Annotated in this window: 37 protein-coding genes; 23 read left to right on the top strand and 14 right to left on the bottom strand. The window is 44.7% G+C overall.

Features of this window, described 5'->3' with window-relative positions; translation table 11 throughout:
- The 7 genes from ACED48_RS18890 to purF form a co-directional block, all read left to right on the top strand.
- Window positions 1–1,638: FimV/HubP family polar landmark protein (locus tag ACED48_RS18890; RefSeq protein ID WP_371694005.1), on the top strand; the 1,638-nt coding region annotated here is incomplete at its 5' end.
- A gap of 128 nt (window positions 1,639–1,766) precedes the next feature.
- The gene (gene truA / locus ACED48_RS18895) at window positions 1,767–2,561 is read left to right on the top strand and encodes a tRNA pseudouridine(38-40) synthase TruA (RefSeq protein WP_017056447.1); all 795 of its coding nucleotides are present in this window, start codon (window positions 1,767–1,769) and stop codon (window positions 2,559–2,561) included.
- 176 nt (window positions 2,562–2,737) lie between these two features.
- A complete protein-coding gene (accD, locus tag ACED48_RS18900) occupies window positions 2,738–3,664 on the top strand; it encodes an acetyl-CoA carboxylase, carboxyltransferase subunit beta (protein WP_017056448.1) in 927 nt (308 codons plus the stop codon).
- 42 nt (window positions 3,665–3,706) lie between these two features.
- Entirely contained in the window at window positions 3,707–4,969 is a 1,263-nt protein-coding gene (folC, locus tag ACED48_RS18905; RefSeq protein ID WP_017056449.1) for a bifunctional tetrahydrofolate synthase/dihydrofolate synthase, read from the top strand.
- Complete coding sequence (locus tag ACED48_RS18910) at window positions 4,970–5,545, top strand: SPOR domain-containing protein (protein WP_017056450.1); 576 nt, start codon at window positions 4,970–4,972, stop codon at window positions 5,543–5,545. It begins immediately after the preceding gene.
- 61 nt (window positions 5,546–5,606) lie between these two features.
- Window positions 5,607–6,098, top strand: a complete 492-nt coding sequence (locus ACED48_RS18915; RefSeq protein WP_017056451.1) for a CvpA family protein — start codon at window positions 5,607–5,609, stop codon at window positions 6,096–6,098.
- A gap of 33 nt (window positions 6,099–6,131) precedes the next feature.
- A complete protein-coding gene (gene purF / locus ACED48_RS18920) occupies window positions 6,132–7,646 on the top strand; it encodes an amidophosphoribosyltransferase (RefSeq protein ID WP_017056452.1) in 1,515 nt (504 codons plus the stop codon).
- Window positions 7,647–7,784: 138 nt separating this feature from the next.
- Here the strand turns inward: purF and ACED48_RS18925 are convergent, their stop codons facing one another.
- The gene (locus ACED48_RS18925) at window positions 7,785–8,660 is read right to left on the bottom strand and encodes a LysR family transcriptional regulator (protein WP_017056453.1); all 876 of its coding nucleotides are present in this window, start codon (window positions 8,658–8,660) and stop codon (window positions 7,785–7,787) included.
- Between the two features lie 228 nt (window positions 8,661–8,888).
- Between ACED48_RS18925 and ACED48_RS18930 the strand changes: the two genes are divergently transcribed.
- The 7 genes from ACED48_RS18930 (at window position 8,889) to recR (ending at window position 14,845) form a co-directional block, all read left to right on the top strand.
- On the top strand, window positions 8,889–9,992 hold the full coding sequence (locus ACED48_RS18930; protein WP_017056454.1) for a response regulator: 1,104 nt from the start codon (window positions 8,889–8,891) through the stop codon (window positions 9,990–9,992).
- A gap of 155 nt (window positions 9,993–10,147) precedes the next feature.
- Complete coding sequence (locus ACED48_RS18935; protein ID WP_004734169.1) at window positions 10,148–10,285, top strand: hypothetical protein; 138 nt, start codon at window positions 10,148–10,150, stop codon at window positions 10,283–10,285.
- Window positions 10,286–10,404: 119 nt separating this feature from the next.
- Window positions 10,405–10,776 (top strand): YbaN family protein, encoded by a 372-nt coding sequence (locus ACED48_RS18940; protein WP_077680152.1) that lies wholly within the window; start codon window positions 10,405–10,407, stop codon window positions 10,774–10,776.
- Between the two features lie 161 nt (window positions 10,777–10,937).
- The gene (gene apt, locus ACED48_RS18945) at window positions 10,938–11,483 is read left to right on the top strand and encodes an adenine phosphoribosyltransferase (protein WP_017056456.1); all 546 of its coding nucleotides are present in this window, start codon (window positions 10,938–10,940) and stop codon (window positions 11,481–11,483) included.
- An 18-nt stretch (window positions 11,484–11,501) separates the two neighbouring features.
- Complete coding sequence (gene dnaX / locus ACED48_RS18950) at window positions 11,502–13,685, top strand: DNA polymerase III subunit gamma/tau (RefSeq protein WP_017056457.1); 2,184 nt, start codon at window positions 11,502–11,504, stop codon at window positions 13,683–13,685.
- Window positions 13,686–13,837: 152 nt separating this feature from the next.
- Window positions 13,838–14,167, top strand: coding sequence for a YbaB/EbfC family nucleoid-associated protein (locus tag ACED48_RS18955; protein ID WP_009848672.1), 330 nt, complete (start codon window positions 13,838–13,840; stop codon window positions 14,165–14,167).
- Window positions 14,168–14,245: 78 nt separating this feature from the next.
- Window positions 14,246–14,845: a recombination mediator RecR gene (gene recR, locus ACED48_RS18960; RefSeq protein WP_029626987.1), complete on the top strand. Its 600-nt coding sequence runs from the start codon at window positions 14,246–14,248 to the stop codon at window positions 14,843–14,845.
- Between the two features lie 219 nt (window positions 14,846–15,064).
- Here recR and ACED48_RS18965 read toward each other — a convergent pair whose 3' ends face one another.
- Entirely contained in the window at window positions 15,065–15,313 is a 249-nt protein-coding gene (locus ACED48_RS18965; RefSeq protein WP_017056459.1) for a YkgJ family cysteine cluster protein, read from the bottom strand.
- 159 nt (window positions 15,314–15,472) lie between these two features.
- Here ACED48_RS18965 and ACED48_RS18970 point away from each other — a divergent pair, with 159 nt between their 5' ends.
- Window positions 15,473–15,910, top strand: coding sequence for a YcgN family cysteine cluster protein (locus ACED48_RS18970; protein ID WP_017056460.1), 438 nt, complete (start codon window positions 15,473–15,475; stop codon window positions 15,908–15,910).
- A 123-nt stretch (window positions 15,911–16,033) separates the two neighbouring features.
- Here ACED48_RS18970 and ACED48_RS18975 read toward each other — a convergent pair whose 3' ends face one another.
- The 5 genes from ACED48_RS18975 to rlmA all read right to left on the bottom strand — a co-directional run bounded on the left by ACED48_RS18975 (window position 16,034) and on the right by rlmA (window position 22,297).
- Window positions 16,034–17,611 (bottom strand): alkaline phosphatase, encoded by a 1,578-nt coding sequence (locus ACED48_RS18975; RefSeq protein WP_017056461.1) that lies wholly within the window; start codon window positions 17,609–17,611, stop codon window positions 16,034–16,036.
- 192 nt (window positions 17,612–17,803) lie between these two features.
- A complete protein-coding gene (locus ACED48_RS18980) occupies window positions 17,804–19,690 on the bottom strand; it encodes a BCCT family transporter (protein ID WP_017056462.1) in 1,887 nt (628 codons plus the stop codon).
- A gap of 128 nt (window positions 19,691–19,818) precedes the next feature.
- Window positions 19,819–20,172: a hypothetical protein gene (locus tag ACED48_RS18985; RefSeq protein WP_017056463.1), complete on the bottom strand. Its 354-nt coding sequence runs from the start codon at window positions 20,170–20,172 to the stop codon at window positions 19,819–19,821.
- A 274-nt stretch (window positions 20,173–20,446) separates the two neighbouring features.
- Window positions 20,447–21,406, bottom strand: a complete 960-nt coding sequence (locus ACED48_RS18990; RefSeq protein ID WP_017056464.1) for a ChaN family lipoprotein — start codon at window positions 21,404–21,406, stop codon at window positions 20,447–20,449.
- Between the two features lie 75 nt (window positions 21,407–21,481).
- The gene (gene rlmA, locus ACED48_RS18995) at window positions 21,482–22,297 is read right to left on the bottom strand and encodes a 23S rRNA (guanine(745)-N(1))-methyltransferase (protein ID WP_017056465.1); all 816 of its coding nucleotides are present in this window, start codon (window positions 22,295–22,297) and stop codon (window positions 21,482–21,484) included.
- A 205-nt stretch (window positions 22,298–22,502) separates the two neighbouring features.
- Here rlmA and ACED48_RS19000 point away from each other — a divergent pair, with 205 nt between their 5' ends.
- Entirely contained in the window at window positions 22,503–23,477 is a 975-nt protein-coding gene (locus tag ACED48_RS19000) for a nucleoside hydrolase (RefSeq protein ID WP_017056466.1), read from the top strand.
- An 82-nt stretch (window positions 23,478–23,559) separates the two neighbouring features.
- Here ACED48_RS19000 and ACED48_RS19005 read toward each other — a convergent pair whose 3' ends face one another.
- Window positions 23,560–24,444 (bottom strand): D-hexose-6-phosphate mutarotase, encoded by an 885-nt coding sequence (locus ACED48_RS19005; protein WP_017056467.1) that lies wholly within the window; start codon window positions 24,442–24,444, stop codon window positions 23,560–23,562.
- A gap of 282 nt (window positions 24,445–24,726) precedes the next feature.
- The gene (gene gap, locus ACED48_RS19010) at window positions 24,727–25,722 is read right to left on the bottom strand and encodes a type I glyceraldehyde-3-phosphate dehydrogenase (RefSeq protein ID WP_017056468.1); all 996 of its coding nucleotides are present in this window, start codon (window positions 25,720–25,722) and stop codon (window positions 24,727–24,729) included.
- A 319-nt stretch (window positions 25,723–26,041) separates the two neighbouring features.
- Between gap and msrB the strand changes: the two genes are divergently transcribed.
- Window positions 26,042–26,479: a peptide-methionine (R)-S-oxide reductase MsrB gene (gene msrB / locus ACED48_RS19015; RefSeq protein ID WP_077680161.1), complete on the top strand. Its 438-nt coding sequence runs from the start codon at window positions 26,042–26,044 to the stop codon at window positions 26,477–26,479.
- Between the two features lie 147 nt (window positions 26,480–26,626).
- On the opposite strand, the gene ACED48_RS19020 is transcribed toward msrB, so the two are convergent.
- Window positions 26,627–27,433 (bottom strand): DUF2989 domain-containing protein, encoded by an 807-nt coding sequence (locus ACED48_RS19020; RefSeq protein ID WP_017056470.1) that lies wholly within the window; start codon window positions 27,431–27,433, stop codon window positions 26,627–26,629.
- A 114-nt stretch (window positions 27,434–27,547) separates the two neighbouring features.
- Between ACED48_RS19020 and ACED48_RS19025 the strand changes: the two genes are divergently transcribed.
- Window positions 27,548–27,829 (top strand): YeaC family protein, encoded by a 282-nt coding sequence (locus ACED48_RS19025; RefSeq protein WP_017056471.1) that lies wholly within the window; start codon window positions 27,548–27,550, stop codon window positions 27,827–27,829.
- 164 nt (window positions 27,830–27,993) lie between these two features.
- On the opposite strand, the gene ansA is transcribed toward ACED48_RS19025, so the two are convergent.
- Complete coding sequence (ansA, locus tag ACED48_RS19030) at window positions 27,994–29,010, bottom strand: asparaginase (RefSeq protein ID WP_017056472.1); 1,017 nt, start codon at window positions 29,008–29,010, stop codon at window positions 27,994–27,996.
- A gap of 110 nt (window positions 29,011–29,120) precedes the next feature.
- The gene (gene sppA / locus ACED48_RS19035; RefSeq protein ID WP_017056473.1) at window positions 29,121–30,971 is read right to left on the bottom strand and encodes a signal peptide peptidase SppA; all 1,851 of its coding nucleotides are present in this window, start codon (window positions 30,969–30,971) and stop codon (window positions 29,121–29,123) included.
- Window positions 30,972–31,260: 289 nt separating this feature from the next.
- On the opposite strand from sppA, the gene ACED48_RS19040 reads away from it, so the two are divergent.
- From ACED48_RS19040 to ACED48_RS19050, 3 genes are all read left to right on the top strand, one after another.
- Complete coding sequence (locus ACED48_RS19040) at window positions 31,261–33,270, top strand: NADPH-dependent 2,4-dienoyl-CoA reductase (protein ID WP_017056474.1); 2,010 nt, start codon at window positions 31,261–31,263, stop codon at window positions 33,268–33,270.
- A gap of 207 nt (window positions 33,271–33,477) precedes the next feature.
- A complete protein-coding gene (locus ACED48_RS19045) occupies window positions 33,478–34,026 on the top strand; it encodes an NAD(P)H nitroreductase (RefSeq protein ID WP_017056475.1) in 549 nt (182 codons plus the stop codon).
- 114 nt (window positions 34,027–34,140) lie between these two features.
- Window positions 34,141–36,132, top strand: a complete 1,992-nt coding sequence (locus ACED48_RS19050) for a DNA topoisomerase III (protein WP_017056476.1) — start codon at window positions 34,141–34,143, stop codon at window positions 36,130–36,132.
- Between the two features lie 18 nt (window positions 36,133–36,150).
- On the opposite strand, the gene ACED48_RS19055 is transcribed toward ACED48_RS19050, so the two are convergent.
- Window positions 36,151–37,152, bottom strand: a complete 1,002-nt coding sequence (locus ACED48_RS19055) for a DUF3080 domain-containing protein (RefSeq protein ID WP_017056477.1) — start codon at window positions 37,150–37,152, stop codon at window positions 36,151–36,153.
- A 7-nt stretch (window positions 37,153–37,159) separates the two neighbouring features.
- Window positions 37,160–37,846 (bottom strand): SDR family oxidoreductase, encoded by a 687-nt coding sequence (locus ACED48_RS19060; RefSeq protein ID WP_017056478.1) that lies wholly within the window; start codon window positions 37,844–37,846, stop codon window positions 37,160–37,162.
- A 261-nt stretch (window positions 37,847–38,107) separates the two neighbouring features.
- On the opposite strand from ACED48_RS19060, the gene ACED48_RS19065 reads away from it, so the two are divergent.
- Both ACED48_RS19065 and ACED48_RS19070 read left to right on the top strand, forming a co-directional pair.
- Window positions 38,108–39,028, top strand: a complete 921-nt coding sequence (locus ACED48_RS19065) for a histone deacetylase (RefSeq protein WP_017056479.1) — start codon at window positions 38,108–38,110, stop codon at window positions 39,026–39,028.
- 193 nt (window positions 39,029–39,221) lie between these two features.
- Window positions 39,222–41,348, top strand: coding sequence for a methyl-accepting chemotaxis protein (locus ACED48_RS19070; RefSeq protein ID WP_017056480.1), 2,127 nt, complete (start codon window positions 39,222–39,224; stop codon window positions 41,346–41,348).
- The last annotated feature ends 131 nt before the right edge of the window (window positions 41,349–41,479 follow it).

Raw genomic sequence — 41,479 nt, forward strand, 5'->3', positions numbered from 1 at the left:
GAGCCAGAGCCAGAGCCAGAGCCAGAGCCAGAGCCAGAGCCAGAGCCAGAGCCAGTTCGTGCAGCAAATATGCCAGAGATCATTCCAAATGAATTCGGCGTACCAGAAGATGACGATTGGCTGGTTGAAGGTGAGACGCCTGCACCAGAGGCAGAAGCTGACGTAACACCAGAACCAGCTGTTGAACCTCAATTAGACGCTGAACCGCAACCAACAGCTGAGCCGAAAGCTGAAGCGGCACCGCAAGTTGAGGTTGCACCACAAACTGAAGTGGCGGAGCAAGCAAGTGAAGAAGAATTTTCATTTGATGATTTCGATCTGCCAGAGTTCGGTGAAGAAGAGGCACTAGCGGACGTTGATGTTGAAGTAACACCAGAACCATCTGTTGAACCTCAACTAGACGCTGAACCGCAACAAACAGCAGAGCCCCAAGTCGAAGCTATACCACAAGTTGAGAATGCCCCACAAACTGAAGTAGCCGATCAAGCAAGTGAAGACGAATTTTCGTTTGATGACTTCGAACTTCCAGAGTTTGGTGAAGAAGACGCATTAGCAGAAGTGGCAAGCGAACCGGATGAAGCACAGTTAGAACAAGACCTATCTGGTGGTACCGAGAAGTTTGAGTTTGATGACCTTGAGCTGCCTGAATACGATGAAGAGAGCGCAAAAGCTGATTCTGTTTTAGACGATATTGAACAAAGCAGCGCTGAACCTGTAGCGGAAGATACGGGTGTAGAGTTCGATGAATTGGATTTACCAGAATATGGTGAAGATGAAGCAATCTCTGATGCGTTTGCTGAGCAAACAACACCGCTAACTTCTTTCAGCCCACAAGGCGAAGAGCAAGATGCGTTGCATGATTTGTTCTCAAACCCGCAAAGCTTTGATTATGCTGATGCTCTCTCGGACGTTGAAAGCTCAGAGGCTAGCTTTACACAACCAGATGAATCACTGAACGCGTCTTCAGAGCCAGGCTCAACGCCAAAGGCGGTTCAAGATGAACCATTAGAAGACTTTGATGAGACTGCTCTGGCAGAGTTACTTTCAGAAGATGTTCAAACCACTGTCGATAATATGTTTGACAAACCATTGGATACAACGTCGATTGATAGTGCAGGTCTAGATATTGATGCGATGCTTGAAGTGGGTGGCGAAGATTGGAAGGGGTTTAACTTAGCGCCAGAGCAACAATCGAGCATGCATAAGAATGTTCCTGATGATCAACAAGAGATTTGGGCATCGGCAGAGCAACAAGCTGAACCTAAAGTTAAAGAAGAGAATTGGGGACAACAAGACAACTTAACCGAATCAGGAAGAGGTCGTGATAAGCCATACATGACGATTGATGAACTGATGGCTCAAGTAGAGCAAGAAGGTGAAGAGGCCACTAATCCAGACGATGAAGAATTGAAGCTGGATGTTGGTCTAAATGAGTTCCCTGATGTTATCGGTGACATAGGCAATTTTGATGTTGATAGCAATGCAGAAGCTGCAGGTAAACTCGATTTAGCTAAAATCTACATTGAGATGAGTGACTCGCAAGGCGCGATTAAGCTTCTAGAAGAAGCTATTGTTGACGGAAGCGATGATATTCGTCGCGAGGCCAAGAATATCATCGATAAATTAAACGGTCGGTAAGCTCAACGAAATAGAAAGGGTAGCATTGGCTACCCTTTGTTTTATTATTACAGTTTTAGCCCCATCCTATTTGGGATAGCACCGATTTCCGTATATACTTCTCGCCCATTTTCAAAGAGAACAAGAACATGAAAATTGCTTTAGGTATTGAATATAACGGTACCCACTACTTTGGTTGGCAGCGCCAACGAGACGTGAAAAGTGTCCAAGAAGAATTGGAAAAGGCTCTTTCAGTTGTCGCGAATCACCCTGTAGAAGTTATGTGCGCAGGTCGTACAGATGCCGGTGTTCACGGTACGGGACAAGTCGTTCACTTTGAAACTAATGTCGATCGTAAAATGGTGGCATGGACAATGGGCGCGAATGCTAACATGCCAAAAGATATTGCGGTTCGTTGGGCGGCAGAAGTGAATGAGGATTTCCATGCTCGTTTCTCGGCTACTGCGCGCCGTTACCGATACATTATCTTTAACCATGCACTACGCCCAGGTATTTTGAATTCAGGTGTGAGCCATTATCATGGTCATCTTGATGAGAAAAAAATGCACGAAGCGGGTCAGTACTTACTTGGTGAGAATGACTTTACTTCGTTTAGGGCAACACATTGTCAATCTCGTAGTCCATGGAGAAACATGATTCACTTGAACGTGACTCGTCATGGACACTACATTGTGATCGATATTAAAGCGAATGCGTTTGTTCACCACATGGTGAGGAATATTACTGGTAGCCTTATTGCCGTAGGTAAAGGTGAGCAGAAACCAGAGTGGATACAGTGGCTTTTAGAAGCTAAAGATCGAAAAGTAGCCGGCGCAACTGCAAAAGCGGAAGGTTTGTACCTGGTGGATGTTGATTATCCTGAACATTTTGAGTTACCGCGAGAGCCGATTGGCCCTCTTTTCTTACCAGATAATTTGAACTAAATGTGAGACTTAGGTTCAAAAAACATGGTAATTTCGCGTGTAAGATGGTGACAGAAAATAGGTACAACCAGTTTTTTATCTACAGTCGCTGTTTTATGTGCTTTAATTCCCACGCATAATTCCCAAATTTATTTCTTTCGCAATCAAGCGCAAGAATCGAAACAAAAAGGTCTTCCATGAGTTGGCTTGAAAAGATTTTAGAAAAAAGCAACATCGTAACATCTCGTAAAGCGTCTATCCCTGAGGGTGTTTGGACTAAATGTACTTCTTGTGAGCAAGTGCTTTACCATGCTGAACTAGAGCGTAACCTAGAAGTATGTCCAAAATGTGATCATCATATGCGCATGAAAGCACGTCGCCGTCTGGATACATTCCTAGATAAAGGTGAACGTGTTGAACTAGGTGCTGATCTTGAACCACAAGACAAACTGAAGTTTAAAGACTCTAAGCGTTACAAAGAACGTATCTCTGTTGCTCAGAAGAACAGTGGAGAGACAGATGCATTAGTAGCAATGAAAGGCGAACTGCTTGGTTTACCTATCGTAGCGTGTGCTTTTGAATTCTCATTCATGGGCGGCTCTATGGGTTCCGTTGTTGGTGCTCGTTTTGTGAAAGCAGTCGATGCTGCTATTGAAAACAATTGTGGTTTAGTTTGTTTCTCTGCAAGTGGTGGTGCGCGTATGCAAGAGGCGCTTATGTCTCTAATGCAAATGGCGAAAACCAGTGCAGCGCTAGAGCGTTTATCTGCGAAAGGTTTGCCGTTTGTTTCCGTAATGACTGACCCAACAATGGGTGGTGTTTCTGCGAGTCTAGCAATGCTAGGTGACATCAATATCGGTGAGCCAAAAGCATTGATCGGTTTCGCTGGACGTCGTGTAATCGAACAAACGGTACGTGAAGATCTTCCTGAAGGTTTCCAACGTAGTGAATTTCTACTAGACCACGGTGCTATCGATATGATCGTTGATCGTCGTGAGATGCGTCAGCGCGTAGCTAGCCTAGTTGGAAAAATGACCAACCAGCCTTCACCATTGGTAGTTTCTGTGAACGATTCACCGAATGAAGCTACTTATGAAGTACCAGAAGCGCCAGAAAAAGGGTAAAGTACCTTCTAACAAACCTACTTAATTATGGTTATGAGTTAGATGAGTCAACAACCTATTCCTCAAGCCACATCCTCTTTGGAGATGTGGCTTGATTATTTATCAAACATCCACACAAGCGCTATTGATCTTGGGTTAGACCGAGTTAAGGCCGTCGCTTCTAAGGTAAACCTCACCAAACCTGCTCAACACGTGATTACCGTTGCTGGAACCAATGGCAAAGGCTCAACGTGTGCCCTGATGGAAGCCATTCTATTAGATGCTGGTTACTCCGTTGGTGTCTACAGTTCCCCTCACTTAATCCGCTATAACGAACGTGTTCGTATCAACGGGCAAGATCTATCCGATGAAAAAATCGTGCAGTCATTCGATTTTATTGAAAAAGAGCGTGGCGAAATCAGCCTTAGTTTTTTCGAGTACGGCACCTTAGCCGCGTTACGCGCATTTCAAACGGAAGCGGTAGATGTCGTGTTATTGGAAGTGGGATTAGGCGGTCGTTTAGATGCAACGAATATCGTTGATCATGATGTGTCTGTGATTACCAGTTTGGCTGTCGACCATGTTGATTGGCTTGGTGACGACATCAATGTGATTGGCTTTGAGAAAGCGGGTATTTATCGTAGTGGTAAGCCTGCTATCTGTGGACAGCCTAAGCCACCCGCTACAGTTGCTGCACATGCAGACGATATAAAAGCTGAATTTTACCAAGTGGGTATTCAATACACCTATGATGTTGACGGTGATATTTGGAACTGGCGCAGCGGTGCATTCCAACTAGAAGCTTTACCAATTCCAGGTTTACCGTTACCTAATGCAGCAACCGCATTGATGGCATTGGGAACTTCAAAATTGAGCATTAGTGACATAAATATCACCAATGGCCTAAAGAGCGCACAGCTTCCCGGACGTATGCAGCAAGTCAGCGATCAACCTGTGATTGTGCTTGATGTGGCACATAATCCACATTCGGCTGAGTATTTTGCACAACAAGTTATTCAAAAGTATGCCGGAAAAAATTTACACGTTGTAGTCGCCATGCTTCATGACAAAGATATTCCCGCAACATTGGAAGTATTAGCACCAGTTGCAACACATTGGTATCCAGCTTCACTACAAGGCCCTCGTGCGGCAACCGCTGCCGAATTGTGTGAAAGCCTACCTGAAGGCGTAGAACAGCATTCAAACCCTGTTGCAGCGTTTGAAGCGGCTTTAGCTTCTGTCCAAGGTGATGATGTTGTGTTGGTGGTCGGTTCTTTCCATACTGTGGGTGAAGTGCTGGAGCATTGGCAGAAAAAAGGAAACTAAATGGCAAGTAAATTCCAAAGCCGATTAGTCGGTACCATCATTTTAGTAGCTATTGGCGTGATTGTATTGCCCGATGTGCTAGATGGTAAGAAGCTCCACTATAAAGAAGAGTTTGCAAGCATTCCAATTAAGCCTGAGCTTGATAGTAATGTTGAGGTTTTTGAAGTACTCGATCCTGTTGAAGATCAGATAGCGCTACCGGACTCTCCGGTTGAGCAAGTGGTTGAAAGTGGTAATACTGACAATTCAAACACGCAAACCACGTCTTCTTCCAATAGTAAAGAAGCAGACAAAGTGGCAGTAGTGGTTAAGCCAGTACCGGAAAAAAATGAATACCAAGACAGTGCTTGGATTATTCAATTGATGGCTTTAAAAAATGCTGACAACGCCAAAAATGTTGTTAAGGATTTACAAAAGCGCGGCTACCAGGCTCACACCAAGCAAGAAAATAGTTTTACGCGAGTAATTATTGGCCCGGATGTCTCTAAATCCAAACTTGAGCGACAAATTAAGGAATTAGAGAAAATTACGGGTTCAAAAGGTCAATTGCTCAAATTTAAACCGTTAAATCCATAAGAAAACGTTTGCGTCAGCATTTTTTCTGTTAAAATGCGCGCCAACTTAAGATGAAGAATTCATGAATTGGTTAGATTTTGTCATTTTAGGCGTGATCGGCTTCTCTGCCGTGATCAGTTTAGTTCGTGGTTTCGCTAAAGAAGCGTTGTCATTGGTTATTTGGTTTGGAGCATTTTTTATTGCTAGCCAGTACTACGCTAAATTAGCCATGTACTTCACCAATATCGAAGATGAGATGTTTCGAAACGGAACTGCGATAGCAGCATTATTTGTTGCAACGTTAGTTGTTGGTGCCTTAGTTAACTATGTCATCGGTCAGCTAGTTCAGAAAACAGGCCTGTCAGGTACAGACAGAATCCTCGGTGTCGTCTTTGGCGGTTTACGTGGTGTTTTGATTGTCTCTGCAGTGTTGTTTTTCATGGATGCGTTTACTGCATTCCCAAGTTCTGAGTGGTGGAAGAGTTCGCAATTGGTTCCAGAATTTAGTCGAATCATTGCGCCGTTCTTCGAGCATTTACAAGCAACATCTAGTTTCTTATCTGGCGCGCTTTAGCGCCAGTTAATATCGAAAATCGAGGGTTAGGACATGTGTGGTATTGTTGGAATCGTGGGTTCAACACCTGTAAACCAGTCAATTTATGACGCTTTAACGGTATTGCAGCATCGTGGCCAAGATGCCGCAGGTATTTGTACCATAGAAAGCAATCGTTTCCGTCTGCGTAAGGCGAATGGTTTAGTCAAAGATGTTTTTGAAGCAAAACACATGCAGCGCTTACAAGGTGAAGTTGGTATTGGTCATGTTCGTTACCCTACTGCGGGTAGTTCAAGTGCATCTGAAGCTCAACCTTTCTACGTAAACTCTCCTTTTGGTATCACGTTGGCTCACAACGGTAACCTGACAAACGCAAACGAAGTGCGTGAAAAGTTGTTCGAGAAAGACCGTCGTCATTTAAATACAACTTCTGACTCTGAAGTTCTATTGAACGTTTTGGCTCATGAGATCGATACCGTTAAAGGTAACGTGACTTCAGATGATGTTTTCCGCGCTGTCTCTAATGTACACCGCACGATTCGCGGCGCTTACGCAGTAACGGCAATGATTATCGGCCACGGTATGATTGCATTTCGTGACCCACATGGTATCCGTCCTCTGTGTCTTGGTAAGCGTGAGGTTGATGGTAAAACAGAGTACATGGTTGCGTCTGAGTCAGTCGCGTTAGACGCTGTTGGTTTTGATTTTATGCGCGATGTTGCTCCTGGTGAAGCTATCTACGCAACATTCGATGGTGATCTTTTTACTAAGCAATGCGCAGACAACCCACAACTAAACCCATGCATCTTTGAATTTGTATACTTTGCTCGCCCAGATTCATTCATCGACAAAATCTCGGTTTACAGCGCACGCGTTGAGATGGGTGAGATGCTAGGTAAACGTATTAAAGAAGAGTACGCCGACTTAGATATTGATGTGGTTATCCCAATTCCTGAAACTTCGAACGATATTGCGCTACGCATAGCTCAAGCGATCAACAAGCCATACCGTCAGGGTTTCGTGAAGAACCGTTATGTTGGCCGCACGTTTATCATGCCTGGTCAGCAACAGCGTAAAAAATCAGTTCGCCGTAAGCTGAACGCAATCCGTTCAGAGTTTAAAGGTAAGAATGTTCTATTGGTTGACGACTCTATCGTTCGCGGTACAACATCAGAGCAGATCATTGAGATGGCTCGTGATTCAGGGGCAAGTAAAGTCTTCATGGTTTCAGCCGCTCCAGAGGTGCGCTTTCCGAACGTTTACGGCATCGATATGCCGAGCGCGATAGAGCTGATTGCTCATGGTCGTGACAACGAAACGATTTGTAAGCAGATTGGCGCAGATGCTTTGATTTTCCAAACGCTACCAGATCTAATCTCTGCGGTAGGTATGGGCAACCAAGACATTTCTCGCTTCGATACTTCGGTATTTAACGGTGAGTATGTAACAGGTGATATCGACCAAGCGTACTTAGATTTCCTAGATTCTTTGCGTAATGACGACTCAAAGGTTCAGCGTGAAATCCAACAAGACCTAGCGAACCTAGAGTTACATAACGAAGGCGCTTAGTCTTTCCGTTAGGAATAGCGCTTTTTTGCTAGCAACGAATCATTGTTTTTCTGGCAATGATTCATGATTGCAAGCGATTCAGAATCTAAAAAACCAGAGTATTCGCTCTGGTTTTTTTATTTTCAGCAAAGAGAGTTTTTAATGAATGTGGTATGCGATCACAAAATCAATAAACAACCTTACCTTCTCTGGCAGGTGGTCTTTGTGGTTATAAAGCATATAAATATCACGAGGGTTAGCGCTCCAGTCTTCTAGGACCTGCACTAAGCTGCCATCTTCAATGTATTCACGAATCATCACGTCAGGCATTAGGGTAATACCTAAGCCTCCAGAACATGCTTGTCTCACTACATTGAGTGCATTGGCGTTGAAACGACCTTTCTCGCTGTTAACCACCGTCTCATCATTGGAGTTACTCAGTTGCCACTTAATTAGCGGGTAGCCTTTTAGGAGAGAGTGGTGAGCCAGTTCTTCCGCGTGGCTTGGTGCCGGGTTCTTCGCTAAATAATCAGGGCTCGCGATAAGAATATCTTTTACTTCACTGATTTTTCTTGCGATTAGACTTGAGTCACGTTGTGGGCCAACGCGGAAAATTACGTCCCACTCGGTTGGATCAAGCTGATCGGCTTGGTTGTTCATCATCAATTCAATATTGATATCAGGGTATTGAATCATGAAGTCGCTGAACATTGGCATCATCATGCGTTTGGTCAGGTTGGATGGGGCCGTAATACGAATCTTACCGGAAGCTCCTTTGCACACGTCCGTGAGCTCTTCTGCAGTAGAAGACAGGCGTTGCAATAGCGGAGAGCATTCATTGAAAAAACGTTCGCCAGCCTCTGTTAAAGAGAGTTTACGTGCGTGTCTATTGAGAAGCCTCAGGTTCAGAGAGTCTTCTAAGGCTTGAATACGTCGTGTAATAGTCGCAACCGGAATCATAGTCTTGCGCGATGTTGCGGTGTAGCTCCCATTTTCAACGACGAGTCGAAAGAGGTTTAAATCATCTAATTTCATAAATCCAGACACATTTGTTTACAATCTCATCTAATTTATACGTAACAGTGAGATCAATGTTTGCGTTACGTCAACTCGTTGCATTATTTACAAGTATTCCAACCCTCGTCACGGATTACCAGTAAAGAGTGAACATTTGTGTATTTAGCATTTTGTTACTAAGTTTTATATTAGTTCTTAGAACAGATAACAATAATAATTCGACTTAGTTTTGTGAGGTTATAGATTATGTACAAAACTCACAGTCAGCCAGTAATGACCTCGGCTCAGGAAGTAATCAACCCGAAATGCGTGATGTTGGTTGATGATGATCCTATTTTTCGCCGTATAACCAGCGCGTACTTAGACACGATTGGTTATAAAGTGGTTGAGGCTGAAAATGGACTGGACGCTCTGCAAAAGCTCAGAGACTCGGCGCCAGATTTAATTGTGTGTGACTTGTCAATGCCGATCCTGGACGGCATTGAGCTTGTGGAAGAGCTCAGTTTAGAGTATCCATCATTGCCTATGATCGTTGTCTCAGGGACAGACGATATGTCGGATGTGGCGAAAGCATTACGATTTGGCATCAAAGACTTCTTAGCCAAACCTTTAGAGGATCACGGTCACTTAGGCAGTGCAATCGCGAATACGTTAAAAGATTCATTCGACAACATTTCGGATCAACGAGATTTTTCAAGCCAATGGTTTTGTGTGGATGACGGAGGAGAGATCCCCGAAGATCAAGAGCTGCATTGGCACCTTAATTATTTACAAGAAAACCCAAGTGCAGCAAAAGACTTACTGCATGCGCTGCTGCCTGAAAAAGATACAAGACAAGGCTCATGGTGTTGTAGTTATCGATTATTGCAATCAACAGAGATGATGCCGCTTGTGTTTGACTACGCATGGATGATGAATGGGCAGTTTGCTTTTTACCTCGTCGATTCGTCCTCTTCTGATAATGCCAGCTCAGCGTCTACATTGTTGGTGCGAGCGCTATTTCACGATTACATAAGAAATAGAAAAGATTTTAATGTTGATCTCAAAGATATTGCTGAGATTTTAGAGAAGGGGATTGAGTGCTCCAAATGTGCCACGCCCGTTAATGCATTGTTTGGTGTCGCCAACCTTGCCGAGGGTACCATCTCTGTTTTGCCTGCGGGTCTAGATGGACGCTGGTCGAATGGTGAGATGAATCAAAACATTGCCGCTGGTGAGCGTTTAGGCGAAAACTGTAAGAAGAATTTTATTACGAGAGACTTGCCGATTGAACAAGGCTGCCAACTCTCATTGAGCTTGCTTGGAGCGGCGAGCTTTAGTTTAGACATACACCAAGGGTCTACCGATTAACCCTATATTTCCTCGGTTTTTGTGAATAATTGATTAAGGTATAGTTGCGCAAATGGTGTGGCTATGCCTTTTTTGTTAAATGTCAATTTAGCAAAGCGGGTTTGGTTCACCAGATAGCACATACTTACCTTTACTAACAAAAACAAGAAGCAATCATGGCAGATAACAAAGACTTTCAAGACCCGTTTAATGTATTCTATTTTTTAGGATTTTTAGCCGCATTTTTAGCGATTCCATTGTTACCAGCAACATTAACGTTGATCCGTGTATTCAATGGTTACGCAACATTTTAGTTAACCGATTTCCGTTTGCTGAATCGTAGTTGACTGATTCAGAGTTGACTGATTGAAAGTTAACGGGTCGTAATTAATTTAAGGAGGCCACAATTAGCGTTCGAGTTTTAAGTCTCAATATTGCTGGTGGCCTTTGTATATTTCTCGCAGTGCTAGGGATAGTTTTACCTGTTCTGCCAACCACGCCTTTTCTTCTTCTTGCTAGCGCATGCTTCATGCGAAGCAATCCTAAAGTTCATAAATGGATGCATGAACACAAAACGCTGGGTCCTTTACTGAACAATTGGTATCAACATGGTGCCGTAACCAAACAAGTTAAAACGCGCGGTGTGTTCTTTATCTTGTTGAGTTTTGCGTTATCCATCTGCTTTTCCCCGATCATTTGGGTTAAGGTTTTCCTTATTTGCGTACTTGTTATTCTTCTCACATGGTTTATGCGACTTCCGACCCATGAGTTGGTTGCTGACAGCAAAGAAAATCACTACCATTAAGCCAATGTGCCTGCTTGTAAAGCGGGCGTTTATTATTTCAGCAATCAGGGCTATGACTCTCGTTGCAATGAATACCAATCGTACCTTTCCTTAATTCCAAGCGTTGATGTTTGATTCATTAACGAGGGTTTGGAAAGCGGCCTAATGAAGTGCATAAGATTATGAACACAGAAAAAATCTCCCTGATCAAAGCAAGCATCAAAAGCATCCCTGATTACCCTAAAGCAGGTATTTTGTTCCGTGACGTAACAAGCTTGATGGAAGACCCTGCGGCTTACAAAGCGACTATTGACCTGCTAGCGGAAACATTCAAGGACATGGGCTTTACTAAGATCGTTGGTACGGAAGCTCGTGGTTTCTTATTTGGTGCGCCTTTGGCTCTTGAGCTAGGTGTTGGCTTCATTCCTGTTCGTAAACCTGGCAAGCTGCCTCGTGAAACTGTGGCTCAATCTTATGAACTTGAGTACGGTACAGATACATTAGAAATCCATACCGACGCTATCGTTGAAGGCGATAAAGTGCTGATGGTTGATGATTTGTTAGCAACAGGCGGTACGATTGAAGCAACAACAAAGCTGATTCGTAGGCTCGGTGGTGTGGCAGAGCACGCTGCATTTGTTATTAACCTTCCAGAAATCGGTGGTGACAAGCGCTTAAAAGGCTTAGGTCTAGAAGTGTTTAGCATCTGCGAATTCGACGGTCACTAATCCTTTTCGGAATTATTCATGAGCTATCTTGCGTTAGCGCGAAAATGGCGACCAACCAAATTCAAAGAAGTGGTTGGTCAAGCCCATGTTTTAACAGCATTAGAGAATGCCCTTAGCCAAAATAGGTTGCATCACGCATACCTGTTCAGCGGCACACGAGGTGTCGGTAAAACGACCATCGGCCGTTTATTTGCTAAGGGTCTCAACTGTGAAACAGGCATTACCTCAACCCCTTGTGGTGAATGTGCAACCTGTAAAGAGATTGATGAAGGTCGTTTTGTTGATCTTCTTGAAATCGATGCTGCCTCTCGAACAAAGGTAGAAGATACCCGCGAGCTTCTGGACAATGTTCAGTACAAGCCAGCACGTGGTCGCTTCAAGGTTTACCTTATCGATGAAGTACACATGCTTTCTAGGCACAGTTTTAACGCGCTTCTAAAGACCTTAGAAGAGCCGCCTGAGTATGTGAAATTTTTGCTCGCAACGACCGATCCACAGAAGCTTCCAGTGACGATTCTATCGCGTTGTCTGCAGTTCCACCTTAAGCCGATCAGTGTTGATAATATTCACGAGCAGCTCGATCATATTCTTGAACAAGAAAGTGTTGCGTCTGAGTCTCGTGCGCTTGGGATGATTGCTCACGCGGCTGACGGCAGTATGCGTGATGCTCTGAGTTTAACGGATCAAGCTATCGCATTAGGCAACGGCAATGTTGTGACAGACACTGTGGCTCATATGCTCGGTACGCTAGACACCGACCAAGCCATTCACTTGCTAGAAGCGATCAGCAGTAAGCAGCCGCAAGTAGCAATGGCTTGCATCGAAGGTCTTGCCGAGAATGGTGTGGAATGGGATGGTTTATTGAGTCAACTTGCGACCCAGTTACATCGCCTTGCAATGTTTCAAGCATTACCATCAACCTTAGATAAAGCACAGCCTGATGCTGAACGGATAGAACTGCTTAGCAACGCATTAAGCCCACAAGATATCCAACTGTACTATCAGATTGTGTTGAAAGGACGTCAAGACCTACCGTTATCACCCACTGCGCGTGTTGGTATTGAGATGGTGGCTTTACGTATGTTGGCGTTTAGACCTGCAGAACAAGCAATGGCAACGGCAATATCGACTCAGTCGACGAGCACTGCGTCAATGGCAGCTCCGAGACAGTCTCAGATGCAACAACAGGCGCCTCAACAGCAAGCTATGCAGTCGCCACCTGTACAACAGGCTCAGCAGCAGAATCCAGCACAGTATTCAGATTCGCAAGGTTACGCTGGCCATTCAGGCAGCCAAGGTTATCCTGAGCAGGATTACTCGCACAGTCAGTATGATGCACCACCGACTTATGACGAACGCCCTAGCTATGGTGCAGAGCAGCCTCAACAGCAAGCGAATTATCAGAATCAGAGCCCAGCTCAGCCACACAACGCTGCTTCACCTGTTTCTTCTGCTCCGCAAGGACAATCAGAACGTCCGGCTTCGCCTGTGAGTGGTTTACGCCACCAACTGCGTTCTCAACGCAGAGGCAGCGCAGCACCAACAGAGAGCAAAGGTTCAGCGCCAAAAAAGGCTAAAGCGACACCAGCTAAAACTTCAGTTCTTGACCGAGTTGCTCAGCAACACGGTGGCTCTGAGCGGGTGTCGCCAGCTTCTTTATCTACCTCTTCGACACAAAAGGTGACCAATGATAATGAATCTTATCGCTGGAAACCGTCTAAACCTGTAGTGCAAGAGGTGAACAAAGAGCTTACACCCACTCAGATCAAGCGCGCGTTGGAGCATGTTAAGACACCAGAAATGGTCGAAAAATTGCTTCAAGAGTCTATTTCTCAAGATCAATGGTCCGCCACGATTCAAAAGCTAGAGACAGCCAAGCTTGTTGAACAGTTAGCATTAAACTCAGTGTTTTCTAAAAATGGAACATCAATTACTCTAACGTTAAGAGCGAGTCAGGCTCACTTGAATACGGACCGTGCGCAGAGCGAACTATTACAGTCTCTCAATGCCGTACTCGGAGAAGAGTGTCATTTGAGCGTTGAAATCGGTGAGGGTGGAGAAACGCCTCTAGAACTACGAGAAAGATTGTATCAAGGCAAGTTGAAAGATGCGTTTACCAGTTTGGAAAACGATGCCAACGTACAGTTTATAGAAAAGCGTTTTGCTGCGGAGCTCGACAGAGACAGCGTTCGTCCTATCTAGAACACTGTCTCGTTTAGTGACCGGCATATCATCTCAGATAAGCGAATCTGAGAACTGAACATCGAGGGGTTGAATCGCATTGTTTTAACCCCCATTTAGGCACGTATAGCTTAATTAATTTTAATAAACCAATTAGACCAGAGAGTATTAACATGTTTGGTAAAGGCGGTATGGGCAACATGATGAAGCAAGCCCAGCAAATGCAAGAGCGCATGCAAAAGCTTCAAGAAGAAATCGCAAATATGGAAGTTACAGGTGAGTCAGGTGCTGGCCTTGTAAAAGTAACGATAACTGGTAGCCACAGCGTTCGCCGTGTTGATATCGATGAAAGTTTAATGGAAGACGATAAAGAGATGCTTGAAGATCTTATCGCTGCTGCCTTCAACGATGCGGCTCGTCGTGTTGAAGAAACTCAAAAAGAGAAAATGGCTGGCGTAACTGGTGGAATGCAACTTCCACCAGGTATGAAGATGCCTTTCTAAGTAACTTATTCTTTAAAGTTAATTCAAGTGGCGGTTTGTGTCGAACAAGTCACCATTTGAAAATCAGAACGGTTAAATATGCGTACCAGTCACATGCTGGAGCATCTGATGGAGGCCTTACGTTGTCTGCCTGGGGTTGGCCCTAAGTCGGCGCAGCGTATGGCCTTTCATTTGTTACAGCGCGATAGAAAAGGCGGCCTACAGTTGGCTGAAGCTCTTAGCCAAGCAATGACAGAAATTGGTCATTGTAATGAGTGCCGTACTTTTACCGAAGAAGATACTTGCCATATTTGTACTAATCCTAAACGTCAGGATAACGGTCAGATATGTGTAGTAGAAAGCCCTGCAGATATTGCAGCAATTGAAGCAACTGGCCAATATTCAGGTCGTTACTTTGTGTTGATGGGGCATCTTTCACCACTAGATGGTATTGGTCCAAGTGATATCGGTCTCGATGTTTTGGACTACCGCTTACGTCGTGGTGATATCTCTGAAGTAATCCTAGCGACGAACCCGACAGTTGAAGGGGAAGCAACAGCGCATTACATCGCAGAGCTGTGTAGTGCCCATGAAGTCAACGCAAGCCGTATTGCTCATGGTGTTCCCGTTGGTGGTGAGCTAGAGCTGGTGGATGGCACCACGCTTTCTCACTCCTTACTAGGTCGTCATAAGATCTAAAAAAGCCGCTTGGTGAATTATCACTAAGCGGCTTTTCTTTTACCTGCATAGGTAGAAGCGACGATTAAACGGCGCTATTACCTAACACCACCCCAAATGTTCCGACCATTTCTAACGTATACCTATTCATAACCATTCTTATTAATCTGGAATAGTCTCAACAAGACAGTTGAGATTTCGCAAATTTGTGAAATCTTGCGGATATAAGAGCAAATATGCTTAGGTAATCGCTTCTAACTCGATAAGGTTATCGAGTGCTTCTTGGTCCGTCTTTCCACAAACACTAGGGCAGGCTTTGAACTGATGGCAGACTTTAGGACGTGAAGGTTGCCCGAATAACTTACATAGGTCTTGTTCATTTAATTGGATGCAGCGTACGCCAGCAGGTTTGCCATTAGGCATTCCAGGAATAGCAGATGTAATACTCGGAGCGATACAACAAGCTCCACAACCTAAACGACATTCCATCAAATTAAACTCACTAAATAACAGGGTGCGCGATAGTAGCAAAAAATGATGAGAGTGACAGCTGTTGATTGAATCAAAGAATGAACAATTATTATCCTTGAATTTATTATGGGCTAGCGGTATAACACGCACCCCAGTAAACAAGTATGAAGTAATCCTATGACGACCCCATTTTGGCAAGAAAAAACACTAGAGCAGATGACAGAGAATGAGTGGGAATCACTGTGTGACGGTTGTGGTAAGTGTTGCCTACATAAACTAATGGATGAAGATAGTGATGAAGTGTACTACACCAACGTGGCGTGTAGTTGGTTAAACGATAAAACATGTTCGTGTAAAGATTACCCGAACCGCTTCACGTCAGGTGAAGAGTGTTTGAAGCTGACTCGTGACAAGATCGATGAATTTCATTGGCTACCAGACACCTGTGCTTATCGTCTTCTATCAGAATCTAAGCCAATTCCCAAATGGCACCCATTGATCACGGGTTCTAAATCAGAGATGCATGCAGCAGGTGAAAGCGTTCGTAATCAAGTGGTATACGAAATTGATGTGGTTGATTGGGAAGACCACATATTGAACCACCCGAATCGCTAGTTATTCTAAAAACAGCCGCTCTTGAGCGGCTGTTTTGTTATTCGGTAGTACCAAAAAAAACCAACAATTAGAATCAAAAAAACGCCCCGAAGGGCGCTTGCTTAAACGAGTAAAAAGTTCAGGCTAGTTTACTTGTTGTTTAATGTACTCACCCAGTTCTGAGTGGTGCATGATTTTCGAAACTGGCAGTATTTTCTCTGCTGGGCCCCAAGCAAAAACGTTCACTGGTGTGTGAGTGTGTGTGCCTGTACCCCAAACGATGTTTTGACCGGTTGCTTGTTCACGAGCAAGTAGGTTGCCACGGTCGTTATATGGGAAGAAAGCATCGAAATCGTTGATAGCAGGCACTTCCTCTGCCGACAAGTATTTGTGCTGAGCCAATCGGTATGGGTTCGGCTTACTGGCTAATACGTTTTTCGCCTGTTCCGCTGTGATAGGGAACTCACTATTCTGGTTGACGATCTCAGCCAACTTTTCAGGTGTTTGCTGCGCTTTATCCAGTTTTTGATATTCGCTGATCATGCCATAGTAGCTTTGTTTCTGATTATATAAACCATCTAGAATGTCGAATGCACCAAAGTTAAAGTTGGGTGCATAGTCGCGATCAGCGAAAGCTTCGCCAGAACGTTTCTGTGGTTTTGGTAGGTTGTCAGAAGAGTAGCTAAATCCGAAAGAACCCGTTTCGTGGTCTGCGGTCACTATCACGATCGTGTCTTCACGATCTTTTGCCCATTCATACACTGTTTGGATCGCTTCATCAAACTTGAGCAGTTCATGCAGCATAGTGCCGGCATCGTTACTATGGCCCGCCCAGTCGATTTGACCACCTTCAACCATTAGGAAAAATCCGTCTTCATCTTTGGATAACACGTTGAGTGCTTTTTGTGTCATCTCTTTCAAGCTTGGCTGAGTACGTTCGCCACTCTTTTTCTTGTTGCTGTAAGCGATGCCGTCATCCATGCCTGAGTAGGCGAACAGGCCAAGTAGCTTGTCGCCTTTAGCTTCTTCTAACATGCTACGGTTAAACGCTAGTTGGTAGCCGTCCTTTTCTGCTTCAGTTAGAAGGTTACGGTCGTCTTTACGTTTTGATTTTAGGTAAACATCGCCCTGAGTCAATTTCTCAAGTTGCTTGTAGGTTTCGCCTTTGTCATTGGTCGATTTTGGAATCCAGTGACGTAGCCCGCCTGAAAGCATTACATCAACGCCCGTTTTTAGCATGTCGTTAGCAATTTGGTTTTCGAGTGAACGGTGAGGTTGGTGAGCCGCAAAAGAAGCGGGTGTCGCGTGAGTTAAACGCGTGTCGGACACTAGGCCAGTTGCTTTGCCTGCTTTTTTGGCTTTCTCAAGTACCGTCTCGACATGATTGCCTTGCGAGTCAATGCCAATCACTTCTGAACCACTATAGATACCCGTTGCAAGCATGGTTGCAGAACAAGCGGAATCCACCACAATCGCATCTTCTGGGTGAGTCAGGGATGAACCAATGACCCCTTCTTGAGCTAATTGGTAAAGGGCGGTTTTATTCCCTTTATAAATGGAATTTGGCGCCTGGTTTGCGTAGGTTTCCAATAAGCCAACTTGCTGAGGTCCCATACCATCACCAATCATCAGAATGACGTTTTTGATTTCTGCTGAAAGTACGTTGAATGAGAGTGTTGAGGTTGCCACTGCGGCAATGATTGGTTTAATAATGTGCTTCATTAGTTGTCCCTTTTCATATAAGCCGGATGATTAGAACATCAAAATGTGTCAAAGTCGTTTCACATTTGTTTCATAATTATAAATTTGAGTAATAACTCAAAGTTCTGAGAGAACATAAAAAAAGACTCACGTTTCGGTGAGCCTTTGCTTACTTAGGAGTGTCCAAGTAAATGGACGACGTTATGGCTAATATTAAGCAAGTTGTAGTTCCGTAACCACTTGATTGAATGCGATTCGAGCATTCTGAGCCTGCTCAGATAACTCGATCTTTTTAGCTTGTGCGGTACTCAGATTACTCTCGGCCTGCTCAAGTGCTTGTTGTAGGTTCTCTGGTAACTCGTGAGTTTCCATTTGTGAACCTTGTTCTAACACATAAGCGCGAATTTCTTTCTTCACTGCGGCAAGTTCTGTGTAAGCAACACGCTCAAGTTCTGCAGCTTCTTGTGCTGCATCTCTTTCTTTCTCAAACTGAGCCAGTGCCATACCTTCTGCAGACCATGGATCCATGTCTGGCAACTCTTCGATGTTGATCGTTGGCTCGATGTACGCATCTTGGTGGCGCAGGTCGAGGTTAGTCGCACGAACCGCTGAGATCATCAGCATCACAGAAATAACAAGCAACGGTAAACCACCGACAATTGCCGCGGTTTGTAGTGTACTTAAACCGCCCAAGAACATCAGAATCGTTGGTAAGAACGACAGAGTGAATGCCCAGAACATACGGTTCCAACGCATTGGTTCTTCAGTCACATTGTTTTGAACCACAGACGCAAGGATGTATGAGATAGAGTCAAACGTCGTTGCTGTAAAGATGATACAAAGCAGAGTGAATACCGCGATAACTAGAGTGCTCATAGGCAGTTGTGCTAGCATCGAGAAAATGGCCTTAGTTGCGCCTTCGGCATTCAAAATCGCAACCACATCTAGCTCACCAGAAAGCTGCAGTGATAGGCCGTAGTTACCTAGGATCATGAAGAACAAGAAACAGCCTAGTGAACCGAAGAAGATAGAACCTGACACCATTTGTTTGATGGTTCTGCCGCGAGAGATACGCGCAACAAACAGACCCATACTCGGTGCAAATACTAGCCACCATGCCCAGTAAAAAATGGTCCAGTCTTGTGGGAAGTGGGTGTTTTCAAAGGTACCGTAACCTCCAAATGGTTCTGCCCATGTCGCCATCACGAAGAAGTTAGACAGTAGGCGACCAATTGAATCTAAACCAGTTTCAAGCATGAAGATGGTTGGACCCGCAATCAACACGAAAACCAGTAGACCCATCGCACCCCAGAAATTGATATTACTTAGAATCTTGATGCCTTTTTCTAATCCTGCATAAGATGAGTAAGCAAAAATCGCAGTACACACTAAAAGCACCATCACTTGCGTTAGGTTATTTTTAGGTAGACCAAATAGGTGGTTCAGACCTTCAGTAATAAGAGGGGCTGCTAAACCTAATGTTGTCGCCGCACCGCCAAGTAGGCCGAAAATGAAAAGGATATCGACGATTTTTCCAGGTACGCCTTTACTGCGGTGTTCACCAAGAACAGGCATTAACGCACTAGAGATCTTTAGAACTGGCTGTTTACGTACATAGAAGAAGTAAGCGATAGGAATCGCAGGGATCAGGTAGATAGACCACGCGATTGGTCCCCAGTGGAACAAACCGTAAGTTGCAGCCCAACGAACCGCTTCTTCACTGCCAGGTTCTAGTTGGAAAGGTGGTGACTGGTAGTAGTAAGCCCATTCAATACAGCCCCAATACAAGATACTTGCACCGATACCGCCACAAAATAGCATTGCAGCCCATGATGCTGTTTTGAATTCAGGCTCTTCATCAGCTTCGCCCAGTTTAATTTGGCCCATATCACTGAATACAACGTAAACCATAAATGCACAGGCGGCGAGGCCTAGCGCAAGATATAGAAATCCAAGTTGGTCTGTCATGAATGTTTTCGCAACCGCAATCCAGTCTGCGCCCTGTGCAGGGAACAAAATGAGCGGGGAAACTATCGTGAGTAGGAGTGCAATCGCACCAAAGAAGGTAGGCTTATCAATAAGCTCAAAAGTGTTTTTCACGAGTATTATTCCATTAAAATGAGAGCGGAATTATGGAATGAACTCGTTTTTTAGACCAAATCGGGTATGTTGTCGTGACGACAAATCGCTTTAATGCAGAGAGGAAGGTGCAGAAACAGAGGGGAAAGTTAGATTAAGGCAAGTAGAATGCCACCCACGGTTGCCGCTGCGGATAAGTATTGCCCAGCTGAATAAGAACCATCGTCCTCTTCTTCAATCTTATCTGGATGATCCATACCTAAAGCGCCATGAGCAAATGACTCAACCTTATCGGTAACGGTCTCGTTTTCAGCTTCGACTTTCTTGGCTTCTTTATCGATTTCTTTAAGTGCAGATAATAGGGCTTTGCCTTCATCAGAAAGCTTGACGGTATTTTGTTCAACCTTAAGCGGTGCAGGCTTTTCAGCTTCAGTGCTTTTAGCTTGTGCATTCATTTTCGAAGGTGAATACAGCTGAGTATTACTCGTTCCTACTGGCGTCATATCGCTCTCCTTACCTATCCTTAAATATAGTATCGGCAGAGGTGTGAAAAACTTGTGCAATTAATCATCGATAGTGATGTTTTTTATTTGCACATTACATTTTCGTCTGCTTGGTTAAATCGTCTATTTACTAAGCAAGTCTTGTGCCGATAAGAATGTTTGATTTAGATAGAGTTAGGATGAATGACGGGAACGTGATCAAGTTTTGACGATGGGCTAATTATCTAGGATTAGCCCATCGACTCTTTAGCTTAGAAGAGTGGATCAACAGACCTTACTCACACTCTAGGCTAGCGCTGCGTTTTGACAGGTGCTTGTATGCCTTCATTCGGTTCTCTTTCTTAACAAAGCGAGCCGGCGGCGAAAGCACTTCAAGCTGATAATCATTGCTATCCGTTGAGATCGCTTCAACCGGGCTGATGATGGCGATTTTCAAATCAGGGTTACGACGTAGAATCGATGCTGCCGTCCCTAAACCACCCTCGGTGTGGAACTTGCCAGCCACATGAATTACTTGTTTATCAGGGTTTGATGCTAGGTAATCCACAATCGACTCAGCCATGGTTTCGTCCCAGGTAACCTGAGCGGCAAACTGCTTTTCTGTTTGCTCTGGCGTGCCGTGGTGCATAGAAGCCATGAACTTTTCTTTGTATGGGCTATCGCCAGTATCCACTTCGGCGGCAATCCATTGGCGTTGCTCGGTCGATAACTGGTCTAGGTAAGGCAATCCTTTACGGCCAATACACTGAACAAATGGCTTTGGTGCATTTGCCGCAATAACATCGACGTCGTTGGCTTTTGCGAACTCAACTAACGCGCGGTAATCACTTTCGTAATTTGGCCAAGCTGCCGCTTGAGACATGAGAGTTTGTTCACCAATTTTGCCGCTTAAGTATTGGTCGAGTGTGGTTTGGTGTTCTCGAGTGAACTGTTCCATTGAAAGCGCAATGTTTGATGTGGCGTTGCGGCGCGCTTTTAAGAAGTCGGTTTGAAAGCGATGGATTGCCGAGTGAGTGTGCCATTCACCAATAAGAACCACATCAGCGTCAATCAACTGCTCAGGTAAAGCATTGAGAGAAAGCGTTTTGCCTTGTGGAGAAGCTAACTGGTAATCATAGAATGTGGAAATGGTTTCCGTTTGCGTGTTAGCCACTTTTTGAGAAGTGCTGTTTGAAGGTTGATTAGCACAAGCCGTGAGCAGGGTAGCTAATCCGATAAGAATAATACGTTGCATGAAATGCCTCCTTGAAGAACACGCATACTAAAGGAGGCAAGATGAGATTTCAATGCAAACGATAATCAATATCAATTAAATATATTTGCGATACACTCTTAGCATAAAGTCTGCTTCACAGTTGAATTGCTCAGCTTCGGTGAGTTGTTGTTTAAACTCCTCAGTCGCTTTCCAAGCAAACGGCGTCATCTGTAGCAGGTCGAATGCATCTGACCCCGATAGTTCCATTACATAGTTTAGTTGCTCTTGGTGCTCAAGCGTAAAACCTTCGATTACTTCTGGATCTTCGTCGTGCAAGCGAACGCCATCATAAATTGCATCACGCAGTTGATACAGGTGTCGGCTAGCTGGTGTCACGGTGATCACCACACCATTATCTTTGATGGTGCGTTGTAACTCTTTAGCCTTGCAAGGCGCATAAATGCGTAGAATGCCGTCTAAGCTGCTTTCAGCAAAGGGTAGGCGATGGCTTGATGCAACTGAGAAGTCGACAGTAGGGTAGCGTTTAGCGGCGTATTTGATAGCAATCTTAGAAATGTCTAGGCCAAAAGTCGCACCATTCTTTTCTTGAAGATTCACAGCAATTTCGTTGGTGTAATACCCTTCACCGCAACCAATATCCAATAGGCTAGGCGCCTCTTCTGGTAGATAGCGAGAACACAATGTCACCACCGCTTGGCGCATTGGGTCATAGTGGTTACCTTCAAGGAAGCGACGACGTGCCTGCATCATCTCTTTGTTGTCACCTGGATCTTTTGAGCGTTTGTGGTGCGCAGGCATCAAATTGACATAGCCTTCTTTCGCTAGGTCGAACTGATGGTTCTTTTCACACTTAAACGTACGATCGTGTTGAGATAAAGGTTGGTGACACAAAGGGCATTGGTAAGTCATGACGCTCTCAGAGGCATAGAGTTGGGCGCAAATTCTACCAAAAAGGTCTGCATCAGGCTAAATAAAAAGACGAAAACATCCGCTCTTAGAGTGATGAGTTTAAGTACTATTTCAATCAAAATCATAGCATTAGGTTTAGATCACGTTTATCTGATTTTTTTATGGGTATCGTTCCCTCCTTCCTACTGTTTAATTAGAAGCTGATATGACAAAGAAAATCATCTTAGACACAGATCCGGGCATCGATGATGCAATGGCAATCCTATTTGCAGAAGCGCACCCGGATATTGACCTGATGGGCATCACCACGGTTTATGGTAATGCGACGATAGACAACGGTACTCGGAATGCTCTCTATTTGAAGCAGAGATTTGGTATGAACGCGCTTGTGGCTAAGGGGACGGATAAACCCTTAATCAGAGATCCCGTTGGAGCCACGGTTGTTGTGCATGGCGAGGAAGGTTTTGGTGATGTAAAAGCGCCAAGTTCGTTAGATGTCACAGCGATTGATAAGCCAGCTTATCAGTTCATTGTCGACAGTGTTAGAGCTGAACCGGGAGAGATTACTCTTGTGGCGGTTGGCCCTCTTACTAACCTCGCACTCGCTCTGGAAGCCGACCCAGAAATTGTTGATTTGGTAAAAGAAGTGGTCGTTATGGGAGGCGCGTTCGGTGAAAATGACCATAGAGGTAATGTAACGCCATTTGCGGAAGCGAATATCCATGATGACCCTCATGCAGCCGACAAGGTATTTACTGCCTCATGGCCTGTTGTGATTATCGGTCTTGATGTTACTGAGGAGAGCTTTTTTACTCGCCAATACCTAGATGATTTGCGAGATGAGGCTGGAGAGGTAGGGCAGTTTATCTGGAATGTCAGCCGTTACTACTTAAAGTTCTATTCCGAAAAAATAGGTATGGAAGGGTGTCATGTTCACGATCCTTCAGCGATTGCTTATGTTATCCAACCATCTCTGTTTACCTGTCGTAGTGGCTCGGTCAGAGTCGTGACTGATGGTCCAGCTGAAGGAATGACGATTCAGAAAGCTGACCAACGTAAATATATGAATGATGAGTGGAGTTCATTCCCCGCACAAAAGGTCGGCGTTCAAGTGGACAACAATACGTTATTGTCACTCTATAGAGAAACTTTAGTTCACTATTCACAGCAGCAAAGCTAATTGATAGCCATCATAGTATTGTTAAAAAGTAGCTGTAAAAAAGGCCGGATGAACCGGCCTTTAAATAGTATTATTGAGTCGCTTACTGAGCGGCAATAACCGTAATCAGTTGGTGGTTTTCGCCAGGCTGTAGCGTTTTTCCTGCTTCTAGGCTTGATGCATGCAGTGTTGATTCTACGCACAGCATGGTTAGGTAACCGTCGTCTTGCATGTCGCCCATACTTGCAGCGCCTTCTGCCCATGGGTTCCATAGTACTGCAGAGTTATGACCGTGGTTTTCAACTGTTAGCGTGCGATCCAGCTTTTTGTCAGCAATATAGATTTGCGCTTCTGGTTGTGTGTAAACGCGGTCAATCGTGTCGGTCAGTACCAGTTCAGCACCGCCTTGGCAGATCTTGCCACCTTGCAGGCTATCAATGTACTCAGCGCCCATGCCAGTGGTCGTTGTGCTGTGGATATCGCCAATATTTAGGTAAGTGTGCAGCGCGCCAGAGAAAGTCCATGGTTGCGAATCTGTGTTCTTCACATCCAAAGTTACTTTTAGTTGATCGCCAATCTCAACGTTCAATCGAGCATCGAATTGATGAGGCCATACTGCCAGAGTCGCTTCGCTAGGTTTCAGACCTAAGCTTACAATCACGCCTGCTTCGCTTTCACGATGCTCAATCAATTGCCACTCACTTGAACGAGCAAAGCCATGTGCAGGTGTTGCAATACGACCAAACCAAGGCCAACATACCGGAATACCGCCACGTAGGGCTGCTTTTCCGTCGAATTTAGCTTGTTGGCTCATCCAAATCAGGTCTTCTTGACCTCGTGGTTGGAATGACACTACATGGCCGCCAAACAGTGAAATCGCTGCGTTCGCTTTATCATGGATAACGCGAACCAGTTTGACACCTTGGTGTTCAACGATAGTGACGTTGTCAGAAAGTACAGTCAGTGCCGGTAGAGTAGATAAATCCATTACATGATCCTTCTAAGGAAATTAAATTCAAATGCTGACTGTAACAACGGTGCTTGTGATTTTATGAGTGACAATCAGAGCCAGTATTGGAATTTAATTTTAGCGTTTTAGCGTTTTAGCTTAAGCTGTAGCGTTTTAATGAGCCAAAGGTATTTTAACGAGCGAAATAAATGCCGTTCAAAAGGTAACAGGTATTAAAAAGGCGACACTAAGGTCGCCTTTTCAAAGTCTGCTCAAAACAGTCTTCGCTAATGCTTATCTAAAGCGATTTCTAAAAAGAAATTACTTAGAGATGTGAGCGATTAGGTCTAGAACTTTGTTTGAGTAACCGATTTCGTTGTCGTACCAAGATACAACTTTAACGAATTTGTCAGTTAGAGCAACACCAGCTTTAGCATCGAATACTGAAGTTTGAGTTTCGCCGATGAAGTCTTGAGAAACAACTTGGTCTTCTGTGTAGCCTAGAACGCCAGCCATTTCGCCTTCAGAAGCTTCTTTCATTGCAGCACAAATTTCTTCGTAAGATGCAGCTTCTTTTAGGTTAACAGTTAGGTCAACTACAGATACGTTAGCAGTTGGTACACGGAAAGCCATACCAGTTAGAAGGCCGTTTAGTTCTGGAAGAACAACGCCTACAGCTTTAGCAGCACCAGTTGAAGATGGGATGATGTTTTGAGAAGCACCACGGCCACCGCGCCAGTCTTTAGCAGAAGGGCCATCTACAGTTTTTTGAGTTGCTGTAGTAGCGTGAACTGTAGTCATAAGACCAGATTCAATGCCCCACTTATCGTTAAGTACTTTAGCGATAGGTGCAAGACAGTTAGTAGTACAAGAAGCGTTAGAAACGATGTCTTGACCTGCGTAAGATGCTTGGTTAACGCCCATTACGAACATTGGAGTTGCATCTTTAGAAGGACCAGTAAGAACAACTTTCTTAGCACCAGCAGTGATGTGCTTACGTGCAGTCTCGTCAGTTAGGAAAAGACCAGTTGCTTCAGCAACTACGTCTACGTCGATAGCATCCCACTTAAGATCTTCTGGGTTACGTTCAGCTGTAACACGTACAGTTTTACCGTTAACGATTAGGTTACCGCCTTCAACTTCAACAGTACCGTTGAAACGGCCGTGAGTTGAGTCGTACTTAAGCATGTATGCCATGTACTCTACGTCGATTAGATCGTTAATACCTACTACTTCGATGTCTGCACGCTCTTGAGCTGCGCGGAATACGAAACGGCCGATACGGCCAAAACCGTTAATACCTACTTTGATAGTCATTGTAGTTGCTCCACAACTTAATTTCTGATTAAAGATAACTGGTAGTAAAATTACAGAATCCAGTATACATCTGCAATAGATAATCCGACTTAACTTGTTTAAAGTCAAAAAAAAGCGCCGCTTTTCTTAACAATTGGGTGTAAGTGGTTGAAAATTGACCATTGCGAATGGCTCTGTACCCTTCCAGTTGGGTAAAATACCTCTAAATGATGATTCATTTATGAGTGTATATGTACAATGTTTTCTAGTGAGAAAGTATGTGCTACAAAATGACTTACATGCAAGCCTTTAAAGAAAAAAGTAAATATAATAAATGAGAATGTGGAGATATATTAACGTGATTCAAAAGGAAGAAAATATGATAAAGCCTGATGAATACTGGCGTGAACGCCTATCAGACGACGAGTTTGCAGTGTGTCGTCAACGTGGTACTGAAGCCCCATATAGCGGTAAGTTACTACACAACCAAGAGACGGGTATCTATAGCTGTACATGCTGCGAAAGCCCTTTGTTTCTGTCGGATAACAAATACGACTCTGGGTGCGGATGGCCTAGTTTTGATGCCCCTGTAACGGATGAAGCCGTACGCTATATAGAAGATCTAAGTCACGGAATGAAGCGTGTAGAGATCCGTTGTGCTGCTTGTGATAGCCATTTAGGTCACGTTTTTCCTGATGGTCCGAAGACAACCGGTGAGCGATTCTGTGTTAATTCGGTGTCGTTAATTTTCAACAAAAATGACAAAAGTACGAAATAACTTGTCACTATTGTTTAATCCTTACAGATCGCATTTGTCGCTTAAGGAACCTTGAACGACTCAGATTACAGAGTTAACTCTAGTACAAATAAAAACAGCTACCATCATGGTAGCTGTTTTTATTTTTAATAAGTGGGAACGGCAAGCTCAATAATTTGGGATTACGGAAGAGCTGTAAACTCCATCTTCAATAGCTTCGACAATTTTATCAGCATCTTTGTTTAACTGTTTGTATTTTGGCTTGGCGAAACGATAAAGAACAGCCAACTCCGCTTCAGATGCTATCGGTACATTAAATTCTTTGGCTACCATTGCCCACACGTACGCTTTTTCCATGTGACCTAGGCTGTGGTTGATGCTGGCCATAGACTTGAAGATTTCAGTATTAACGATTGAACCATTAGATAATGTCAGGGCATTATTGAGCAGTTTTAACGTTTTAGCATGATCTCTCGTGGTATAGAAAGTCGCTAAGGCATACTGCATTTCTGCGGTATTTAAGGCTTCTTTTCCTTCTAACTGTAAGAAACTGCGCCTTGCGCTGATGTCGCCAGTTTGTGACCACAAAAAGTAGAGTGTTTCAGGCGTGTCTGATTGAGCTAGTTCTTCAACAATGCGTTCAGATTCTTCAATGCTGTGCATTAAAGAGGTAAAGCGGCGTTCTTGAAGTTTGGATTGGTCGATAGTCTCGATCTGTGCGGCAAGCTCTAGGCATTTCTTATAGGCAGTGACCAGTTTAAATTCTTTAATCTTATTGGTTTCGGTTGGTTGTTTTTGGACTTCAAATCGATGCCATATAAGGTCGGTACGCGCAACGCGACATTGACCGTCATTCATGTTCAATTGCTCACACTGTAACGCCGGGTTGCTTTGGCACAACTGATCGGTGTTTTTGTTCCCTTCAAGACACCCAACTAAAGTGAGAGGCAATATGCCAACCGCCAACCATTTCATAATTTTCATATTCCTTCACTTGTGATCAAATACACTTATTTTCGGTCAGGTTCTTGACTCAATTCTGTTACGGGTTATTTTCTGGTGAAAATTGTTAAAACTAAGGCTTTTACCATGGATGCAGAACAACTTCTTAGCGCAATGACTCCCGAAGTCTACGAACGTTTAACTTACGCTGTTGAAACGGGTAAATGGCCAGAAGGCACGGTGCTCTCAAAAGAACAGCGCGATTCGTGTATGCAAGCGGTTATGTTATACCAATCTAAACATAACTCTGAAGCTCAACATATGACAATTGCAGCTGGCGGTGAGATGAGTTTTAAATCTAAGTCTGAACTAAAGAAACAGTTTAAATCAGACCAAGAAGATATTGTTAGGGTTAACCCAAATCATTAATCTTAAATTACAACAAAGGGGTGGCACTGTGCCATCCCTTTTATTGTTAAGTTGTTTATTTGTAAGCAATAAAACGACTTAGTTCACGTTAAAACCCTTTGATTATCATCGTTAAACGACAGGATTCACGTCAAGGCCTTGGGCTCAACGACCACTTAACAATCTTATAAGTTCATCTCACCACGTAACACTTGTTGCATCTGAGTCTTCACTTCTTCATAGCTCAAGCTCTGGCTTAATAGATAGTGTAACTTCGCTAATGCCGCTTCTGGGGTCATATCGTAACCACTGATTACACCTGCTTCCGCTAAGGCACAGCCTGTTGCGTAACCCCCCATATTGACTTTACCCGCCAAGCATTGAGTTAAGTTCACCACAATGACACCTCGCTCTGAGGCCTCTTTTAAGTGTTGAAGAAGTTCGGGGTTTTGTGGCGCATTACCGACACCAAAAGTAAGCAGAATCATTGCATTAACTGGTTGCAACAGCGTGTTGCGGATCACTTCGTGTGAGATGCCTGGGTACATTGTGATCACGCCGATAGGTTGCGGAGTAATGTTATGAACCTTAAACGCACCTCTTGGTTGTTCGTTTACTTTTACGTTATTGCTAAGTTGGATGTTGATACCCGCTTCTAGCAATGGGGTCAGGTTTGGGGAAGTAAACGCATTGAAGCCATCAGCGTGTGATTTGGTGCTACGGTTACCACGCATCAACTTGTTGTTGAAGAACAGTGTCACTTCGTTGATAGGGTAATTTGCCGCGATGTGCAGTGCGTTCAGTAGATTGGCTTGTCCATCTGAGCGTAGCTCTGCGAGTGGAATCTGAGAGCCCGTTACAATCACAGGCTTGCCTAGGTTTTCTAACATGAACGACAGCGCAGATGCGGTGTAAGCCATAGTGTCTGTGCCATGCAGGATAACGAAACCATCGTATTTATCGTAGTTCGCTCGGATATCATCAGCGATAGTCTGCCAATCAAGCGGCGTCATATCTGAAGAGTCCATTAACGGAGAGTATTCATGAATGGTGTACTCAGGCATCTCTGGGCGATGGAATTCAGGCATGCCAGCTAACTGCTTATCCATGAAACCTGCGACTGGGACATAACCGTGATCAACAGATTTCTGCATGCCAATAGTACCGCCAGTGTACGCGATATAGATGTGTTTTCTTTCCATAGCGATTAATACTTAGTGTGATATAGGGAACAGGAGGGCAATTATAGCGGATTGTCATGCAATAAAAAGAGGCACCTAACACAGAGGCGCCTCTTGGTTATTGGTTTACCTTATTGAACTTGGCAGTTTAAGCAAAAAGCATAACGGCCTTGTGGGTCGTTAAAGCTGCCTAACAGCTGGCTATCTTGAGCTAACTGCTGAGTAACTGGCTGTAAACTGCTAGGTATCATGGATTGAATATCAAGACCAATCGACATCTGAACTTGATTCATGAATTCTTGAATAAATTGTTCAGTTGCTGAAAGAGGCTCTTCCACCCAGTAAATGTTGTAGGTTTCTAACTCGGCAAGTGAAGCCGCCGCTGCAATCGCATCATCAAAATCACCAATTTCATCGACTAGGCCTCTCTGCATCGCATCTTGACCTGTCCATACTCGACCTTGAGCGATCTCGTCGACGGAACCAATGTCCATGCCGCGATTTTCTCCAACCAAGCTGATGAAACGGCGGTAGCCATTTTCAATGCCCATTTGAAAAGCGTCTTTAGCGCCATCACTTAGTCCTGTCGTAATACCCAGATCGGAGAAGGGTGATGTGCCAACGCCATCAGTGTAAACACCAATGTCATTTAGTCCTTTTTCGAAGGTCGTGATGACGCTGAAGATACCAATCGAGCCAGTTAGTGTGGTTGGTTGAGCTAAGATCTTGTCCGCGCTCATAGAGATCCAATAACCACCAGAAGCGGCAAGGCTAGACATGGACACGACAACAGGTTTGCCTGCTTGTTTGATTGCCTCTATTTCATTACGTATTACTTCTGAAGCAAATGCGCTGCCACCGGGGCTATCTACTCGAAGTACGACGGCTTTCACTTTGTCGTCGTTACGAGCTTGGCGAAGTAGTGCGGCAGTCGTGTCCCCACCAACCGTACCACGTGGTTGCTTACCATCCATAATGGCACCACTGGCAACAATTACAGCAACATCATGCGATTCACTTGTTAGGTCTGGAAGCATCGTTGCACGGTATTCGTAGTAGCCAAGCGCGTTGTAGCTGTCTTGACCATCGCTGCCAAACACGTCTGCAAGTTTGAGTCGTACTTGCTGGCGAGTCGCTAGCTCATCAATTAAGCCAAGCTTTTCTGCCAGTTTTGCGATATCACCGTCTACTGACTCAAGGTCTTCCAAGAATGATTCCATGCTTGGGTTTAGAGTTTTAGCATCTATTTGGCGATTGTTGGTCACGTCATCGACGTATGCACCCCACAGTTGGCCTAGCCAACGTGATGCTGACTCTTTGGAAGCATCTGACATGTCGTCACGAATAAAAGGCTCGATTGCAGACTTGTAAGTGCCTACTCGGAACACATGTGTGTTCACGTCTAGCTTCTCTAATAAGGTTTTGTAATAAAGTGAATAAGCGCTGTAGCCTTTAAGAAGGACACCACCATCTGGCGACAAGAATACTTTAGTCGCGTAGCTCGCTAGGTAGTATTGGCTCTGGTTGTAAAAGTCACCTACCGCATAAATCGGCTTACCAGCTGCTTTGAACTCGTTCAGTGCCTTAGCAATGTAACGAAGCTTGGTTAGATTGGTTTCTGGTAGCTCTTTAAGCGCTAACACAATGCCCGTTACGTTTTCATCGTCTTTGGCGTAGCGAATCGTTTCAACAATATCAAACAGTACGTTTTCTTTCGGAAAGTCTTTACCAAGCAATGACCCTGTTACGGAGTCCATCGGGTTGATATAACGGCTTTGTTCTACAATTGGACCCGATAGGTTAAGTACTAAAGCCGATTGTTGTGGAACGACCGGCTTAGTCGTAGTCGAGTGGAAGTATACAAAGTAAATGATGGCGATACTGAGTAAAAAGATGATGTTAACAAGCGCAAGACGCACAAACGTAATGAGCTTCCAAATCCCTTTAAAAATCATACCGATAAATTTGAATATTTTTTTCATTCTTTCTCCACGGTGAGATAACGTTGCCCGAACAAGCCGTAAACCATTAATCTCATAATATTAAGCTGCTTATTATCCTACGATAATTCCCAAGCTCAAACTACACCAAGAATAGTTTATCGATATATATTCTCATTAAGTATAGGGTCTATTGACCTTTAGAGTTGGCTTTTGAAGCATTAAAATTCAAAGCACTATGATCGGTGTTACAAAAATGTAAACGGCTGTTTGAACTTTTGATGATTGAACTATAGTGTGGTCAGACCACAAGGATAAAATAATAGAAGTGATGTCTGCCATGTACCCACATTTACTTGAACCGCTCGATCTTGGATTTACTCAGTTACGTAACCGTGTATTGATGGGATCAATGCACACAGGTTTAGAAGAAAATAAAGAAGGCCTACACAAACTCGCCGCGTTTTATGAAGAGCGAGCAAAAGGAGGCGTTGGTCTTATTGTTACCGGTGGTTTCTCTCCTAATTTACGTGGCAGATTGACCCCATTTAGTGCTGAATTCAGCAAGGTTAAACACGCAAAAGCGCATCAAGTTGTTACCGAAGCCGTACACAAACATGGTGGTAAAATTGCGCTTCAGTTATTACATGCTGGTCGCTATGCCATGCATCCATTCGCGCAAAGTGCTTCGGGCATCAAAGCGCCAATCGCTAAGTTTGCACCGAGTGAGATGAGCCCTCGTCAAATTAGGAAAACTATTGATGCCTTTGCGAACAGTGCTGAGCTAGCTCAAGTCGCTGGTTACGACGGCATTGAAATCATGGGCTCTGAAGGTTACTTAATTAACCAATTCATCTGTAAACGTACCAACATGCGTTACGACGAATGGGGCGGTTCTTATGAGAAGCGTATGCGTTTCCCGCTGGAGATTGTTAAATCGATCCGTGAGGCGGTGGGTGATGACTTTATTATTATTTTCCGACTGTCGATGCTGGATTTGGTTGAGCAAGGCAGCACCTTTGAAGATGTTGTTCTACTGGCTCAAAAGCTAGAAGAAGCCGGCGTGACCATTATCAATACCGGTATCGGTTGGCACGAAGCGCGCATTCCTACCATCGCGACGCAAGTACCACGAGGCGCGTTCTCTTGGGTGACGGAAAAAGTGAAACCATACGTATCGATTCCAGTGGTGACTTGTAACCGGATCAACACGCCAGAAGAGGCTGAACGCATCCTCAGTTCAGGACAGGCCGACATGGTTTCAATGGCGCGTCCTTTCTTGGCGGACCCGGACTTTGTTAATAAAGCCGCTCAAGACCAAGCGCAGTTCATCAATACCTGTATCGGTTGTAACCAAGCTTGTCTTGATAACGTGTTTAAGGGTAAACGCGCGAGCTGTTTGGTTAACCCACGCGCTTGTTACGAAACCGAAATTGTTGTGCAACCAGCTCAAGCGACTAAGACTATTGCGGTTGTCGGCGCAGGCCCTGCAGGCTTAGCGTGTGCGACGACCTTAGCGCAGCGTGGACACAAGGTTGACTTGATTGAGAAAAATGACCGTATCGGCGGCCAGTTTAGATTGGCCATGCAGATCCCAGGTAAAGAAGAGTTTAGAGAAACCATTCGTTACTTTGCTAACCAAATCGATGCATCAGGCGTCAATTTAAAACTGGATACCGAAGCGACGTTCGAGATGTTGTTGAAGTACGATGAAGTGGTGATGGCAGCAGGTGTAGAACCAAGAAAGCTCGATATTGAAGGCATTGACCAAGAAAACGTGGTTGATTACCAAACCTTGATTCGCGATAAGACACCAGTAGGAAAAAAGGTCGCAATTGTTGGTGCTGGTGGTATCGGTATTGATGTGGCAACTATGCTGACAGAGCCGACTTCACATAGCTTGGATGACTGGCTGCATGAGTGGGGCATCGATAAGAACATGGAACACCCAGGCGGGCTTTATCCTTACCCTGATTCGTTCAGCGATAAAACGGTGTGGGTTATGCAGCGTAAAGAAGGTCGTGTTGGTAAAGGCCCGGGTAAAACGACGGGCTGGATTCATAAACGTACGCTAGAAAAACGAGGTGTGAACCTACTTGGCGGCGTGAGCTACAATAAAATTGATGACCAAGGTCTGCATATCAGCGTTGGTAAAAAAGACCAAGTGTTGGATGCCGATTCCGTTGTTGTGTGTGCAGGCCAAGTATCGGTTCGACCATTTGAAGGCATGTGGCAAGAGTTTGGTGGCAAACTGCACGTGATAGGCGGTGCCGATTATGCCGGTGAGCTGGATGCCGTACGTGCAATTCGTCAAGGTGTTGAGCTAGCTATCAAGTTATAGAATCAGCTATCAAACTGTAATTTTATCGGCAGATATTGTTACTTAATATGCTGAGTTAGATTTTGAACAAGGCTCCTAGGTCATAGATTTAGGAGCCTTTATTGTTTCTAATCTAGGTTAAAGAGACAGTCGTTGAGATTTATTATCGTTTGTATTCTGTGCTAAAGTTCAAGTATATAAATAATAAAGAAATAGTAAGGACTTCAAATGGATGCTTTGGATCTATTGCTCAACCGACGCTCTATCGCAAAACTCTCTGATCCGGCACCTGAAGGTGTCGCGTTAGAAAATATAATCAAAGCGGGCTTACGTGCTCCTGACCATGGCGCACTAACACCTTGGCGCTTTGTTATCGCGCAAGGTTCAGGCCTACAAAAGCTTTCAGACATCTTGGTGCGCGCCGCTGAAGCGGACGAAAGCGAAGAAGCGGTGATCGAGAAAGTAAAGAAAGCCCCGTTCCGAGCTCCTATGGTGATCACCGTGATTGCTAAAGTGACTGAGCACGAGAAAGTGCCCGCGATCGAACAACACCTTTCTGCTGGTTGTGCTGCGCAAGCCATGCAAATGGCCGCAGTCGCACAAGGTTTTCAAGGTTTTTGGCGCTCAGGGAAATGGATGTTCCATCCAGAAGTTCGCCAAGCATTTGGCCTAGAAGGCGATGACGAAATTGTTGGTTTCTTATATTTGGGTACTCCGGGTTGTACGCCAATGAAAGTGCCAGAGCGTGAATTCTCAAAGTTCGTCGAGTTCTTATAAAGAACATTGAAGCTGAATAGTGGAATGCTAACTGTATAAACAACCAGTTTTCCTTGATTTCTAGGGGCCACATTAGATAATGTGGCCCTAATTGTTTGTAGTATCTGGAAAAACATGTCTCGCCTTATTATTGCTGAAAAACCAAGCCTAGGCCGCGCGATCGCCGCCGCTCTACCGAATCCACAGAAGAAAGACCAAGGGTTTATCAAATGTGGTAATGGGGATGTGGTGACTTGGTGTATTGGACACTTATTGGAGCAGGTTGAGCCGGATGCTTATGACGACCGCTATAAAAAATGGAACTTGGCCGATCTTCCTATCGTGCCAGAGCAGTGGCAATTAAGACCGCGTAAGACTTCAAGCAAACAGCTTACGGTGATCCGAAAGCTAGTGAAGGACGCGACACAAATTGTTCACGCTGGCGACCCGGATAGAGAAGGGCAGCTGCTGGTTGATGAAGTGATTGACTACTGCAAGGTGTCCAAGGCCAAGAAAGAGTCGATGGACAGGCTGCTGATTAGTGACTTGAACTTGCCAGCGGTAAAGCGAGCGCTCTCTCAAATGCGCAGCAACCGTGATTTTATTCCACTGTCTATTTCGGCTTTAGCACGCTCTAGAGCTGATTGGTTGTATGGAATGAACATGACTCGCGCCTATACCTTGCTAGGTCAAAAAGCCGGTTATCAAGGCGTATTGTCGGTAGGGCGAGTACAAACTCCAGTGCTTGGTTTGGTGGTGAGACGAGATGAAGAGATCGAAAACTTCATTCCGAAAGATTACTTCACTTTGCATGCGCTGATCCCTTATCAAAACAACGGCCAGAGCTTTGATATTCGTGCTCGTTGGAAACCAAGCGAAGCATGTAAGCCGTGGCAAGACGAAGAAGGCCGAGTGCTCAATCGAAAGTTGGTTGAAAATGTCGCTCAGCGAATTGCGAATCAACCTGCAACCGTGACGGAATCAGAGCAGAAGCAAAGCAAACAAGCCGCGCCGCTTCCTTATTCGTTGTCTGCGTTGCAGATTGATGCGTCTAAACGTTTTGGCATGAGTGCTCAGCAGGTATTAGACACTTGTCAGTCTTTGTACGAGAAACACAAGCTCATCACTTACCCGCGTTCTGATAGCCGCTATCTTCCTAAAGAACATTACTCGCAGCGAGAGTCGATAGTGGATGCCATCGCTAACAATGCGAAAGAGCTGCAAAGTGGTGCTCAAGGCGTAGATCTTTCACTGAAATCAAAAGCGTGGAACGACAGCAAGGTCGATGCTCACCACGCGATTATTCCTACTCCGAAGAAATCATCGGTGAATGGTTTGTCTGCCAATGAAATGAAAATCTATCAACAAGTCGCTCGCCAGTATCTAATGCAATTCTACCCACCTGCTATTTTTGCCGATGCCAAGTTAGTCTTTGATATTGCTGGTGGTGTGTTTATCGCAAAAGGGCGTCAGCTTATCAATCCCGGTTGGAAAGTGTTGATGGGTAAAACAGATACCGAAGATAAAGGTGATGGCACGGATACGGTGCCTCCGTTAGACAAAGGAACCGTACTGACCTGTCGTGAAGGTGTGATTGGCGATAAGAAAACCGAACCGCCAAAGCACTTCACCGAAGCGACCTTGCTACAAGCAATGACTGGTATCGCGCGCTTTGTCGCAAACAAAGACCTGAAAGCCATTTTGAAAGAGACCGACGGCCTTGGTACTGAAGCAACCCGTGCAGGCATTCTAGATACTCTTTTCAAAAGACAGCTGCTAACGCGCCAAGGTAAGAGCATTCATAGTAGCCCTGCGGGTAGAGGCTTGATTCATGCCCTACCTGAGGATTCTACCTTTCCAGACATGACGGCACACTGGGAACACCAATTGCAAGGCATGGCTGAGCGCAACCAAGCGTATCAACCTTTTATGCAAGCGTTGGAAAGCAAGATTGATGGTTTGATGGGCAAGGTAAAAACAGGTGAAGTCCCTGAGTCTCTGCGTCATCTTCCTAAAGTCGAAAGACCAGCTTTTAAACGTCGTAAGGGCGGTGGTGCGAAGTCTTATGCCAACAAAGGTACGTATGCTAAGAAAGGCACTTCCGCTAAAAAGGGCACTAAAAGCTGAGACTTATTGAGTTAAAACTTAACGTCCAACCTTGCGCCCACAACGCTTAAACAGCTGCTGCCAATAATCCACATGGCGACGAGTTGAGACGCGAAAGGCTTGATGTGCATCTTGAATGGGAAAGTAATAACTGTGTAGGTCAGCTTGCGCGTCAAACATCCCTAGTTGCGGGGCTAACTGCTGATAGTAGCTATCGAGTTGCGCCATGTAGGGCTGAACCTTGCCAATGTATTGTTGATCGAACACATTGTTGAGATAACGGAACTTAGTGGTGTCTCGTTGTTTCCCGCAGATGATATTGGCATCAAAGGTTGTCAGCTGTTTGGTGATGGTATTGAGCTCAACCGAGGCATGAGCGAGCGAGTAGTACAAATCTCCAAGCGTTGAACTCTTCTCCAATACTTCTTGAACCTCAGTGGTTTTGCCGGAAACGAGCGGAATGTTTAACACTTGATTGATATGTTGTAAGGCATCACTGGTTTGTCGTACCTGATCGCCGATATCAGCGCGTACCCACTGACTACCCCGCATTTGTGACTGCATCGCATCACTGGCATAGATGAGATTCCATTGGTGCAATGGAAACTGTGCGAGTTTCTGTTGCTCAATTTCTTTGAGTAATTCTACGATCTCTGGGTTTAATTCATTACTGGATAAACATTTACCCACATCTGCAAGTAGCGCGACTTGATAATCGTAATTACGAAACTGATCCGCGACCTTGCCCAGAACCGAATTTCTTTCTGCAATCAGATTGAACAATCCACACTGGCGAAGCTGATAGCTGTCGATGAGACCGATAGAGAGTGTGGGCACGTCAAGCAGCAGTTCTCGTTTTCTCGGTAGGCTTTCAAACTCCCAATCCTCTTTGAGTTCTTCAGCATCTTGTACTCTGGCTATCTTGGTTTGGTAGTCGTCGAACAAGTCGCCGGGGCCATCACTGAAACAGCCAGCTAGCATCACTGTTAGACAAAACAGCGTTGAGTGCTTAACTAGGTTTGAGAGATGCCCTGTATTCATCTGTGGATTACCAGTCTATTTCGCTGCCATCGAAATTGAAGAAGTGACCACTCACTTCGGTATTCGCTGACTCGATGACTTTTATAAGACCAGAAGCTGAGGTGTCGGTGTCGATCAGAGCATTAGGGCCTCCCATTTCAGTCTGTACCCAGCCTGGATGAAGTGCTAACACCGTAAAGCCATTCTCGGTTAAGTCGTTGCTTAGGCTCTTCACCACGGAGTTTAGAGCGGCTTTGGAGGAGCGATAGATATAACCGCCGCCTGAGGTGTTCTCGGTCATACTGCCGACTCTAGAGGATAAACAAGCGACCTTTTTGATATCGCTGTGTTCTAATAAAGGCAATAGCGTTTCGACAAGTTTCAGCGGAGCAATGGTGTTGACTTCGAATACACGACGCCACTCTTCAACATCGGTATTACCCAGCCCATAGCCTTTAGGACCATAGTAGCCAGCATTGTTAATCAAGACATCAATCGACGGAATTTGAGAGGAGAGTTGGCTCACCGCTTGGTAATCGGTTATCTCTAATTGAATACAGGTCAGGTTGGTGTTGTGCTCTGCGAGTGAGAGCAGTTCTTTTGCTGAATTGGCATCACGGTAAGTCGCGTACACCTTGTGATTACCTTTTAAGTATTGTTGAGTCAGGCTTAAGCCAATGCCGCGGTTCGCCCCAGTAATAAAAATAACGCTCATGGTGATTCCTTTTCAGTTCAATTAGTTAAGTTTGATGGCTTAACACGAGAAAATCAACGCTCCACCAACTGGCCATTAGCATTCCTATAAAAATCATTACTGCTGCTACTGAGCCGCAGATCACCCCAAAGATGAGTATTAGGTTTTTCATTGTTGCCTTTGAAATGCATTGTGGATAATGATAATTGTTATCATTAATTAAGGTTGTCGCCAAGTCTGAGGCTGTTATGATTTTAAGAAAGATACGCAATTAACTTGATTATGATTCCTTTAATTTACCACCCAATCTATTCGCAATTACCTTTACCTGAAGGTCATCGTTATCCGATTAACAAATATCAGTTGTTACACAGTGCAGTTAAGGTGCTAATGGATAGCAGTCCACTATGGAACAGCAAGTTTGAAGTGTTCCAGCCCACGCCGGTTTCGGTTGACCAAGTAAAACAGGTTCACGATAGCGAGTATGTGGATTTGCTTGTTTCTGGAAATCTACCCGCAGCAAAGATGAGACGCATCGGCTTCCCGTGGAGTGAGTCACTTATTGAAAGAACGCTCTATTCTAGCGGTGGAACCTGCTTGACCGCGGAAATGGCGATAGAGTGCGGTTTAGCGATTCATTTGAGTGGTGGTTATCATCACGCGCATCATGACTTTGGAAGCGGTTTTTGTTTGTTGAACGATTTGGTGTTGGCGGCAAAGCACGCCTTGACCTTTGAGCACATAGATAAGGTGCTGATCGTTGATAGTGACGTACACCACGGTGACGGCACTGCGACGCTTTGCCAAGAGAATGACGACATCATTACTTTGTCGTTCCACTGCGACAAAAACTTCCCGGCACGAAAACCGCTATCTGATTTAGATGTGCCATTAAGCCGTGAAACCGAAGATGAAGAGTTTCAGCGCTGTTTCGCACAAGTCACCAAACTGGCAATTGCTCATCACCAACCGGATCTCATCATTTATGATGCGGGTATCGATATCCATCAAGACGATGAACTGGGTTATTTGAATGTTTCCACACAAGGGATATTTGAACGTGACTGCTTCATGATCGGCTTAGCGAAATCAGAATCTATTCCGATGGCCTGCGTAGTCGGTGGCGGATATCGAACTCAACATCAAGATTTGGTGCCGATTCACATGCAGTTATTGAAAGCGGCTTATCATGTTTACGATTAGCTTCAAATTAACTGCTGAAAGCGCATTAAAAAGAGGATTTTGAAGAAGCGCCTGTTGCACCAAAAAAGACATGGCTTGCACCATAGCTATACATATAAAGTACTTTTTTATTAATTAGTTACGTATTCGTGTGATTAATTATGGTCTGTAAATTGCTTTACCCTATGTGAATATAAAAACACAAGGGATGTACATGAACCTGAAGGATAAGGAACGCAGTTGGCTTAATTGGTTTGGCGCAACAGGGAAACTGGCAATGCGCAGGGCTTGTCTCCTAAACCGAAGTAGGGCGGAAGAGCTTGAGCAAACATTTGAAAGTATCGCTCATACTCGAGTTCAACTTCTTCATAATTGGGTGAAGAACCAATGGGGTTTTTTAGAGGACTCTGCCGTTTATTTAGCAAGTAGAACAGAAGAGCAAGCTGAAGGTACATTGTCGAGTCTTCTTAAGCGCAGCACGGACTTTTCTGAATTGGCGATTGTCGATTCGAAAGGCGTTGCGCAAGCATCGAGTTATCACGACCATATCGGAGTAGCTCTCGCAGATAAGAAAGCTTTAGTCGAAGGGACATCAAAGCGTTATCTACATGGCCCGTATATGGATCCACGCACGTTGAATGTAGGGGCATCGAGTTCATCGTTTCATGATCAAGTCACGCTGATGTTTTATGTCCCCTTTTCTCGGGACGAAGGGACACAGCTGTTTTTATGTGGTCGTGTTCCAAATGATGTCATTGGTGACATTATTCAAAGAGAAGCGGGGCATATTTATAGTGAGTCGGGTGACAACTATATCTTTATGGTCGACTCTATTCATGATCCTCACATTCAGCCGGGTGTGGCGCTCTCTCGCTCTCGCTTTGAAGACAATACCTTTTCACACGGTGAGAACTTAAAACAAGGGATTCATACTGATTGGGGAACGGTTAAGATCCAGCAACACACCGAATTTGAGATTCGTTTTACGGACCCCGCCACCAATCAACTTCACCCTGGCGTAAGAGAAACCATCAAAAATGGTAGTAACCTGTTTATCGGTTACTCGGGGTATTCCGACTATCGCCACATACCGGTTATCGGCAAAGGTATCACTTTTCAACTGGATGGCTCATCTGACACTTTTGGTATGATGTGTGAATCCGACTTAGAAGAGGTCTACAGAGACCGAAGTCTAAGCTACACCTTATCTAAACACTTTATCAGCTGCATGTTACTGCCTCTATTTTTTCCATTACTGCTTGCTAATTTCTATACGCTCACTCCTTTGATGCAAAGCGGTGTTATGTTTGCTTGCGCTGGTCTCGCCCTTGGTTTATTCCGTTTCGTGAGTGCTAAGCCGTTAGCGAATAAAATTCACGAAATGACCGGGGTGATGCGAACCTTAGCCGAAGGTGATGGCAACTTAAGTCGGAGACTTGACCCAACCACATTCAGTCATAATGAACTTGGTAATTTAGGACGCTGGACTAACAGCTTTATCGACAATTTAGACAGCACAGTTAGTGAATTGATTCATGCCAGCCACGAAGTAAGGGAAGTGTCGGAATCTATGTTTCGTCGCAGTGTCGTGATGAAGCAAACCAGTGATGATGCATCACAAGCGTTAAGCAATATGCTTCAGTTGAGTCAGCATCAACAGAGTGAAATTACTCATGCGAGTGTCTCAGCAACGCAAATGGATACGGTGATGAAACAAGCCGTCCTGAGCGCGGAAAAGGAATACAAACAGTCTGTCGAAGGCATGGAGATTGTTCGCAATATCGTAGAAAGCTCGGCGCATAGCGTGAATGAGGTGAATAATGAAATGACCAAGGTGTCTGACATTATAGATATCATTACTGACATTACCGCGCAGACTAACCTTTTGGCCTTGAATGCGGCCATCGAGTCGGCAAGAGCAGGTGAACACGGGAGAGGGTTCTCTGTCGTCGCTTCTGAAGTAAGAACTCTGGCTGATCGTACTTCGCAAGCCGCTAACCATATTAGTGACCTAATGAAAGAGCTGCATAGTAAGTCTCGCAGTGCTGTTGAGTCCATGGAGCGAGGTGTTGAGAATGTGAGTAAAGGAAACTTAACAGTCGACTCAAACGCCCGCAGTGAACAAATTCAAGCAGCGGTGGCTGACCTCTTTACGACGATGTCTAACCTAGATGAAAACAGTCAGCAGAATGGAAAAACGGCAGATAAAGCCCAAAACTCAATCTCTGATCTACAGTTGTCCACGAAACAACTTGCACGCCGAGTTTCGTTAATGGGCAATGCACTAAGCCGCTTAGATCAATTGATTGGGCGCTTTGAAGTGAGCCGAAAGGTGGCGTAGTGAAAAGACTGTGTAAGCCCGATACGTAAACTTCAGATACAAAAAAGCCGCTGATTTCTCAGCGGCTTTTTTTAATGTGGTGGAGGGATAGGGATTTGAACCCTAGAACCGCTATTAACGGTTGCCGGTTT

This window comes from Vibrio sp. 5S239, assembly GCF_041439575.1.
GTDB classification, from domain to species: domain Bacteria; phylum Pseudomonadota; class Gammaproteobacteria; order Enterobacterales; family Vibrionaceae; genus Vibrio; species Vibrio kanaloae.

What these genes read in the sequence shown, in the direction of transcription:
- rlmA (WP_017056465.1), bottom strand. Translation starts at nt 22,297, where the DNA reads ATGACTTACCAATGCCCTTTGTGTCACCAACCTTTATCTCAACACGAT.
- ACED48_RS18935 (WP_004734169.1), top strand. Translation starts at nt 10,148, where the DNA reads ATGGCAGATAACAAAGACTTTCAAGACCCGTTTAATGTATTCTATTTT.
- msrB (WP_077680161.1), top strand. Translation starts at nt 26,042, where the DNA reads ATGTGGAGATATATTAACGTGATTCAAAAGGAAGAAAATATGATAAAG.
- ACED48_RS19040 (WP_017056474.1), top strand. Translation starts at nt 31,261, where the DNA reads ATGTCTGCCATGTACCCACATTTACTTGAACCGCTCGATCTTGGATTT.
- accD (WP_017056448.1), top strand. Translation starts at nt 2,738, where the DNA reads ATGAGTTGGCTTGAAAAGATTTTAGAAAAAAGCAACATCGTAACATCT.
- ACED48_RS19000 (WP_017056466.1), top strand. Translation starts at nt 22,503, where the DNA reads ATGACAAAGAAAATCATCTTAGACACAGATCCGGGCATCGATGATGCA.
- ACED48_RS18915 (WP_017056451.1), top strand. Translation starts at nt 5,607, where the DNA reads ATGAATTGGTTAGATTTTGTCATTTTAGGCGTGATCGGCTTCTCTGCC.
- ACED48_RS19020 (WP_017056470.1), bottom strand. Translation starts at nt 27,433, where the DNA reads ATGAAATGGTTGGCGGTTGGCATATTGCCTCTCACTTTAGTTGGGTGT.
- ACED48_RS19005 (WP_017056467.1), bottom strand. Translation starts at nt 24,444, where the DNA reads ATGGATTTATCTACTCTACCGGCACTGACTGTACTTTCTGACAACGTC.
- recR (WP_029626987.1), top strand. Translation starts at nt 14,246, where the DNA reads ATGCGTACCAGTCACATGCTGGAGCATCTGATGGAGGCCTTACGTTGT.
- ACED48_RS19045 (WP_017056475.1), top strand. Translation starts at nt 33,478, where the DNA reads ATGGATGCTTTGGATCTATTGCTCAACCGACGCTCTATCGCAAAACTC.
- apt (WP_017056456.1), top strand. Translation starts at nt 10,938, where the DNA reads ATGAACACAGAAAAAATCTCCCTGATCAAAGCAAGCATCAAAAGCATC.
- ACED48_RS18975 (WP_017056461.1), bottom strand. Translation starts at nt 17,611, where the DNA reads ATGAAGCACATTATTAAACCAATCATTGCCGCAGTGGCAACCTCAACA.
- ACED48_RS19070 (WP_017056480.1), top strand. Translation starts at nt 39,222, where the DNA reads ATGAACCTGAAGGATAAGGAACGCAGTTGGCTTAATTGGTTTGGCGCA.
- ansA (WP_017056472.1), bottom strand. Translation starts at nt 29,010, where the DNA reads ATGGAAAGAAAACACATCTATATCGCGTACACTGGCGGTACTATTGGC.
- purF (WP_017056452.1), top strand. Translation starts at nt 6,132, where the DNA reads ATGTGTGGTATTGTTGGAATCGTGGGTTCAACACCTGTAAACCAGTCA.
- ACED48_RS18930 (WP_017056454.1), top strand. Translation starts at nt 8,889, where the DNA reads ATGTACAAAACTCACAGTCAGCCAGTAATGACCTCGGCTCAGGAAGTA.
- folC (WP_017056449.1), top strand. Translation starts at nt 3,707, where the DNA reads ATGAGTCAACAACCTATTCCTCAAGCCACATCCTCTTTGGAGATGTGG.
- ACED48_RS18925 (WP_017056453.1), bottom strand. Translation starts at nt 8,660, where the DNA reads ATGAAATTAGATGATTTAAACCTCTTTCGACTCGTCGTTGAAAATGGG.
- ACED48_RS18955 (WP_009848672.1), top strand. Translation starts at nt 13,838, where the DNA reads ATGTTTGGTAAAGGCGGTATGGGCAACATGATGAAGCAAGCCCAGCAA.
- ACED48_RS18910 (WP_017056450.1), top strand. Translation starts at nt 4,970, where the DNA reads ATGGCAAGTAAATTCCAAAGCCGATTAGTCGGTACCATCATTTTAGTA.
- ACED48_RS19025 (WP_017056471.1), top strand. Translation starts at nt 27,548, where the DNA reads ATGGATGCAGAACAACTTCTTAGCGCAATGACTCCCGAAGTCTACGAA.
- ACED48_RS18990 (WP_017056464.1), bottom strand. Translation starts at nt 21,406, where the DNA reads ATGCAACGTATTATTCTTATCGGATTAGCTACCCTGCTCACGGCTTGT.
- ACED48_RS19055 (WP_017056477.1), bottom strand. Translation starts at nt 37,152, where the DNA reads ATGAATACAGGGCATCTCTCAAACCTAGTTAAGCACTCAACGCTGTTT.
- ACED48_RS18985 (WP_017056463.1), bottom strand. Translation starts at nt 20,172, where the DNA reads ATGACGCCAGTAGGAACGAGTAATACTCAGCTGTATTCACCTTCGAAA.
- ACED48_RS19050 (WP_017056476.1), top strand. Translation starts at nt 34,141, where the DNA reads ATGTCTCGCCTTATTATTGCTGAAAAACCAAGCCTAGGCCGCGCGATC.
- ACED48_RS18965 (WP_017056459.1), bottom strand. Translation starts at nt 15,313, where the DNA reads ATGGAATGTCGTTTAGGTTGTGGAGCTTGTTGTATCGCTCCGAGTATT.
- gap (WP_017056468.1), bottom strand. Translation starts at nt 25,722, where the DNA reads ATGACTATCAAAGTAGGTATTAACGGTTTTGGCCGTATCGGCCGTTTC.
- truA (WP_017056447.1), top strand. Translation starts at nt 1,767, where the DNA reads ATGAAAATTGCTTTAGGTATTGAATATAACGGTACCCACTACTTTGGT.
- ACED48_RS18970 (WP_017056460.1), top strand. Translation starts at nt 15,473, where the DNA reads ATGACGACCCCATTTTGGCAAGAAAAAACACTAGAGCAGATGACAGAG.
- sppA (WP_017056473.1), bottom strand. Translation starts at nt 30,971, where the DNA reads ATGAAAAAAATATTCAAATTTATCGGTATGATTTTTAAAGGGATTTGG.
- dnaX (WP_017056457.1), top strand. Translation starts at nt 11,502, where the DNA reads ATGAGCTATCTTGCGTTAGCGCGAAAATGGCGACCAACCAAATTCAAA.
- ACED48_RS19065 (WP_017056479.1), top strand. Translation starts at nt 38,108, where the DNA reads ATGATTCCTTTAATTTACCACCCAATCTATTCGCAATTACCTTTACCT.
- ACED48_RS19060 (WP_017056478.1), bottom strand. Translation starts at nt 37,846, where the DNA reads ATGAGCGTTATTTTTATTACTGGGGCGAACCGCGGCATTGGCTTAAGC.